Origin of the sequence: Variovorax sp. VaC1 (assembly GCF_043658315.1) — a bacterium.
Taxonomy (GTDB): domain Bacteria; phylum Pseudomonadota; class Gammaproteobacteria; order Burkholderiales; family Burkholderiaceae_C; genus Variovorax.
In genome coordinates this window covers 999,604-1,055,733 of sequence record NZ_JBIGLT010000001.1, presented here as the reverse complement: position 1 = coordinate 1,055,733, position 56,130 = coordinate 999,604, and the positions used below count along the sequence as shown (strand labels likewise).

At 66.6% G+C, this 56,130-nt stretch carries 49 protein-coding genes (2 of these 49 cut by a window edge); 33 read left to right on the top strand and 16 right to left on the bottom strand.

Going from position 1 to position 56,130, the window contains the following annotated elements:
* From ACGLHS_RS05020 to ACGLHS_RS05005, 4 genes are all read left to right on the top strand, one after another.
* A protein-coding gene (locus ACGLHS_RS05020) for an amino acid permease (RefSeq protein WP_394477431.1) crosses the window boundary here: on the top strand, positions 1-774 show its 3' portion. 660 nt of this gene lie to the left of the window's left edge; only the last 774 of its 1,434 coding nucleotides appear in the window; the start codon falls outside the window, past its left edge; the stop codon is at positions 772-774.
* Positions 764-2,011 (top strand): NAD(P)/FAD-dependent oxidoreductase, encoded by a 1,248-nt coding sequence (locus ACGLHS_RS05015; RefSeq protein ID WP_394478173.1) that lies wholly within the window; start codon positions 764-766, stop codon positions 2,009-2,011. Before ACGLHS_RS05020 ends, ACGLHS_RS05015 begins: the two co-directional genes overlap by 11 nt.
* Before the next feature lie 172 nt (positions 2,012-2,183).
* Positions 2,184-2,648 carry a GNAT family N-acetyltransferase gene (locus ACGLHS_RS05010; protein ID WP_394477429.1) on the top strand — a complete coding sequence of 155 codons (465 nt, stop codon included), beginning with the start codon at positions 2,184-2,186 and terminating at the stop codon, positions 2,646-2,648.
* 46 nt (positions 2,649-2,694) lie between these two features.
* The gene (locus ACGLHS_RS05005) at positions 2,695-3,042 is read left to right on the top strand and encodes an SMI1/KNR4 family protein (protein WP_394477427.1); all 348 of its coding nucleotides are present in this window, start codon (positions 2,695-2,697) and stop codon (positions 3,040-3,042) included.
* 103 nt (positions 3,043-3,145) lie between these two features.
* Here the strand turns inward: ACGLHS_RS05005 and ACGLHS_RS05000 are convergent, their stop codons facing one another.
* Positions 3,146-3,691, bottom strand: a complete 546-nt coding sequence (locus tag ACGLHS_RS05000; RefSeq protein WP_394477425.1) for a DUF2867 domain-containing protein — start codon at positions 3,689-3,691, stop codon at positions 3,146-3,148.
* Between the two features lie 88 nt (positions 3,692-3,779).
* Positions 3,780-4,127 carry an antibiotic biosynthesis monooxygenase family protein gene (locus ACGLHS_RS04995; protein ID WP_394477423.1) on the bottom strand — a complete coding sequence of 116 codons (348 nt, stop codon included), beginning with the start codon at positions 4,125-4,127 and terminating at the stop codon, positions 3,780-3,782.
* Positions 4,128-4,589: 462 nt separating this feature from the next.
* Between ACGLHS_RS04995 and ACGLHS_RS04990 the strand changes: the two genes are divergently transcribed.
* Both ACGLHS_RS04990 and ACGLHS_RS04985 read left to right on the top strand, forming a co-directional pair.
* A complete protein-coding gene (locus ACGLHS_RS04990; RefSeq protein WP_394477421.1) occupies positions 4,590-4,859 on the top strand; it encodes a hypothetical protein in 270 nt (89 codons plus the stop codon).
* Between the two features lie 468 nt (positions 4,860-5,327).
* Positions 5,328-7,379 carry a hypothetical protein gene (locus ACGLHS_RS04985; RefSeq protein ID WP_394477419.1) on the top strand — a complete coding sequence of 684 codons (2,052 nt, stop codon included), beginning with the start codon at positions 5,328-5,330 and terminating at the stop codon, positions 7,377-7,379.
* Between the two features lie 30 nt (positions 7,380-7,409).
* Here ACGLHS_RS04985 and ACGLHS_RS04980 read toward each other — a convergent pair whose 3' ends face one another.
* Positions 7,410-7,997 carry a DUF308 domain-containing protein gene (locus ACGLHS_RS04980; protein WP_394477417.1) on the bottom strand — a complete coding sequence of 196 codons (588 nt, stop codon included), beginning with the start codon at positions 7,995-7,997 and terminating at the stop codon, positions 7,410-7,412.
* Positions 7,998-8,170: 173 nt separating this feature from the next.
* On the opposite strand from ACGLHS_RS04980, the gene ACGLHS_RS04975 reads away from it, so the two are divergent.
* Both ACGLHS_RS04975 and ACGLHS_RS04970 read left to right on the top strand, forming a co-directional pair.
* Positions 8,171-9,652, top strand: a complete 1,482-nt coding sequence (locus tag ACGLHS_RS04975; RefSeq protein ID WP_394477415.1) for an HD domain-containing phosphohydrolase — start codon at positions 8,171-8,173, stop codon at positions 9,650-9,652.
* Positions 9,653-9,816: 164 nt separating this feature from the next.
* The gene (locus ACGLHS_RS04970; RefSeq protein WP_394478171.1) at positions 9,817-10,197 is read left to right on the top strand and encodes a VOC family protein; all 381 of its coding nucleotides are present in this window, start codon (positions 9,817-9,819) and stop codon (positions 10,195-10,197) included.
* Positions 10,198-10,222: 25 nt separating this feature from the next.
* Here the strand turns inward: ACGLHS_RS04970 and ACGLHS_RS04965 are convergent, their stop codons facing one another.
* Entirely contained in the window at positions 10,223-10,855 is a 633-nt protein-coding gene (locus ACGLHS_RS04965; RefSeq protein WP_394477413.1) for a TetR family transcriptional regulator, read from the bottom strand.
* Positions 10,856-10,936: 81 nt separating this feature from the next.
* Here ACGLHS_RS04965 and ACGLHS_RS04960 point away from each other — a divergent pair, with 81 nt between their 5' ends.
* From ACGLHS_RS04960 to ACGLHS_RS04950, 3 genes are all read left to right on the top strand, one after another.
* A complete protein-coding gene (locus ACGLHS_RS04960; protein WP_394477411.1) occupies positions 10,937-11,596 on the top strand; it encodes an O-methyltransferase in 660 nt (219 codons plus the stop codon).
* Between the two features lie 354 nt (positions 11,597-11,950).
* Positions 11,951-13,105 (top strand): chromate transporter, encoded by a 1,155-nt coding sequence (locus ACGLHS_RS04955; RefSeq protein WP_394477409.1) that lies wholly within the window; start codon positions 11,951-11,953, stop codon positions 13,103-13,105.
* 83 nt (positions 13,106-13,188) lie between these two features.
* Positions 13,189-14,286: a Cj0069 family protein gene (locus ACGLHS_RS04950; protein WP_394477406.1), complete on the top strand. Its 1,098-nt coding sequence runs from the start codon at positions 13,189-13,191 to the stop codon at positions 14,284-14,286.
* Positions 14,287-14,362: 76 nt separating this feature from the next.
* Here ACGLHS_RS04950 and ACGLHS_RS04945 read toward each other — a convergent pair whose 3' ends face one another.
* Positions 14,363-15,256, bottom strand: a complete 894-nt coding sequence (locus tag ACGLHS_RS04945) for a LysR family transcriptional regulator (RefSeq protein ID WP_394477404.1) — start codon at positions 15,254-15,256, stop codon at positions 14,363-14,365.
* A gap of 92 nt (positions 15,257-15,348) precedes the next feature.
* Between ACGLHS_RS04945 and ACGLHS_RS04940 the strand changes: the two genes are divergently transcribed.
* Positions 15,349-16,128, top strand: a complete 780-nt coding sequence (locus ACGLHS_RS04940) for an NAD(P)H-dependent oxidoreductase (protein ID WP_394477401.1) — start codon at positions 15,349-15,351, stop codon at positions 16,126-16,128.
* On the opposite strand, the gene ACGLHS_RS04935 is transcribed toward ACGLHS_RS04940, so the two are convergent.
* Genes ACGLHS_RS04935 through ACGLHS_RS04920 form a run of 4 tightly spaced genes read right to left on the bottom strand, consistent with a single transcriptional unit; the run spans position 16,125 to position 21,097 of the window.
* Entirely contained in the window at positions 16,125-18,233 is a 2,109-nt protein-coding gene (locus ACGLHS_RS04935; protein WP_394477399.1) for an alpha/beta hydrolase domain-containing protein, read from the bottom strand. The genes ACGLHS_RS04940 and ACGLHS_RS04935 overlap by 4 nt on opposite strands.
* Positions 18,234-18,293: 60 nt before the next feature.
* The gene (locus ACGLHS_RS04930) at positions 18,294-19,259 is read right to left on the bottom strand and encodes a Bug family tripartite tricarboxylate transporter substrate binding protein (RefSeq protein ID WP_394477397.1); all 966 of its coding nucleotides are present in this window, start codon (positions 19,257-19,259) and stop codon (positions 18,294-18,296) included.
* A gap of 57 nt (positions 19,260-19,316) precedes the next feature.
* Positions 19,317-19,691 (bottom strand): hypothetical protein, encoded by a 375-nt coding sequence (locus ACGLHS_RS04925; RefSeq protein ID WP_394477395.1) that lies wholly within the window; start codon positions 19,689-19,691, stop codon positions 19,317-19,319.
* Positions 19,688-21,097 carry an acyclic terpene utilization AtuA family protein gene (locus tag ACGLHS_RS04920; protein ID WP_394477393.1) on the bottom strand — a complete coding sequence of 470 codons (1,410 nt, stop codon included), beginning with the start codon at positions 21,095-21,097 and terminating at the stop codon, positions 19,688-19,690. The genes ACGLHS_RS04925 and ACGLHS_RS04920 overlap by 4 nt, the downstream gene beginning before the upstream one ends.
* A gap of 88 nt (positions 21,098-21,185) precedes the next feature.
* On the opposite strand from ACGLHS_RS04920, the gene ACGLHS_RS04915 reads away from it, so the two are divergent.
* Both ACGLHS_RS04915 and ACGLHS_RS04910 read left to right on the top strand, forming a co-directional pair.
* The gene (locus tag ACGLHS_RS04915) at positions 21,186-22,103 is read left to right on the top strand and encodes a LysR family transcriptional regulator (protein WP_093237471.1); all 918 of its coding nucleotides are present in this window, start codon (positions 21,186-21,188) and stop codon (positions 22,101-22,103) included.
* A 99-nt stretch (positions 22,104-22,202) separates the two neighbouring features.
* Positions 22,203-23,348 (top strand): aromatic ring-hydroxylating dioxygenase subunit alpha, encoded by a 1,146-nt coding sequence (locus ACGLHS_RS04910; RefSeq protein WP_394477390.1) that lies wholly within the window; start codon positions 22,203-22,205, stop codon positions 23,346-23,348.
* Between the two features lie 23 nt (positions 23,349-23,371).
* On the opposite strand, the gene ACGLHS_RS04905 is transcribed toward ACGLHS_RS04910, so the two are convergent.
* On the bottom strand, positions 23,372-24,037 hold the full coding sequence (locus ACGLHS_RS04905) for an FABP family protein (protein ID WP_394477388.1): 666 nt from the start codon (positions 24,035-24,037) through the stop codon (positions 23,372-23,374).
* Between the two features lie 33 nt (positions 24,038-24,070).
* Positions 24,071-25,039, bottom strand: a complete 969-nt coding sequence (locus ACGLHS_RS04900) for a Bug family tripartite tricarboxylate transporter substrate binding protein (protein ID WP_394477386.1) — start codon at positions 25,037-25,039, stop codon at positions 24,071-24,073.
* A 363-nt stretch (positions 25,040-25,402) separates the two neighbouring features.
* On the opposite strand from ACGLHS_RS04900, the gene ACGLHS_RS04895 reads away from it, so the two are divergent.
* Entirely contained in the window at positions 25,403-25,792 is a 390-nt protein-coding gene (locus ACGLHS_RS04895; protein WP_093237467.1) for a DUF427 domain-containing protein, read from the top strand.
* A 60-nt stretch (positions 25,793-25,852) separates the two neighbouring features.
* Here ACGLHS_RS04895 and ACGLHS_RS04890 read toward each other — a convergent pair whose 3' ends face one another.
* Positions 25,853-27,739: a CocE/NonD family hydrolase gene (locus ACGLHS_RS04890; protein WP_394477383.1), complete on the bottom strand. Its 1,887-nt coding sequence runs from the start codon at positions 27,737-27,739 to the stop codon at positions 25,853-25,855.
* A gap of 428 nt (positions 27,740-28,167) precedes the next feature.
* Here ACGLHS_RS04890 and ACGLHS_RS04885 point away from each other — a divergent pair, with 428 nt between their 5' ends.
* The 4 genes from ACGLHS_RS04885 (at position 28,168) to ACGLHS_RS04870 (ending at position 31,413) form a co-directional block, all read left to right on the top strand.
* The gene (locus tag ACGLHS_RS04885) at positions 28,168-28,560 is read left to right on the top strand and encodes a VOC family protein (RefSeq protein ID WP_394477381.1); all 393 of its coding nucleotides are present in this window, start codon (positions 28,168-28,170) and stop codon (positions 28,558-28,560) included.
* 83 nt (positions 28,561-28,643) lie between these two features.
* A complete protein-coding gene (locus ACGLHS_RS04880) occupies positions 28,644-29,522 on the top strand; it encodes a hypothetical protein (protein ID WP_394477379.1) in 879 nt (292 codons plus the stop codon).
* A gap of 200 nt (positions 29,523-29,722) precedes the next feature.
* A complete protein-coding gene (locus ACGLHS_RS04875; RefSeq protein ID WP_394477377.1) occupies positions 29,723-30,766 on the top strand; it encodes a PAS domain-containing sensor histidine kinase in 1,044 nt (347 codons plus the stop codon).
* Positions 30,767-30,780: 14 nt separating this feature from the next.
* Positions 30,781-31,413, top strand: coding sequence for a response regulator transcription factor (locus ACGLHS_RS04870; protein ID WP_093237462.1), 633 nt, complete (start codon positions 30,781-30,783; stop codon positions 31,411-31,413).
* Positions 31,414-31,439: 26 nt separating this feature from the next.
* Here the strand turns inward: ACGLHS_RS04870 and ACGLHS_RS04865 are convergent, their stop codons facing one another.
* The gene (locus ACGLHS_RS04865; protein ID WP_176801015.1) at positions 31,440-33,197 is read right to left on the bottom strand and encodes a carboxylesterase/lipase family protein; all 1,758 of its coding nucleotides are present in this window, start codon (positions 33,195-33,197) and stop codon (positions 31,440-31,442) included.
* 203 nt (positions 33,198-33,400) lie between these two features.
* On the opposite strand from ACGLHS_RS04865, the gene ACGLHS_RS04860 reads away from it, so the two are divergent.
* The 9 genes from ACGLHS_RS04860 to argE all read left to right on the top strand — a co-directional run bounded on the left by ACGLHS_RS04860 (position 33,401) and on the right by argE (position 43,796).
* Positions 33,401-33,757, top strand: coding sequence for a DUF2845 domain-containing protein (locus tag ACGLHS_RS04860; RefSeq protein ID WP_093237740.1), 357 nt, complete (start codon positions 33,401-33,403; stop codon positions 33,755-33,757).
* 57 nt (positions 33,758-33,814) lie between these two features.
* Positions 33,815-34,645 (top strand): AraC family ligand binding domain-containing protein, encoded by an 831-nt coding sequence (locus tag ACGLHS_RS04855; RefSeq protein WP_394477372.1) that lies wholly within the window; start codon positions 33,815-33,817, stop codon positions 34,643-34,645.
* Positions 34,646-34,783: 138 nt separating this feature from the next.
* The gene (locus tag ACGLHS_RS04850; RefSeq protein WP_093237459.1) at positions 34,784-35,287 is read left to right on the top strand and encodes a (2Fe-2S)-binding protein; all 504 of its coding nucleotides are present in this window, start codon (positions 34,784-34,786) and stop codon (positions 35,285-35,287) included.
* The gene (locus ACGLHS_RS04845; protein WP_394477369.1) at positions 35,284-37,533 is read left to right on the top strand and encodes a molybdopterin cofactor-binding domain-containing protein; all 2,250 of its coding nucleotides are present in this window, start codon (positions 35,284-35,286) and stop codon (positions 37,531-37,533) included. The genes ACGLHS_RS04850 and ACGLHS_RS04845 overlap by 4 nt, the downstream gene beginning before the upstream one ends.
* Positions 37,530-38,837, top strand: a complete 1,308-nt coding sequence (locus ACGLHS_RS04840) for a c-type cytochrome (RefSeq protein ID WP_394477367.1) — start codon at positions 37,530-37,532, stop codon at positions 38,835-38,837. The genes ACGLHS_RS04845 and ACGLHS_RS04840 overlap by 4 nt, the downstream gene beginning before the upstream one ends.
* Positions 38,838-39,008: 171 nt before the next feature.
* On the top strand, positions 39,009-40,886 hold the full coding sequence (locus ACGLHS_RS04835) for a DUF2957 domain-containing protein (RefSeq protein ID WP_394477364.1): 1,878 nt from the start codon (positions 39,009-39,011) through the stop codon (positions 40,884-40,886).
* Positions 40,887-40,986: 100 nt separating this feature from the next.
* A complete protein-coding gene (locus tag ACGLHS_RS04830; RefSeq protein ID WP_394477362.1) occupies positions 40,987-41,706 on the top strand; it encodes an alanyl-tRNA editing protein in 720 nt (239 codons plus the stop codon).
* Between the two features lie 7 nt (positions 41,707-41,713).
* Positions 41,714-42,655 (top strand): DMT family transporter, encoded by a 942-nt coding sequence (locus ACGLHS_RS04825; RefSeq protein WP_394477360.1) that lies wholly within the window; start codon positions 41,714-41,716, stop codon positions 42,653-42,655.
* 19 nt (positions 42,656-42,674) lie between these two features.
* On the top strand, positions 42,675-43,796 hold the full coding sequence (gene argE / locus ACGLHS_RS04820) for an acetylornithine deacetylase (RefSeq protein ID WP_394477358.1): 1,122 nt from the start codon (positions 42,675-42,677) through the stop codon (positions 43,794-43,796).
* 5 nt (positions 43,797-43,801) lie between these two features.
* Here the strand turns inward: argE and ACGLHS_RS04815 are convergent, their stop codons facing one another.
* On the bottom strand, positions 43,802-44,329 hold the full coding sequence (locus ACGLHS_RS04815; RefSeq protein ID WP_394477356.1) for a cupin domain-containing protein: 528 nt from the start codon (positions 44,327-44,329) through the stop codon (positions 43,802-43,804).
* On the bottom strand, positions 44,326-45,069 hold the full coding sequence (locus ACGLHS_RS04810) for an NAD-dependent epimerase/dehydratase family protein (protein WP_394477354.1): 744 nt from the start codon (positions 45,067-45,069) through the stop codon (positions 44,326-44,328). Before ACGLHS_RS04810 ends, ACGLHS_RS04815 begins: the two co-directional genes overlap by 4 nt.
* Positions 45,070-45,164: 95 nt before the next feature.
* Between ACGLHS_RS04810 and ACGLHS_RS04805 the strand changes: the two genes are divergently transcribed.
* Positions 45,165-46,601, top strand: a complete 1,437-nt coding sequence (locus ACGLHS_RS04805; RefSeq protein WP_394477352.1) for a PLP-dependent aminotransferase family protein — start codon at positions 45,165-45,167, stop codon at positions 46,599-46,601.
* Positions 46,602-46,605: 4 nt separating this feature from the next.
* Here the strand turns inward: ACGLHS_RS04805 and ACGLHS_RS04800 are convergent, their stop codons facing one another.
* Positions 46,606-47,715 (bottom strand): ATP-dependent DNA ligase, encoded by a 1,110-nt coding sequence (locus ACGLHS_RS04800; protein ID WP_394477350.1) that lies wholly within the window; start codon positions 47,713-47,715, stop codon positions 46,606-46,608.
* Positions 47,716-47,849: 134 nt separating this feature from the next.
* Here ACGLHS_RS04800 and ACGLHS_RS04795 point away from each other — a divergent pair, with 134 nt between their 5' ends.
* The 4 genes from ACGLHS_RS04795 to ACGLHS_RS04780 form a co-directional block, all read left to right on the top strand.
* Positions 47,850-51,029, top strand: a complete 3,180-nt coding sequence (locus ACGLHS_RS04795) for a hypothetical protein (RefSeq protein WP_394477348.1) — start codon at positions 47,850-47,852, stop codon at positions 51,027-51,029.
* A complete protein-coding gene (locus ACGLHS_RS04790; RefSeq protein WP_394477346.1) occupies positions 51,026-52,738 on the top strand; it encodes an SWIM zinc finger family protein in 1,713 nt (570 codons plus the stop codon). The genes ACGLHS_RS04795 and ACGLHS_RS04790 overlap by 4 nt, the downstream gene beginning before the upstream one ends.
* A gap of 285 nt (positions 52,739-53,023) precedes the next feature.
* Positions 53,024-55,000, top strand: coding sequence for a reverse transcriptase family protein (locus ACGLHS_RS04785; protein ID WP_394477344.1), 1,977 nt, complete (start codon positions 53,024-53,026; stop codon positions 54,998-55,000).
* 24 nt (positions 55,001-55,024) lie between these two features.
* Positions 55,025-56,130, top strand: the 5' portion of a protein-coding gene (locus tag ACGLHS_RS04780; RefSeq protein WP_394477342.1) for a serine hydrolase domain-containing protein. It continues 97 nt past the right edge of the window; 1,106 of the gene's 1,203 nt are visible here — the first part of the coding sequence; it begins with the start codon at positions 55,025-55,027; the stop codon falls past the right edge of the window.

The following is a 56,130-nucleotide window of genomic DNA, read 5'->3' as shown; positions in this document are numbered from 1 at the left end:
GCCGGCGAGGTGCAGCAACCGGAGCGCACCATCCCGAGCGCGATCAACTCGGTCCTCTGGCGAATCCTGTTGTTCTATGTGGGCTCGCTGGCGGTCATTCTGGCCATCTATCCGTGGGATCAGATCGGCACGGCGGGAAGCCCGTTCGTGACGACTTTCGAGCGCCTCGGCATTCGCGAAGCCGCTGGCCTGATCAACTTCGTGGTGATCACGGCCGCACTCTCCAGCTTCAATTGCACGATCTTCGGGAGCAGCCGCGTCCTGCACGGACTGGCCATGCAAAAGCAGGCCCCCGCGATGCTGGGCCGTACCGCGGCGAACGGCGTGCCCGTGCAAGGCGTTCTGCTTTCGCTGGTTTGCCTTCTGGCGGGTGTGCTGATGAACTACCTCGCGCCTGAGTCGATCTTCGGATGGCTCATGGCCTTGCTGTCTTTCACGGCCGTCTGGACGTGGGCCACGATCGTCCTTGCCCACTATCGATTCCGACTGCAGCGCAAGCGGCTGCATCAGCCCGCCGCCGCGTTTCCGATGTTTGCCTGGCCCTTGACTTCATGGATTGCCTTGTTGTTCCTGGTCTTCCTGGTGGGCACGATGGCCGCCGAAGAAAAAAATCGCATCTCTCTTTTTGTCGGCGTCGCCTGGATCGCCTTCCTGGGCATTGCCTACACGGTGGGTGGCGTCGGCACCCGCGCAAAGCGCTTCGAGCCGGCGCCCATCAACGCAGGCTTCTCCGCCCCTCAAGAAAAGCTCGGTGGCTTCCAGCGTGAAAACTGACGTCATCGTTCTAGGCGCAGGAATCGTCGGGGTTTGCGCTGCGCTTCATTTGCAGGACCGTGGTCAGCGCGTTGTTCTTCTCGATCGGCGCGGACCGGGCGAAGAGACCAGCTTCGGCAATGCGGGGCTGATTCAAAGCGCGTCGATCGTGCCTTATGGCTTTCCGCGAAACGTCGGCGATCTCATGCGTTACGCACGCAACAACTCGACAAGCCTGCACTACGACCTCAAGTCCCTGCCCTCCTTTGCGCGGTGGCTTGCGCGGTACTGGTGGGAGTCGTCACCCGAGCGCCTCGCCGCCGCCGGCCGCGACATGCTGCCCTTGATCAGCAGCAGCGTGAGTGAGCATGACAAGCTCATCGCGCGTGCAGGCTTGCAGTACCTCGTGCGACCCAGTGGGTGGCTCGAAGCGTATCGAACGAAAGAGATCTTCGAGCGAGAGACGTTGGTGGCCCACGAACTGGCGAGGCAGCACGGGTTGGGACTGGAGGTTCTGGATGCGGCCGGCTTGCGCGCAATGGAGCCGGCGCTCAACAGTGGCTATGCCGGTGCGGTGCACTGGCTCGATCCCAAGACCATCAGTGACCCTGGGGCGTTGACCAAAGGCTATGCAAAGCTGTTCGAGGCGGGGGGTGGCACGCTCGCACGTGGCGACGCCTTGACGCTGAGCAAGGCCGCTGATGAATGGACCGTCCTTGCCGAAAGTGGGCCGCTCTCTGCCAAGACCGTCGTGCTCGCGCTGGGCCCATGGTCCGACCAGGTGTTTCGCAAGTTTGGCTATCGCATCCCGTTGATGTCCAAACGCGGCTACCACATGCACTACGCCCGACCGGGTGTCGAACAACTGAAGTTGCCGGTCATCGATATCGAAGAAGGTTTTGCGGTGGCGCCGATGGACCGGGGGATTCGGATCAGCACAGGCGTTGAAATTGCCAAGCGGGGCATGCAGCCCACGCCCATACAACTGGACCGTGCGGAGGGCAAGGCGCGTTCGATTTTTGGACTCGGCGAACGCCTTGATGAGCGCCCGTGGCTCGGAATGCGTCCGTGCACGCCGGATATGCGGCCGGTGATTGGGCGTGCGCCGCACCATCCCGGCTTGTGGTTTTCGTTTGGCCACAACCACCATGGCTTCACCCTTGGTCCTGGGAGCGGTCGCTTGCTGGCAGAGATGGTGGTTGGCAACGCGCCGTTCGTTGATCCGTCGGCCTTTCGGCCGGAGCGCTTTCACAATTGACGCTGCTCCTGGTGTGACGGGTTGGAAGTTCGTTGAACTATCCCCGGGGCACCGAGGCCTCTCGTCTACCGTGTGTATTCGACGAGGCTGCCATGCGCACTCGATGGAGACGGAAGGCAGAATGCGGCCTTGACCTGCCCTTCGTCACTGGCGGGCAATTCAAGGGATGTGCATGGACGTTCGACAAATCGCCCCTTCGGAACTCAAGAGCCTGCTGGCCCTGTACCGGCACCTTCACGACACCGACGATCCATTGCCCGACACCGCCACTGTCGAGTCCGTATGGCAGGAGCTGATGGGCAACCCGCGCTACAGGTACTTCGGGGCTTACGCGGCTGAACAACTCGTCTCGAGTTGCACCGTCACCGTCATTCCGAATCTCACGCGCGGCTGCAAGCCGTATGCCGTGGTCGAGAACGTCGTGACCCACGCCGACCATCGCAAGCGTGGATACGGCAAGGCCGTGCTTGCCGAGGCGCTGTCTTTCGCCTGGTCGCAGGGCTGCTACAAGGTCATGCTGATGACCGGCAGGAAGGATGAAGCGACCTTCCAGTTCTATGAGTCGGTCGGTTTCAACCGGAGCGACAAGCAGGCCTTTGCGATGAAGGCGCCCGCCACCAAACCCGGGGACAGATAAGACCGGCCCCGGCCAGCATCGGCCCTTCCGAACAAGCACGCAGCTCATGACGCCCGAAGACATATTCCACGCAGTAGAGCAATGGAGCGGATGCGCCATCGCACCTCCCTTGCGCGCAATGTTATCCAGAACGGATGGCGCCTTCATTGGCGACCTCGTGCGGTTCTACGCGCCTGACGAACTTCTTGAACGCAACGAGACCTACGAAACCAGAGCGTACTGTCCGGGCTGGCTGACGATTGGCGATGACAGCGGAGGCAGCGCTGTCGTCGTGGCTCCGGACAAGTGGCCGACGCCCGTGTACCTGGTGGGCCACGGCAGCATGTCCCGCGCCGACTTTGTCGAAGTGGCCGAGGACCTTGATGAATGGGTGCGTTCGGGTTGCAGGCTGTAGGCCGATGGCCATTCCGAACATCTGATCCCCGAGCTCCAGAGGACCGCTTCAGGTTCCGCGCCGCAGACCAATCCCAGGCCTCTGTGGAGCAGACAGCTCGCCCCTACCTTGCAGCCGCCTTGGGCCAACCGATATGCGCGGCGCGACGAAGACTGGCCGTCACAACAAGGCGATGAAAAGGCGCAATGACCGACAGATAGGTGCGGCCCAGAAGGTTGTGGCAGTGGACGACGGTCGAGACGGTCAGCTGGCCGCCGCGCGCTGAAGACGAGTCGGGCGTGTGAAGTACCGACAGCCTGAAGTCGAGGTGCTTGTCGTCCTCGCCCAGGACGATCTCGTTCTCGCTCTTGCCGTAGACCTTGAAGATGCCGATGCGGTCGACGTTGGCTTCGCTGGAGAGGGTCGCAAGGTGCTTGGCGGTCTTCAGGCCAAAGCCAGCAACGACCGCATCCCGGATGTTGGTGAGCCATCCGATCCAGGATGGCTGCTGCGCAATGAGGAATCGCCACAGAACATCTGGATCGCTCGAGGTGCCAGGAGGCAGCTGAACCGCAAACGCGTCTGCGAGATTCACCGATTTGTAGATGGCGACGACGGCAGATTGCGTGGGGAGAGCAACCGGCGTTACTGACGTGAGTTCGCTTGGCATGAATGGCACTCCGAGTGCTTGACGGATGACATGAGGGGTGAGCAAAGCCAGATGCTGCACCGTCCCCTTGCTGAAAAAAACAGAGGCATCAGCGCGCAGGCTCCGATGGCCCATCGAAGACCTTGGCCACTTCATACATCCCGGGGTCGAACCTGGCGATGGCCAGCACCTCTGCCACATAGGGCGATGTGGCCGGGTCTGCACGCATCGATTGGTAGTGCTGGTAGTGCTCCACGCTCTTCCACTGCCCGTACATCGTGACCTTGGTTCCGTCGACGCTTCGATGAAGCGACGCCGAGATGAACCCCGGCATGTCTCGAACGGATGCGTCGGTGGCGCGGGCGAGTATGTCGACCAATGCCTGTTGATTCGATGGCTCGACGGTGAATACGTTGATGAGCGTGACGAACCCTGTGTTCTCGGCAATCGTGGTCATTGGAAGCCTCCAGCGCCTCAAAGAGAAATCGCAACCGACCGTCGCATTTTATGCACGGCACTGGAGATCGGGCCGGACGCCGCATCGCGCGGAACCGGCTGCGCGGTGTGCTCTGATCGTGTCGCCTTTGTTGATGCGCGGGATTGCGCCGTCTGTCAGGCCGCTTGCAATGGCGATGCGGAAACCCGCGCGATCCGAGACTTACTAGCGCATTCAGTTTCCCCGCCCGCGCTGCCCTTCTCTAAAGTAAATGCCCCTGTCGCTCGACGCCCCACTGTAGTGGGCAAAGAAGGCATCACACACAACACGCTTTGACGGATGAACCGCTTCGCCTCGCGGCGGCTATCGGTGCCATGTGCATTCGATGGAAAACGCGGGGCACAAAAGGCGACGGCCAAGGTGCTGACACACCCCGACCGTCTGACCACATGACGTGCACAACTTTTCAGGAAAGCACAACAAATGGCTGAACGAATTATGGCCGGGCGTCGCACGCCGGCATCCCGCGGCAACTCGCCCGATAACACGGACGGGCCCAGCGCGGCGGACCTTCTTGAGAACAAGCTGGCGCAGTTGAAGTCGCTGGTGTGGTGCTGCTATGGCGGCGGCATCGATTGGCACCATGGCGCAGGGCCGACGCACCTGGATAACGTGGTCTGGCTTGTGGCGGATCTGGTGCATGAGGCGGGGGAGTTGCATCAGCGGTGTGAGAGCGAACGTACTTCGAGATGAAGCCGGTCTGAGCAATCGGCGTATTTCACGAAGCTCACCGAACAGCAGCGAGGCTGCACGACACAGGGCTTTAGCCTGCGTCGTGCAGAATGCCGCGCGGAAACCGGCGTTCCTCGAGAAGCAGCCTGCGCCTGAAGAGTCGCTGTCAACGAAAAATATTCACAACAACTGTTGGAGTGAGGGATGAACGAACTTGCTTGCAGAGCAGCAGTGGCGCTGCTAGTGGCCGCTCTTGCGTCTTGCGGCGGAAGTGGTAGAGGAGAAAGCTCCACCGGTTTGCCGACAGGACAGTCGCCGTCATCGCAATCGATCAATGACTCGGTCGCGGCTCCAGTTGCAGTCGCAAAGACAGAGCCGCAAGATCCATCCGGTATTCAAGGGCTGCCGGCCGCACAAACAGACTCATTGGGCGGCATAGCCGCGGTCCTGCGTGGGGAGGGCCTCAACGTGTTCTCGGAGCGAGCCGAAATGCACAAAGGCTCCTCCTTCTCCGTCGGGGGTACGGTATCGGGACTCACGGGCCCTTTGCGCCTCCGTCTGAATGGCATAGACGAATTCACGGTGAATGGCAGTGGAACGTTCACCGCGCCGATCGCCGTCATCGCCAAAAATCCTTACGAAATCACATTGGTGGCACAGCCGGTCGGGCTCATATGTGCAGTCAGCAATGGCACCGGAACCGCCAAGGGCCCCGTTACCACCGTGACGGTAACCTGCTCCCAACTCGCGTACACCCTGGGCGGAAACATCACCGGCCTGAAGGGCAGCGTGGTGCTGCGCAGCGATGGTGTTACCGACCTGACCGTCAGCGCCAACGGCTCCTTTGCTTTCCGCGACCTTCTCCCGCATGGCGGGAGCTATGCGATCAGCGTGAAGACGATGCCCGCGACCCAGACCTGTGTGGTTTCGAACGGCTCCGGCGGCGCCACCGCGAATATCTCGTCGATCGCGGTCAATTGCACCGACACCGTGGTCCCGGTGCCACCGGCACCCAGCTTGCCAATGACGATCTCATCCTATGGCGCCAAGGCTTACAACTTCTCGTGGGGAAGTGTGCCGAACGCCACGTACTACAAGATCACCCAGGACGTGGGTGGCGCTCCGTTCAAGGTGGTCGGGGACAACATCACGAGCACCACATTCAGCCTTCAGAACGTGGTCTTGATGGACGCGAATTCCCACCTGTTCACCTTCAGGTTGCAGGCCTGCAACGCGGGCGGGTGCAGCAATCCCGTTGCCAGCCCTCCGCTGATTCCTGTCGCGAACGACGCCATCGGCTATCTGAAGCCTTCCACCGGTTCGATGAGCAACATCCAATACGGCCAGTCGGTTGCCTTGTCCAAGGATGGCGCTTGGCTGGTAGTGGCAGCGACTTCCATCTGGCACGCTGGCTTCATCGAAATCTATTCGCGTCGCAGCGGACAGTGGGCATTCGAGACGCGCCTGACGGCCTCGAATGCAGAGGTCGGCGATAACTTCGGCAGCTCCTTATCGATCTCGAAGGATGGCAGTACCGTCCTAGTGGGCGCCTCCGGAGAGTCCAGTTCGGCCACCAATGTGGGCGGAGACAAAACCGACAACACGGTGCTGGAGTCGGGCGCGGCCTATGTGTTCGAGCGCACGGGGATCACCTGGGCCGAAGTGGCGTACCTGAAGGCAGCCACGTCGACGCTGAGCGAGAAGTTCGGCTCGGCGACCGCGCTGTCTGCCGACGGTTCGATCGCATGGGTCGCCGGCAATGGAAATTCGGTTCATGGCTATCGCAGGGTCGCCGGCACTTGGAGCCATTTCAATTCCGCCTCGACCTCGATCCCCGGAGAAGGCCGCTCGCTCGCGGTTTCCGACGACGGTGCCACGCTGGTCGTGGGCATGCCCTTGGACTCCAGCCCGAACGCCTGGCATTCGGGCTCGGTGCTGGTCCTCAAGTGGGCGATTCCTGCGCTCAGCAAGACCTACTACCTGCAGGAGAACCTTCCGCAGTCTGGCAACAAGCTGGGGGCGGCCGTGGCGATATCGGCTGATGGCAGCTCGATCGCCGCCGGTATACCGCTCAAGACGGTGGGCCCGGCGGACTTCGCCGGTGCTGTCACCTTCTTCAACCTCGATGGCAACGGCACGGGCTACACGCAGGACGGGTATGTCTATTCGCCGCTGCCCAAGGACAGCGCCGAGTTCGGCCGTTCGGTCGCCTTGTCTGCCGACGGTAGTGTGCTGGTGGCAGGTAGCCCGGTGATGAGTGCTGGCATGCAGGGTATCAACGCGGCACTCGATTACTCCGGCCCCAACAAGACGGGCGTGATCATCCGTTTCGTCAAGTCCCAGGGCGTCTGGAGCAGTACCACCGCCGCGACCGGCAAGATCCTCGACTACAACGATTTTCTGGGTCAATCGATCTCCGTTTCAGGCGACGGCAAGACCGTCGCTGCCGGCGCGCCGGGCGAAGACAGCCTGGCCAACGGAATCGGCGGCGACTTCAGGAACAACAACGGGCACGACGTGGGGGCCGTCTTCCTCTATTGACGGAAAGAAGGCGCAGACCAGATATCGGCATCAAACCTTCCCGGGAGCAAATCCGCCAGTCTTGTCTTTGGCCCTACGAAACAAGATCACCAGCCCCGAAATCAAGAAGTACACCGCCCCCACCGCCGCATACCCAGCAAACGTCTGCACAACAGGCGCCGCACTCCCCTGCTGGGCCACAAAGAATCCCCCGGCCAGCGCCGACTGCGCGCCGCTCAGCATCATCACCCACTGCCCTTTGTCGCTCTTGCGCCGACGAATGGCAGTCGCCAGCTGAAGCAGCCCCGCAACGATCGCCCACAGCCCGAAGATCAGCAGAATGATCTGCAGCTTGAGCCCGAGCGAAACCGCCACGGCCACGGTGACCAGCGCGCTCATCCAGACGTTCAGAACCTGCGTGGGGTTGGCCTTTGCGCCGCCCGTCATCCGGGCGTCCACCCAGTTGGCCAGCGCATCCCACGCGGGATAGACGATCAGCAGCGCGCTCGCGACCACGGGCGAGCCCTTGGCGACGGTGAAAGCGAGCGCGACCCACACGAAGGAAAAGGCGGCGCGAGTGAAGTAGAGCTTGCGAAGCCACGCGGCTCGCTGAAGTTGAGATGGGTTGGTGTCTGGCATGGCAATGGCGGAGAAAACCGCAGATAGAGAAAGAAGAAGAAAAGCCGTCGCCCCTCAAGCGAGGCGGGTGCAGACGATTCTGTTGGGCCAGCCCCAGCCGCGGTATCGGTCGAATGACCGACAGCAGCCCCAAAAGCGACTGTGCGATGCTCTGCCTTTGCCTCAGCCCTCTCATGTCCGACGACACCACCATCGCCGTTTTCGACGCCGTCCGTGCGCTCGCTTTCATCGGCGACCTGAGCATGGGCCAGCCGACCGACCATTCGCTGCGCACCGCGTGGCTCGCCGAAATGATCGCGACGCAAGCCCGCTGTGCGCCCTCGCAGGTCGAGGCCGCCCGGCACGTCGCGCTGCTGCGCTGGTCGGGTTGCACGGCCAATGCCCAGGAGTTCGCGGATTTTCTGGATGACGACGTGCAGGGCCGGCAAGCCCTTCTTGCATCGCAGAAGCCGCGAGCAAAGCAGCAACAACAGCAGCCTCGCAGCGCGCCCATCCCCAACGCGATGCTCGCCATGGCCAGCATCCATTGCGAAATCGCCGGCGACATCGCGAACACGCTGGGCTTGAGCCCCGACACCGAAGCGGCGCTGCGCGCGATCTTCGAGACCTACGACGGCGGCGGCGTGCCCGGTCTTCTGCAGGGCAACGACGTACCGCTCGCCACCTACGTCGTGGCGCTGGCGAGTGATCTCGAAATCTTCAGCCGCCTGTACGGGCTCGACGAAGCGCTCACGCTGGCGCGCGGACGCGCCAACAGCGTGTACCCCGGCGCTCTTGTCGATGCCAGCGCACCGTGGGTGTCAACGTGGATGAAAGCGCTGGATTCCGCCACCCCGCCGTGGACCGACGTGACCGACCAGCCCGCCTCGATGCTTCAGCGCGTCGGGCTGGAGCTGGTGGGCGACGTGATCGACCTCAAGCTGCCCTGGATGACGGGCTACTCGCGGCGCGTGGCTCAACTGGCGCGCGATTGCAGCGCGCACGCCGGCCTGGACGAGGCCGCGTGCCACCGCACGTACAAGGCCGGGTTGATCCACGGCATCGGGCGGGCGTCGGTGCCCAACGCGATCTGGAATGCGCCCGAGCCGCTGCCGGCCTCGTCGCTCGAACGCCTGCGGCTGGTGCCGTACTGGACCTCCCGCGCCGCCGGGCAAATCGACGGACTCGCGGCCGAAGCAGAAATCGCATCGTTCGCCTTCGAGCGGCGCGATGGCTCCGGTTATTTCCGCGGTCGGTCTGGCACGGCGATGCCGCTGGAGGGGCAGTTCGTCGCAGCGGCCGAACGATGGGTTTCTCTTCGCACCCGCCGTCCGTGGCGCGCGGAGTTCACCGAGGCAGAGGCGCTCGACGGCATAAAGGAAGACGCCGAGGCGGGCCGCTTCGACCAGAGCGTTGTCGATGCGTTGCTCGCCAGCGCGATGTCGCATGCGCCCTTGAAGCCTGTGGCGCCGAAGGCGGGCGAGCAGGCTTTGTCAGAGCGCGAGTTGGAGGTTCTGCGCTGCATCAGCAAGGGCGAGAACACCAAGGAAGTGGCTCGTGCACTGGGCATCAGTCCGCGCACGGTGCGAACGCACGTCGAGCGCGTGTTCCTCAAGCTCGAATGCTCGACCCGTGCGGCCGCGACGTTGAAGGCGGCGACCCGAGGGCTCATCTGACAAGGCGGTTCCGATCGCCGCGTCGATCACGCGGCGAACAGTCAACTCTGCCACTGGCATCGCAGCAATTGCCGGCGTAAGCTCATTGCCCGGTCGGCCAGCCAAGGTGGGCCCGCTCCCAAGCGGCAACCGCTGCGCCGAATTGTGCGAAAGGACCTCCCATGCTGTTGTCCGACTCGTCTGTAACGACCATGCTTCCCGTCAGGGACATGGACCGTGCCCGTGCTTTCTACGAGGGCCGCCTGGGCTTGAAACCCGGTGGCTTGCGGCCTGACGGAAAGTTCGTCTACGTGGTGGGTGGCAGCACTCTGTCGCTGTTTCCCAAACCCGAAGGAACCAAGGCCGACCACACGGCGATCAGTTTCCAGGTCGAGGACATTGCCGCCAGCGTCAAGTTGCTCAAGCAGGCCGGCGTGGTGTTCGAGGACTACGACTTCCCCGAGCTCAAGACCGTCGACCACGTTTGCGTGCTCGGCTCGGAAAAGGCGGCCTGGTTCAAGGACACCGAAGGCAACTACCTCTGCATCCACGAAGACATTGCTTGAGGCAAGCGCTGGCGCCAGCGTCGGCTCAGCGCGATGCAAGGCTTTCGATGTAGGCGCAAAGCATGTCGGCCAGCGCGTCCGCCCAGGCCTCGATTTCGGCGGCGGTTCGCGGGCTCTCCGAAAAGTCTTTGCCCACCGTGCTGAGCGTTCTCACGATCAGCTCGCCCGCCATTTCACGCGTGGCATCGGAAGCCGTTGGCAGGGCCTGCTTCATGAACACACGCACAGATTCGTCACCGGCGGCGCGCACTTCCTGTGCCTCGGGTGCGTCGCGGTAGAACGGCGCGGCGTCACCGAGCGCGGTTCGCACGTCTGCTTCCTCGCACTCGGAGCGGATGAAGGCGTGCGTAAGCATGCGCAAGCGCTCGAGTGCGGGCCGCTGCGCGTCCCCGAGGATGCCGCGCATCAGCTCCGTGGTCTGCCGCCATTCGTCGCTCTGCAGGCGAAACAGGATCGACGCCTTGTTCGGAAAGTATTGATAGACCGACCCCACGCTCACGCCGGCCCTCTCGGCCACGCGCGTGGTCGTGAAGCGGTGCGCGCCTTCCTTCGCCAAAACCTGAATAGCTGCCTGAAGAATGGCCTGAAGAAGGTCGGCCGAACGCGCCTGCTTGGGCTTTCTGCGAGAGGAGATCGAGGCATTGGGGCGGTCGGGCATAGGAGGGTTCCGCAACGCGAATAGCAAACATGAAGGGTTCTTCATATTATTTTGCATCCGCTCTTCAAACGAAAGAACCCTGTGACGACGACCTTGACCACTGCCCCCCTGGCTCCCTTGCTGGACCGCCTGTTCCTGCAGGCCGCCGCTGTAACCAGCCCCGCCCTGGCCAGCATCAGCCGCGAGGAACGCGAACGGCTGATGCACAGCAAGACCGAATACCTCGACCTCTACAGCCGCATGAAAGACCTGTGGCTGCCGGTGTCGCGCGAGACCGGCGTGCTGCTGTACCAACTGGCGCGCAGCACCAACGCGCGCAACATCATCGAGTTCGGCACCTCCTTCGGCCTGTCGACCCTGTACATGGCCGCGGCGCTGCGCGACAACGGCGGCGGCCGTCTGATCGGCAGCGAGTTCGAGCCCTCGAAGATCGCCAAGGCCCGCGAGCATCTGGCCGAAGGCGGCGTGAGCGACCTGGTCGAGATCCGCGAAGGCGACGCACTGAAGACGCTGGCAAGCGGCCTGCCAGAGTCCATCGACCTGCTGCTGCTCGATGGCGCGAAGGCGCTCTACCCCGACGTGCTGGCACTGGTCGAGAGCCGCCTGCGGCCGGGTGCGTTGATCGTGGCGGACAACGCCGACCACAGCCCCGAGTACCTGGCGCGCGTGCGTGCGGTCGACAGCGGATACCTGTCGGTGCCGTTCGCCGGCGATGTCGAACTGTCGATGCGCTTGGGCTGAGGAAGGCTCCAGCCGCCCGCAGCTCGTGACCTCGGGCCTGCCCGGCCTGCCGCCTTGCGCCTGGCGAACCTGATTGCGAGCTGACGCCCCTGCTGCGGAGTCCTGTATGGAAATAGACGACAGGCCTGCTACATTCCCTTCGCGGGGGTCAGAGCAGTCCTCCCCGCGATCCACAAGACGCACGACGTCCAAGCACTGTTCCTGTTTCCAAGGCTGATCGAATCAGCCTTGGCGGGAGCTTTACTTGTCGACTCATCTTCAGTGCCGTCCTTCGACTGCCGACCTCATCTTTCCCGCTTCCTTGGGCACAGGCTCCTTGCCATGCCTTCGCCCGCTTCCGTGTGGAGTCGGCGCATGAACAGTCCTGCATACACGCTGCGGCAACTCGTCGCCTACATGCTTGGCCTCGGCACCTGGGGATTCGGCGGCCCAGTGGCCCTCGCCGGCTACATGTACCGCGACCTGGTCGAAAAGCGCGGCTGGATCACCGAGGCCGACTACAAGGAGGGCATGGCCATCGCCCAACTGATGCCAGGGCCGCTGGCTGCGCAACTCGCCATCTACCTGGGCTATGTGCACTATCGCGTCCTCGGTGCCACCCTGGCCGGGCTGGCGTTCGTGCTCCCGTCCTTCTTCATGGTCGTGGCCTTCGGTGCGGCCTACTCGGCCTATGGCGGCATCGGGTGGATGCAGTCCGTGTTCTACGGCGTGGGAGCAGCGGTGATCGGCATCATCGCGATGAGTGCCTGGAAGCTCAGCTTGAAGAATATCGGGCGCGACCGGCTGCTATGGCTCATCTTTGCCGTGAGCTTCGCAGTGACGGTCGTCACGCAATCGGAAGTCGTCTGGCTCTTCCTTGGAGCCGGCCTGCTCGTCTGGTTTGCAAGGGTTCCGCCACGCTGGATGAAGAACGGGCTTCACTCCTTTGCAGCACCTCTCGTCGCAGCGATGGCACTCGGAACATTCGACTCAGGCCGCCTGAAGCAGATCGCGCTGTACTTCACCTACGCCGGCAGCTTCGTCTTCGGAAGCGGTCTGGCCATCGTGCCCTTCCTTTACGGCGGCGTGGTCAAGGAATACGGCTGGCTCACTGATCGCCAGTTCGTCGACGCAGTAGCTGTCGCGATGATCACGCCCGGACCGGTGGTCATCACCACGGGGTTCATCGGCTTCCTTGTCTCGGGCTTCTGGGGAGCCGTGGTTGCAGCCGTGGCAACCTTCGTCCCCTGCTATCTGTTCACGGTGCTGCCGGCGCCGTACTTCAAGAAGTACGGAAAGCGCCCTGCCGTCCTCGCGTTCGTGGACGGAGTGACCGCTGCGGCCATCGGATCGATCGCAGGTGCGGTGGTGGTCATCGGGCATCGCTCCATCGTGGACTGGATCACGGCATCGTTGGCCATCGTCACGGCCGCCGCGTTGTGGAAATTCAGGAAGCTGCCCGAACCCGTCATCGTGCTGATTGCGGCGCTCATCGGGTTGGTCGTGCATCCGCTGATCCTGAAAGGCTGAACAACCTGCGGCGCTCCCACATGACCGCTTCGCGCCAACGGCGCGCATCGGGGCAAAGCAGCCCCATCGAGAGGAGATCAAAAATGAAAAGAACCCAGAACCATCCGACTGATGGCAAGACACCCGGACCCCGAAATGCCGGGGCGCCATCCATCGCCCTGCTCTACCCGGGGGACCGAGCCGCCCGTGATCGCAACGCCCCTGAAGAGAGCCGGTTCTTGGCGTTGTTCGATGCGCTTTCGGCGGCCGGGGTCGCCGTCGAGCCAGCTGTCTATCACGACGATTTCATCGACGAAGTGGCTGGCCAGTTGCGTCTTCTGGATGGCGTGTTGGTCTGGTGCAATCCGATCGAACTCGGCCGCAGGCGCGAACGCCTGGACGCCATGCTCCGGGAGATCGCCGGCACCGGTGTGTTCGTCAGCGCGCATCCGGATGCGATTCTTCGTCTCGGCACCAAGGACGTGCTGGTTGACATCGCCGGCCTGCCATTCGGCAGTGACGCGGTGCGTGTCGACAGCCTGGCGCAACTCGCCCTTGAGCTGCCGCAGCGGCTCGAGTCCGGCGCCCGAGTGCTGAAACAGCATCGAGGCCAGAGCGGCAACGGCGTGTGGCTAGTGGAGGCGGAGCCAGGTTCGACACAGTTCAAGGTCCGCCACGCTCAGCGCGGTAGTGAAGAAGAGCGCATGGACATGCGCGCACTGCAGGAAAGGCTCGCGAACTACTTCGAGCCGGAGAACGGAGGGCACATGGTGGATCAGGCCTGGCAGCCCCGCATTGCCGAAGGCACGGTGCGCGCCTACGTGGTCGAAGACCGTGTGGCCGGATTCGGGCATCAGGCTGTGAATGCCCTTTGTCCGGCAATGCCCGGCGCGCCCGCGCCGCAACCAGGGCCGCGCATCTACCACTCGGCGGACATGCCGCAGTTTCAGTCCCTGCGGCGGCGGCTCGAAGGAGGATGGATCGACCAACTGCACCAACGCGTCGGGTTGAGCTGGGAGCAACTCCCCCTGCTCTGGGATTGCGACTTCATGTTCGGTGAGCAGAGTTCGGAGCAAGAAGACGCCTTCGTGCTCTGCGAGATCAACGTCAGCAGCGTGTCGCCGTTTCCTCCTTCGGCGATCGAGCCGTTGGTGGCGGCGGTCAAGGCGCGGATCGGCGGTCGCCCGATCAAGCGGGTCTGACGCCCAGAGACTGTGTGCGGCTCATTTCCTCCTGCTCAAAGTCCTACCCAACTCAGCCCCATTCACCGAGCCCCACCTACAAACTCTCCGCAATCCACTCCCTCAACCACCGATGCCCCGCATCCCGATGCCGCCGCTCGTGCCACAGCATCGCCATCTCGTACCCCGACACCTCCAGCGGTGCCTCCACCACGCGCAGCCCCGGCGCGCCGCGCGCCAGCCGCTCGGGCAGCATCGCCACCATGTCGGTCTCGGCCAGCACCGACATCATGAAAAGAAAGTGCGGCACCGACAGCGCCACGCGCCGCGCGAGGCCCTTCTGCGCCAGCGCCTCGTCGGTGGGCCCGACGAAGCCGCCGCCGCCCAGCGACACCACCACGTGCTCCAGCGCGCAGAACTGCGCGAGCGTGGGCCGGCGCTTCAGCCGCGGATGCCCTGCCCGCCCGGCCAGCACATAGCGTTCGTTGAACAGCACGCGCCGGTGCAAACCGGGCGGCGCGCCCACGCTGGTGTGAAAGAACAGGTCGATCTCTCCCTGCTCCAGTTGCCGCGCCATGCGCGAAGGCACGGCATCGACCACGGCCAGCCGGGTGTTCGGCGCGGCCGCACGCAGCCCCGCGAGCCCGGGCAGCAGGATGGCCGACTCGGCATAGTCGGCCGCGGCCACGCGCCAGGTGGTGGACGCCTGTGCAGGGTCGAAAGGCTTGGTGGGCGCCACTGCGCGGCCCAATGATTCGAGCGCTTCGCGCAGCGGCTCGCGCAGTTCGTCGGCGCGCGCGGTGGGCCGCATGCCGCGTTGCGCGGGCACCAGCAGCGGGTCGTTGAACATCTCGCGCAGCTTGGCGAGCTGCACGCTCACCGAAGGCTGCGAAAGGTTCAGGCGCTCGGCTGCACGCGTCACGTTGCGCTCGGCCAGCAGCACGTCGAGCGTGATGAGCAGATTGAGGTCGATGCGGCTGAAATTGTTCATGGCAATGGCTGGAATTCAAACTATTCATTTCCAATATATCGCCATCTTTTCTAACCTGCGTGCATGTTCTTCATTCCACAGGTTCAGCCGTCATGAAAGTCCTCATCGTTTATGCCCACCCCGAAGCCCGATCGCTCAATGGATCGCTGAAGGACTTCATGGTGGAACGCCTCTCGCAAGTCGGGCACGAAGTGCGCGTGTCCGACCTCTACGCCATGCAGTGGAAGGCACCACTGGCCGCCGACGACTTTGCGCACATCGAGCCCGGATCGCACTTCGATCCGGTCATCGATTCACAGCGCGCCTTCGAGGCTGGCACCCAGCCCGACGACATCGCCGCCGAGCAGGCCAAGCTGCTGTGGGCCGATGCCGTGCTCTTCCAGTTTCCGCTCTGGTGGTTCTCGATGCCCGCCATCCTCAAGGGCTGGGTCGAGCGCGTCTACGCGCACGGGTTCGCCTATGGCGTCGGTGAACACTCCGACAGGCGCTGGGGCAAGCGCTACGGCGAAGGCGTGATGGCCGGAAAGCGCGCGATGCTGGTCGTGACCACCGGCGGTTGGGCTTCGCACTACGCGCCGCGCGGCATCAACGGGCCGATGGACGACCTTCTCTTTCCGATCCACCACGGCATCCTTCACTACCCGGGCTTCGACGTGCTGCCGCCTTTCGTGGTGCACCGCACGGGCAAGGTCGACGCAGCCGCCTATGCGCGGATCACCGCCGACCTCGGCCAGCGGCTCGACGCGCTGTGGACGATTGCGCCGATTCCGTTCCGCCAACAGAACGCCGGCGACTACGAGATTCCCGCGCTCACGCTGCGGCCCGACGTTGCGCCGGAACGCACGGGGTTCGCGGCGCACCTTGCCGGTTAGGGCAACACCGGGTTGGCGATCGCATTCGCAATCGCCGCATCGGCATCCACACGCAGCATGAAGCGCCGGGCCACGAGGTCGTTCGCCGCTGCCGTCACGGCCGCCACGTAGCCGGCCTGGTCCGTGTAGCGCTCCTGCAGCGACGGACGCGGATCGGTCGTGCCGGCGCGTTGCGCGGCTGTCTTCACGAACGGAAAGCTCGAACCGAACAGGCCCGCCTGATCGATCGTGCCCGGCTTGCTGGTGGTGTTCCAGCCGGTGTTGGTGCCGGTGGGCACGGCCACGTCGAGGCTGCGGATGCCGGCGATGTCGTTGCCATCCGCATCGACCTGCGGCACGAGGATGGCGTAGTCGCGGCCCAGCTTTGCCGGCGGCACCTGCGTGGCGATGCCGCTTTCATCCTGCGGGCGGTAGTCCGGGCCCCAGTCGAGCAGCGAATAGGTGTTGACCAGGCCGGTGTAGTTCACGCCCGGAATGGCCGGAAACTTCACCTGTGCCGGCCGCACCAGCGTGGCGTCGGCCAGCTTCGGCACCTGGTTGTCGGGCGGCGTGGTGCCCTTGACGACCCAGTCCTCGAGGTTCTGGTACAGCGCGCGCACGACCGGGATCACGCTGGTGTTCGCGTTGGTCGTGTACAGCGCGCCAGCATTGGTGCCCGGCATCGATGGCAGGCCCAGCAGGTGGTGCGTGCTCGCGTAGTAGTAGATGCGCGCGTTGCCGGGCTGCACCAGGTCGGCGGTGCCCCAGGCGTCGGTCAGCAAGGGCGAGCCCTGCAAGGTCCAGAACTCGGTGCCGCTGAAGCCGATGAAGAGCTTGGGGCAGGTGCCGCTGGCCTCGCAGCGCGACAGGATGCCGCCACGCCGTTGCGCGACGTCGTCCACGTAGTCTTTCGACAGCCCGCGCGTGCCGGCCTGCCCGAAGGCCGTGTGGTCGGCGCGCACGCCGCCACCACCACCCGGGATCGAAAAGCGCATGTTGATGTTGGTCTGGCGCGCCGCGATCTGCGCGAACACGCCGTCGAACACCTTGCCGCCCGCGCCGTCGTCGTTGAAGCCGAGATGCACGAAGGTCTTCATGAAGTTGCCGCACTGCGAGACGCCAGATGCGATGGTGCTGCTGATCGCGGCGGCCACCGGGTTGGCGGTGCCCGATGCGTCGCTTGCTCCGCGATGAAAGAAGCCGACCATGTCGCGCAGCGCCGCCAACCCCAGGCCCATGACCTTCGGGTCTTTCGCGACGTAGACCAGCTCGTACAAGTACGCCGGGTCCCATGCGTTCTTCAGGCACACATTGGTTTCGTCCGGCGTGCCGGGGAACGGCGTGGCCGCACTGCACTTGGCGAACTTCCATTCGCTCGCGGGAATGAGCTGGCGCGCATCGCCCTCATTGATGCGCCGCGTGAGCACATAGCCCGGCTGGGTGTTGTCGAGGCTCGCGGTCGCATAGGCCTGCATCGCGGCGTTGAAGGGGCCGCCGGGCAATGGCAGCGAATCGTTCGTGGCCACGGTGGGCAGCAGTTCGGCGCGGTAGGTGCCGGTAATGGTGCTGCCGTCGGCGTTCTTCGCCACCGGCACCTTGAGCGTGAGCTTGCCCGGCCCGGCCGGCACGTCGCCCTGCCACGCGGCCGTGAGGAACACGTAGCCACGCGATGCGAAGTACGGATCGAGGTTGACGATGTTGCCGCGATTCGGCGCGTCGTAGCGCAGCACGCCGCTGGCCTTGCGCATGTCCTTGGGCTTGAAGAGCACGAAGTCGGAGGTGTACTCGACCTTGCCATTGGCGTTGAGCGGCGCGAGCGACAGGTCCTGGATGATCGCGTTGTGCGGGTCTTTCGGATCGACCTCGCCGGTGAAAGTGCCGGTGATCTTCTCGTAGGCACCGGCGCTGCCGAAGGTGCCGGGCACGTCTTCGGTGGCGGCGATCGCGAGCTTGAATTTCGGTGCGGCGGCTGCCACGGGCGGCGCGGGTGGCGTGGTCACCGGTGGGGTGGTGGCTGTGGGCGGTGGCAGCAGCAAGCCGCTGCCTCCCCCGCCGCTGCCCCCGCAGGCACTCAGAAAAAGGGCGGCCGAAGCCACCGTGGCAGCCGCAAGGCTCCAGCGTTTCATGGTTTGTCTCCTTCGTTATGGTGTTCTTGCGCGGCGCCGATCTCCGCTACGGCGACAGCGCTATTCGGCTTCGATGCCGGCCGCCTTCACGATGCGGCCCCACTTCTGCGACTCGGCCGCCTGGAACTTCGCGAGTTCTTCGGGCGAGGTGGTGAACACCTCGGTGCCGGTCGGTTCGTAGAAAGCGGTCTTGGCGGCTTCGCTCTTCGCGGCCTTCACCAGCAGCTCGTTGAGCCGCTTGACCACGGCCGGCGGCGTCTTCGCGGGTGCGTAGGCCGCGAACCAGTAGCCCATTTCGTAGCCCTTCACGCCGGCTTCGGAAATGGTGGGCAGGTCGGGCGCCAGCGGCGAGCGCGCCGCGCTTGAAATACCCAGCGCGCGCAGCTTGCCCGCCTTGACCTGCGGCAGGCCGGTGGCCATGTCGGTGATCATCATGTTGATCTGGTTGCCCAGCAGGTCGGTCACCGCGAGCGTGTTGCTCTTGTAGGGCACGTGCAGCAGCTTGATGTCGGCCATCTGCTGCAGCAGCTCGCCGGCCATGCGGCTCGAACTGCTGCCGCTGCCGAAGCTGTACTTGCCCGGGTCCTTCTTCGCGAGCGCGATGAACTCGGCCACGCTCTTCGCAGGGAACGACGGGTTCACCACCATGATCTGCCCGCCCTTGCCCAGGGCCGCGACGGGTGCGTAGTCTTTCACCGGGTCGTAGGGCAGCTTCTTGAACAGGTGCTCATTGGCCGCGTGCGTGGTGTTGGTGGTGATCAGCACCGTGTAGCCATCGGCGGGCGCCTTCGCCACGCTTTGCGAGGCGATGAAGCCGCTGGCACCGGCCTTGTTGTCGATGATGACGGCCTGCTTGGTCTCGGTCGCGATCTGGTTGCCGAGCGCGCGTGCGATCTGGTCGGTGGCGGTGCCGGCCGCGAAGGGCACGACGAAGGTGATGGCCTTCTCGGGGAAGGCCTGCGCATGGCCGAGCAGCGGTGCCAGGGCCAGTGCGGCGGTCAGCGCTGCAAGGGGAAATCGTTTCATTGTTTTGTCTCCAGATGATTGTTGAGTAAGAGAAAGAAGAGGGAATCCGTGGCGTGGCTACGGCCCTGCCAGCAAAGGCACCAGCGCACGCGGCACGCGGATCGGCATGTCGAGCAGCAGGAACGACAACGCCTTGCCATGCGCATCGAGGTTCAGCGCATCGTTGACGCCGCCATCGAGCACCGCGTCGAGCACGAAATTCATCGCGTGCAGCTTCGGCAGCACGAAGCGCTGCACCCGCGACGGTGCGCGGTGGCGGAACTGCGCCGCCACGCGCTCGGGCGTGAGCTGTTCGAGCAGCAAGGGAAAAAGATCCGCATGCCAGGCGATGACGCTGATGTTGGAGCGGTCGCCCTTGTCGCCCGTGCGGCCGTGGGCTGCGCGGTACAGCGGCACTTCGACCGCGTCGAGAGCGTCGATGCTGTTCGTCATGCCAGCGCCTCCGCATCGAGCAGCTCGAAGCGCACCGGCACCGCGTCGCGCGGCAGCAGGCAAGACAGCGTGTTGAGCCGGGGCGTGAGCGCGGTGCGCACGCCGCCGCCGCCCGCCGGCCCGCAGGTGTAGAGCGCCATGACTTCGCGCGCCAGCCGCTCGGCCTGTGTGCGATCGGCATGCGTGGCGGCGACGCGCAGGCGCACATCGCGCAACCCCGCGTCGGGCAGGCTCGCCAGCGCACGGCCGGCGTCGTCGCCGAGGATGCTCAAGGCGCCGATCAGATCGACGCGCAACGCCAGGCCATCGAGGCGCTTGCGCAGCACATCGGCCGCAAGGCGTGCACGCGATTCGGCGCGAGGGCCGGCATAAGAAATCTCGCCCTCGGCCAGCCAGCCGCCTTCGTGGCAGACATTGACCTTGTAGCGGTCCGGCCGCGCATGGCCGCGCACGCCCGACAGCTCGACACGGTCGACACGGTCGGCACCCTCGACATCGGGCAGCGCGCGCACCTCGGCATCGGCGATGTCCGCGACCACGTCGGGCGTGAGGTAGGCGGCGGGGTCGTGCACTTCGTAGAGCAACTGCTCCTTCACCGTGGCTTCGCTCACGAGCCCGCCGGTACCCTCGGACTTGCCGATGACGCAGCCGCCGTCGGCGTCGATCTCGGCGATGGGAAAGCCCACCGCCTCCAAGCCGGGCACGTCCTTGTAGCCGGGGTCGGCGAAGTAGCCACCGCACACCTGTGCGCCGCATTCGAGCAGGTGGCCCGCCATGGTGGCGCGGCCCAGTCGGTCCCAATCGTCGGCGCGCCAGCCGAAGTGCGACATGGCCGGCCCCACGGTCAGCGACGGGTCGGCCACGCGGCCGCACACGACGATCTGCGCGCCGGCATCGAGCGCGGCGGCAATCGGCTCGGCGCCGATGTACGCATTGGCGCTGACCACGCGCAGGCCGTCCATCTGCGCGCCGAGTGCTTCGTGCAGCATCGCGCGGTGTTCGGGGCCGGAAAGGTCGTCGCCCTCCACCACGGCGATGCGTGGCGCGTCACCCCCCAGCTCGCGCGCCATGCGGGTGATGTGCCGGGCCGCGGCGCGCGGGTTGGCGGCGCCGAAGTTGCTCACGATGCGGATGCCATGCGCCAGGCAGCGCGCGAGCACGGGGCGCAGCATCGCGTCGAGCAGCGGCTCGTAGCCGGCTTCGGGGTTGTCGCGGCGACGCAGTTGCGCCAGCGCCAGCGTGCGCTCGGCCAGCGTCTCGAAAATCAAGAAGGCGCGCTGGCCTTCGGGGCCGCTGTGCAGCCGTGCGATGAGCGTGTCGACCACCGGGCCGGCCGCGTCGATGCGGTCGCCCGAGAAGCCGGCGGCGCATCCGATCAACAGCCTGGGCGATTCATGGAGGTTCATTGCCGTGCACTGTAGGCAGGCACCCGTCATCCGTAAAATTGAAAATCCGGATCGATTGATCTGGTTTTCAAATAACAAAGGCAGCGCGATGCGAAAGACGCCCGACCTCTCCACCCGGCAACTGCGCGCCTTTCTGGCGCTGGCCGAACACCGCAACTTCACGCGGGCCGCGCAGGCCAGCCATCTCTCGCAGCCCGCCTTCAGCGCGCTGATCCGCACGCTCGAAGACACGGTCGGCACGCGCCTGTTCGACCGCGACACGCGCAGCGTGCAGCTCACGCCCGAAGGCCGCTTGTTCGAAGGCTCGGCGCGCCGCCTGCTCGACGACATGGGCAGCGCGATGGGCGACCTGGCCGACCACGTGGAGCGGCGCAAGGGCCGCGTGCGCGTGGCCGCCCTGCCCTCGCTCGCGGCCGGCTGGCTGCCCGCCGTGTTCGCGGAATTCATGCAGGCGTGGCCCGGCATCCGCGTCGACCTCGACGATGCGCTGTCCGATGCCTGCATTGCACTGGTGCGCAACGGGCAGGCCGACTTCGCGCTGGCCGCCTCGGGCGCGGGCGCATCGGCCGACAGCGACCTGCGCGCGCGCAAGCTGTGCACCGACCGCTTTCACCTCGTGTGCCGCGCCGACCATCCGCTGGCGCATGAGCCACGCCTGACGGTGAAGAAGATCGCGCCCTGGCCCTTCATCCAGATGGCGCGCAACAGCAGCGTGCGGCAGGCGCTCGACGTGGCGCTGCATCCGCAGCGGCTCAACGCGGTGTTCGAGGTGGAGCACCTGGCCACCGTCATGGGGCTGGTCGAGGCGGGGTTGGGCATCAGCGTGGTGCCGGCGCTCACGCTGTTCCACTTTCGCCGCGAAACGCTGGCCACGCGCCCGTTGCCGCTGCCCGCGCTGACGCGCACCGTGTACCTCGTGCAGCGCCGCGAAGGCAGTCTTTCGGTGGCGGCGCAGACGCTGCACGACCTGATCGTCGAACGGCTGGGCACGCTGAAGCTCGACTGAAGCACACGGCTTGTGCGGGGCCCATGCGGAGCCGCCGCAATAATGTCCCGTGCCCCACGATGGCACGCAGACAACCCACAAGAACGACGGAGACAGTGCATGCAGATTGAAGAACAGATCGCCCTGATCGAGCGCGCGCTCGCGCTCATCGAAGCCGGCGGCAGCGAACGCGGCGCGCCCGGCATCAGCCCGGTGTCGCGCTACCTCGACCCCGAACGCCACGCGCGCGAAGTCGAGCGCATCTTCCGCCGCTACCCGCTGGCGCTGTGCCCTTCGGCATCGCTCGCGAAGCCCGGCGACTCTTTCGCCATCGACGTGGCCGGCCTGCCACTGGTGCTGGTGCGCGGGCAGGACGGCAAGCTCAACGGCTTCGTCAACGCCTGCCGGCATCGCGGCGCGCGGCTGAAGACAGCTGGCCTTTCCAGCCAGCGCGCCCTGATCTGCCCGTACCACAGCTGGACCTACGGGCTCGACGGCACGTTGCGCGGCCGCCCCTCGGGCGACGACTTTCCGCATGCGCCCGCATCGAACTGCAGCCTGGCGCGCGTGCCGGTGGCCGAGGCATTGGGCTTTGCCTGGGCCATTCCGCGCGTGCTGGCCCAAGGCGAAAGCGCCACGCTCGACATCGACACCTGGCTCGGCCGCTTCGGCACCGACCTGCGCGCGTGGGGCTACGACAGCTGGGTGCCGTTTCATGAGCACGCCTTCGACAACGCCGCCAACTGGAAGATCCCGTTCGAGGCCAACCTGGAGACCTATCACTTCCAGTACGCGCACCGCAACAGCATCGCGGCGCTGTTCTACGACAACCTGCTGATGGCCGACCACGACCGCCAGCACCAGCGCCTGTTCCTGCCCAAGCGCAGCATCGAAGGGCTGCGCGCGCAGCCACGGCACGAATGGCGCGTGGGGCCGCACTCGAACATCATTTACTACTTCTTCCCGGCCACCTTCATCCTGCACGAAGGCGACCATGCCAATGCCTTCACGGTGCTGCCCGAGTCGCCAGGCCGCTCGCGCGTGATCGCAAGCACGCTGATTCCCGAGTTGCCGAAGACGGAGAAGTCGATCAACTACTGGCGCAAGAACGTCGCGTCGTTCTGGGGTGCGCTCGACGAAGACTTCGCGCTCGGCGTGTCGGCGCAATCGACGCTGGCCAGCGGTGCGCAGTCTTCGCTGTATTTCGGGGCCACCGAGTTCTGCTCGGCGAAGTTCCATGCCGATGTGGAGGCGGCGCTCGCGTAGGCCGCGTCCACATCCCGTGCGGGTCAGGCCTTGGCTTTTTCTTCCGCCTCGACCGCCATTGCGGCGCGTGCGGTCGGGTTCGGCGTGGGCTCGCCGATCTTGCGCAGCGTGTTGCGGTCGGTGTGGCGGAAGGGCTCGGGCTTGCCCAGGACGCTCAGCAGGGTCTCTTGCTCGTACGACCAGCTGCCGTCGTCGTTGATCGTCACGGCGATGTTGTAGCGCAGCGTCTTGAACGCGTGTTCGAGAAAGGGGTTCGACAGGATGCCGTTGGTCTCGGCGCCGCGCACCGCTTCGAGCTTGAACGACTTCGCATCGGCCGTCGTGTGCCCCATGGCCATCGCGGTCTGCCCGCGCGGGATCGACAGCGTCTGGATCACCGTGCCCGTGGCGGCCTCCCACAGCCAGTAGCCGACCTGGTCGTGAAAGCTCTCGACCTCGTCGGGCTTGACGATGCGCACGTGATAGCGCAGCCCGTAGAAGATCTGCGGCCCGTTGGTCTGCGCGTCGATGGGCTGGAACTCGGCGTGCTCGATGTACGTCGAGGTTTCGGGGCCCTCGGCCTTGGGCGCGACGTCCTTGCCGGCGGCGCTGGTCCAGATGCCGGCCAGGCCGGTCAGCGGGCCCAGGTTGTTCAGCGTGTACGCGTCGGGCTCGGCCTCGGTGTAGATGTCGGCGGGATATTCACTCATGGGGTCCTCCTGAAAATTCGGGCGCCCGAAGTATCACCGGTCGAGCCGTATGCCGACCTTGGCGATGATCGCGCCCCACTTGCGGCCCTCGCTGTCGATGAAGGCCCTGAACTCTTCCGGCGAACCGCCGCCCGGCACCAGCCCCTGGTTGGCCAGCAGCTCGCGCACGGCGGGCTCCTGCAGCACCGTGTTGACGTCGGCGTTGATGCGCCGCACCACCTCGGGCGGCGTGCCGCTGGCGGCAAAGAAGCCGTTCCAAGCCAACGACTCGAAGCCCGGATAGCCGGACTCGGCCACCGTCGGCAGGTCTTTCATCAGCTCGGAGCGCGTGGCGCTGGTGACCGCGATCAGCTTCACGCGATGGCCCTGGATCAGCGGCAGCAACGCGGGCGCGACGGTGAACAGCGCCTGCGTGTCGCCCGCCGCCACCGACAGCCCCGCGGGCGGCGAGCCCGAATACGGCACATGCACCGCCTCGATGCCCGCCACGTTGCGAAGCAGCTCCATCGTCAGGTGCGACGAACTGCCTGCGCCGACCGAGGCATAGCTGAACCGGTTGCCCTCTTTCTTCGCCCAAGCCACGAACTCGGGCAGCGTGTTCGCCGGATTGCCGGCCGGCACTGCCAGCACGTTCGGCTGCGAGGTCGTGAGCACGATGGGCACGAGGTCGCGCGCCGGTGCATAGGGCATGTGGGCGTACATGTAGGGGCCGAAGGCAATCGGCCCGTTGAAGCCGATGCCCAGCGTATAGCCGTCGTGCGGCGCCTTGGCCACCGTGTCCATGCCGATCAGGCCACCGGCGCCGGCCTTGGTCTCGATCACCACGGGCTGCTTCCACATCACGCGCAGCCGGTCGGCCAACGTGCGGGCGATCAGGTCGAGCGAACTGCCGGCCGGCGCGGGCACGATCACGCGCACGGGCTTCGAGGGCCACGCCTGCGCACCCGCGCGAACGGCGAACAGGCTGGCGAGTAGGAAGGTGGCGAGCTTGTACTTCTTCACTTCGGTCTTTCGATGGGCACGGGTGGGGCGCGCGAAGTTTTATCACCGTTCTCGCGCCGCCCTGCCACGCGGCCCCGATCGGGCTGGGTGCGCCTCGGTGCGGCGGCCTTTCGAGAATTTCGACACCTCTTACATACTGAAGCATTACATCGAATGCGGCCACATGGCCCATCCCGAATTCAGATGCGTCTGCACAGGGAGAAATGAGGCCGAAAGGCTTCCAGAGCCCTCCCGATGAGGTCCGCCCGTTAACCACTTCGCGAGCATGCCGATTCCGGGGGGACTTCAAACCGCCACGACATCGCGGCAAGATGCGCATCCGCCGATTCTTGCGTCACATCGACCTGTTGAAGGAGCTTGCCCATGTTCGCCACGCCCGAACGCACCATCAAGACCCCTGGCCCCGATCACCCGATCACCATCGCGCGCAACCCGCTGCGCGTGGTGGTCTCGGTCGGCGGCCTCGTCATCGCCGACACCCGCGACGCGCTGACGCTGCGCGAAGCGCACTTCGGCACCGTGCACTACATCCCCCGCAAGGACGTGAAGATGTCGTGGCTGGAGCGCACGTCGCATGCAACCTACTGCCCGTACAAGGGCGAATGCAACTACTACAGCATTCCGGCCGGCGGCGAGCGCTCGGTGAATGCGGTATGGACCTACGAGTCGCCCTACGACCCGGTCGCGCAGATCAAGGACCACGTGGCGTTCTATCCCGATCGCGTGGGGCCGATCGAAGAGCGGGTGGCCTAGCCGCCTCCCGCCCCCGACTTTTCATCCGGCGCTGCGCGGCAGCGCCGGATTCCACCTCAACTACACCGGCGCCTTCGGCCCCGTGCCCGCCGGCACCGCGATCTCGTTCTTGCGGCACGGCTGCTGCTGCACGATGCCGCAGGTCGGCAGCTCCTTCGCGTGCGGGTACGCCACATGCCCCAGCACGATGCTCGACGGCCGCCTGGTGTCGTGCCAGATCCTGTTGGTCGACTTGTCCTGGCGGTTGCCGAAGATCCAGTAGCCGGTCTGCGAAGGCGTGTCGATCGTCACGCGAAGGCTGGAGCCCGCGCGGAACACATGCGCGAACTTCTGCATCTCCACCCGCATCAGCGTCGGTTCGTCCGGCGTGAGCATCTTCACCGTGGCCGCGGTGAAGTCGCCCCAGGGCCGCAGCACGCTCGAATTGGCGTCGTTCAACTGCCGCTTCGAGGCACGCAGCCAGCCGCGCTGCACGAACATCTCCATGCCATCGGGCCGCACCTCCGACAGGCTCACCTGCACGTCGGTGTCGGTCGCCGTCGCGCTCAGCCACAGGTCGACCGAGCCTTCGCCGTAATAGCTCAAATCTTGCGGCAGCTTGCCGGTGGTGAAGGTCAGTTGGCCCGTGGCATCGCTGACCGCTGGCCAGCCGCCAGCGCCCTGGTCGTTCACGGGCGGGCTCGCGACCGGGTAGGCATAGCTGCTCGACGGCACCTTGTCGTCTTGCGGTGCGGTGTCCGACAACACACCGCCGGGCTGCAGCCACAGCCGCATGGGCGTGGCCTTGACGGGCAGGCGGTCGAAGGTGGCCGCGGCGGTGTGCACCAGTGTCTTGCTGCCCCTGGGGCCCTGGGTCTCCTGCATTTCCTGCAGCAGGTGCACGTGCGGCTCGCGCTCGAAGCCGTTGTTCTCGCCCTTGAGGAAGTGGGCGTAGAAGCGCCGCTGCACATCGAGCATGTAGGCGGAAAAGTCGCTCGTGCCGTGCAGCCCGTTGGAGCTGATGAGCCACATCTTGTCGGGCGCGATGGTGTCCTCGTAGTAGCCCATGCGCGGGCCGACCTGCTCGTCTTGCCACGACTGCGTGCCCAGCGTCGGAATGACGATCCTGTCGGTAATGAGGATCGCGCTCTTGCTGGCGTAGCGCGCACCGTAATGCGGGTCGTTGTCGAGCCACGTCACCAGGTCGATGTCGGGGCGCTTGATCTTCTCGATGTTGTCGCGCACGTTCTGCGCGCACTCGGCGTCGCCGTCGATGTGCGCGGCGTCCTGCGCGGAAGATTTCCAGATGTCGGGGAACTGCCCCCACCACCCCGCCGGAAAGCCGACGTTCTGGATGCCGCCCGGGTAGCCGACGTCGCGGTACGGGTCGGTGACGTTCTTTCCCGGTGCGATGGCCACCAGCCCTGCCGGGCGCTGCGCGGCCACCCACAACTGGTTGTAGCCCGGGTACGAATAGCCCACCATGCCGACCTTGCCGGTGGACCACGGCTGCTTCGCGGCCCACTCCACCGCGAACGCACCTGCGGCGCCCACGGTCGCATCGAAGATGTGGTCTTCGCCGCTCGAGCATCCCGTGCCCGGCACATTGAGCCCGACCACCGCATAGCCTTCGGCCACCCAGACAGGCGCCTCATCAGGCACCACGCCCGAGCCGTAGCCGTCGTACTCGATCAGCACCGGAAAGGGCCCCTTGGCACTGGGCAGCAGCACGGTGTAGCGCATCCGGTTGCCGTCGGGCAGCGTGAGGTAGCCCCATTTGCGGACGGTGCCTTCGTTGATCGGCGGCGCATCTGGCGGCGGCGGTGTCGCGCCGCCACCCACCGCAACCGGCACCGGAACGATCGCCGTGCCCGACGAACCACCACCACCGCAGGCGCTCAGCCCCACTGCAAGAACGACCGACCATGCCATCGCCGGCCAGAGCCCGCGGCAAGCAGAAATCTTCATGAATTTGTCTCCGTTGGATGTTGTGTGTCGATGCCCCGCAGAGGCATCGGCGCGCAATCTATCGGCATCGAAAACGGCTGTCCAAATTCATGAAGAGTTGATTAAGGCCTCATGAAGTGCTTCAGGAAAAGCGGTCGAAAGGCCCGGAACTTGCGATGCTTCAACCCCAGGTCAACGGGTCCAGGCGCAGATAGAAATGGCGAATGCCGCGCGGTCGCTGCGCCGGTAGACCGTGTCTCCGGATTCACCCGGCGGGGCCGCAATCCACCGTTGGCCCGGAGGCAGAGAAGGAAGAAGATGTTCAGGGCGCATGGGCCTTCTTTTCGCAGACGAATTCGGGTGGAGTTCGCACGGGTTCTGGGTAGAGTGCGACTCTGCGGAATCTATCCGCCATCGTCCACCGCACTCCTGCATCGAAGGTACTCATCATGAAATTCGGCTACACCATCGTCTACGTCCCCGACGTGGCCCAGTCCCTCCAGTTCTTCGAGCGGGCCTTCGGTTTCCAGACAAGATTTCTTCACGAGTCGGGCACCTATGGCGAGCTGATCACGGGCGACACCACGCTGTCGTTCGCCGCGCACGAACTGGCCGAATCGAACTTTCCACACGGGCACGTGGCCGCATCGGAATCCGCCAAGCCGCTGGGCATGGAGCTTGGTTTCGTGACCGACGACGTCAAGGGTGCGCACGACCGCGCCGTGGCGGCCGGTGCATCGGAGCTGACGCCGCCGACCACCAAGCCGTGGGGCCAGGTGGTCTCGTACGTGCGTTGCCCCGATGGCACGCTGGTCGAGCTGTGCTCTCCCATCGGTGGTTGAGGCCGCACGCGCGCACACGCACACACAGGCATCAGCGCGCGCCGCGCTGATCGCTTCTTTCCAGATCCGCAAGGAACAGAGCCATGTCGCATCCCGTCTTCCTGAGCAGCTCGACCTTGCCCCGCATGCCGGAGGGAAGCCGCAACGAGTGGCGCGACTTCTTCGGCCATGGCGGCGAGCTGGAGGCCAATGCTTTCTTTCCGCTGTTCTGGCGCGCGCTCTTCAGCGCGGCCGACATCCGGCACGCGCGCTTCATCGACGAGCACGACGTCGACGATGAAGCGTCCGAGATTGAACGGGAGGAATGCCTTGAAGACTTCGGCCCCGATGCGACGTACCCGTACCTGGTGGTCGACAAGCCCACGGGCCTCGCGCGGCTGGCCAGCCGGCGGGAAGAGATCGTCGCGGCCGTCGGCGAACGCTATCGGCCGATCTACGAAAGCTTCGAAGCGCTGCTGGCGCAAGGCTTCGCCGGCCACATCCTGCTGCGCACGAGCGGCCTGCCCGATGCGGCCGATGCCGAGCAGTGGCTGCGCACCGACCTTGCCGCGCTGGAGAAACTCGACGAAGCCCGCACGCTCGCCGATCTTGCAACCGACCTCTCGCGCCACGGCGCGAACCCGGTCTGGCTGCTGGCAGGGATCGGCGCGTCGGCGGCGGGGCCGTGGCCCACGCCCGAATTGAGCTCACTCTTCTCGCTCCCGCAAAAGAAGCCGCCGCGCCCCCACGCCGGGCAACAGATCGAGGCGCAAGACCGCGCGCCGGCTCCGCCGCCCAAACGCAAGTCGGGCAGCGGCTGGCTGGAGTCCGCATTCGAATGGCTGGCCGCCGTGGTGGCGGCGGCCGCTGCGCTCGGCACCTACGTGTTCACCCAATCGGTCTGGCTGGCGGTGCTGGCGTTTCTTTGCGCCGCCGTCGTGTTGGGCTTCGCTCTGGTCAAACTTTACCGACCCAATTCCTGAGGCCGCATCCGCGCGGCGGTGAAAGCACTTGCCGCCGCTGCAGCACCGACATCGGTCAGCGCACGCCCTCGCCAGCCATCGGATATTTCCGGCAAGGGCTACGGGGAATCCTGCTTCTCGCAAACCCGCAGCACCAGGGCGCGACAGGGGCACAGGGTGGTTGTCGCCCTATCATGAGCCGCCCACCGCTTCCCCGCCTTGTGACCGACCTCGAACGCGAAAGCCTGCCGGACATGCCCTTCCACACCATCGTGGAGCAGATGGTCGCGGGCATCTACGTGATCCAGGACGACCGCTTCGCTTATTGCAACGCCACCTGGGCGGGCATCATCGGCTACACGGTGCAGGAGGCCATCGGCATGTCGCTGGCGCAGGTCGTTCCAGCCGACTTTCTGGAAGTGGTGCGCTCGCGCATCCGCGCGCGCCTGTCGGGAGACCCACCGAGCATGCACTTCATCACGCGCGGGCTGCACCGCAACGGGCAGGTGCGCCTGATCGAAGTGCATGGCTCGCGCATCCTCTACCGGGGCCACCCCGCGGTGATGGGCGTGGGCGTCGACGTGACCGAGCGGGTGCACAACGAAGAAGAACTCAAGCGCTCGCGCGAGCAGCTGCAGGCACTGGCGGCCTACACCGCCAACAAGCTCGAAGAGCAGCGCCTCGCGATGGCGCGCGACATCCACGACGTGCTCGGCGGCATGCTCACGTCGATCAAGATGGACGCCACGCGCATCCAGCGCCGCGCCGAAAACCCGGAGCTGCAGTCGCTCACGCAGGGCTTGATCGCGCTGACGCAGCAGACTATCGACACGGTCAAGCAGATTTCCGAAGCACTGCGGCCGAGCGCGCTCGACCACCTCGACCTGTCGGTCGCGCTGGCCAACGAGCTGCATGCGTTCACGCGCCGCTCGGGCGTGCAGCATGTGCTGGACACCGATGCGAAGACGCTGCGCCTCCTGCCCCGGCACACGACGGCGGTGTACCGCATCTTCCAGGAGGGGTTGACCAATGTTTCGCGCCACTCGAAGGCGCGCAACGTCGGCGTGACGCTGCGCGTGGAAGACCTGCAACTGCGGCTGGAGCTGCACGACGACGGTTGCGGCTTCGACCCCGCCGCGCCCGGCGGCAGCGCGCTCGGGCTGCTGAGCATGCGCGAGCGGGCACGCGAGATCGGCGGCGAGCTGCAGATCCGCTCGGCGCCGGGCCAGGGCACGCGCCTGAGCCTGCGCGCGCCGTTGCATTGAGGAGGAGCGCCACGGTGATCGACATCCTCATGGTCGACGACCACACGATCTTCCGCTCGGGCCTGCAGCGCCTGTTGCTCGACGAGAGCGACATCCGCACCACCGGCGAGGCCGCCAACGGCCCCGAAGCACTCGCGCAGGTGCGGCAGCGCCGCTTCGACGTGGTGCTGCTCGACATCAACATGGAAGGCCGCAACGGCCTCGAGGTTCTGGCCTCGATCCGCGCGGCGCAACCCACGCTGCCGGTGCTGATGCTGTCGATGTACGCCGAGGAGCAGTACGCGCTGGTCGCCATCCAGGCCGGTGCGCGCGGCTACATCGCCAAGGATGCGGAGCCGGCCGAGCTGGTGCGCGCCATACGCCGCGTGGCGGCCGGCGGCCAGTACCTGAGCGCACGCGCCGCACCACTGGTGAGCGGCCAGCTCGAAGGCCGCGACGAACGCCCCGCGCACCAGCGGTTGACGGTGCGCGAGCACCAGATCATGCTGATGATGCTCAAGGGCATCTCGCTCACGGTGATCGGCGAAGAGATGCTCATCAGCGTGAAGACCGTGAGCACGCACCGCACCAACATTCTCGAAAAGCTCGGCGTGGCGAGCACGGCCGAGCTGGTGCTCTACGCCGTGCGCCACGGGATCATCCAGTAGCGCAACGGCACCACGGCGCTCCAGCCTCAGCGCGGACCGCTGCGCAGCGGGTCGACCGAATCCGGCAGGTTGCTGAAGTCGATCTGCTGCTGCAGAAAGTCGCGCTGCTGCGGCGACAGCAAGGTGTAGCGCGGCCAGAAGAACAGGTAGTCGTCGGGCGACATGTACGACTGGTTGTCGAAAATCATCCGCTTGTTGCACAGCAGGCAGATGAAGTTGGTCCAGCCGGTCCACGGTGTCTTGCCGTCGAAGAGCCGCGTGGGTGCGCCGTAGCGCGCAAAGCTGGCGGTGTAGTCGATGAACTTGTCCGACAGCGCCTTGCGGCTGCTGGCGTTTTCGGGGCTCCATGCAAAGTGCATGAAGTTCGGCTGGTCGGTCACGAAGTTGCCGAACAGCGCAGCCACGTCGATCGCGTGGAAGGCGCCGAAGGTGTCCTTCCAGGGCTGGGGCGTGTCGTCCCAGTTGTAGTTGTAGCGGTAGATGTCGCCGTTCTGCAGCCGCAGCACGCGGATGACGTTGTCGATCACGTTGTCCAGCGCATAGGTCAGCGCCTCGTGCGTCTGCGTGTAGATCGGGCGGAACTCGGGCTTGATGAGCTGGTTGAAGGTCACGCTGCCGGGCGGCGCGTAGTTGGTCAGGTTCCAGAACTCCTGCTGCGTGGGCTGGCCCATGCCGAACAGGAACGCGAAGTACGAGCCTTCGTCGTGCGTCGAGCCGATCATGATCGGCATCTTGTTGTAGTCGCCCAGCAGCAGGCCCGGCAGGCCGCTGGCGCGGATCACCGTGCCGTCGGTGAAGTGGCCGGGCACCACGGGGCTGGGCGTGAACTTCATGATCTGCGCGGCACTGGCATTGCGCAGCAGCGCGGCGATGTCGGCCTGGCTCATGGTCGCGCGCTGCGCCGTGGCCTGTGCGATGGTCGATGCGCGGCCGGTATCGACCAGCAGGTTGTCGATCAGCGACTCGGCCGCCAGCGTACCCACCACGGGCGGGTACGCATTGGGAATGCCCGACATGCACACCGCGCGCTGGAACTTGCCCTCGGCCAGCGGCGACTGCAGCAGGCCCCAGGTGTTGATGCAGCCGGCCGACTGGCCCGCCACCGTGACCTGCCCCGGGTTGCCACCGAAGGCGCGGGCGTTGGCCTTGACCCAGTCGAGCGCGCGCACGAGGTCGAGCGTGGTGAAGTTGCCCGAGTCATCGAGCGCGTTGCCGGTCTTCAGCGCCGGGTGGTTGAGCCAGCCCAGCATGCCCATGCGGTACTGCACCGTCACGACCACCATGTTGGCCTTCTGCGCGAGGTAGGCGCCGTCGTAGGTCGGGTCGCGGGCCGTGCCTTTGGTGTTGCTGCCGCCGTGGATCCAGAAGAACACCGGCAGGTTGTCGGCGCTGGAATTGGGGCGCCACACGTTCAGGTAAAGGCAGTCTTCGCTGCCCACGGGCTGGCCGAAGGTGGCGGGGTCGGGCTCGCCGAAGGGGTTGCCGACCTGCGCGCACATGCCGGCGAAGGTGGTGGCGGCACGCGAGCCGCTCCATGGCACCGGTGGCTGCGGCGCGCGCCACCGCAGGTTGCCGACCGGTGGCTGCGCGAACGGAATGCCCAGGAAGGCCTGCGTGTTGTTGCTCGCGGCCTTGCCGTAGATCTGGCCCGCGTCGAGCGTGCGCGTAAGGCTCTGGTTGTAGGCAGCCAGCGCGGGAATCGAAAGGACCGCAAGCGCGCCGATGGCCCAACAGGCCACGAGGCGAATGAAGCGGATGAGGCGTAGCAGGTACCGATGGTTCATGTTGTTGTCTCCTCGGGGTGGATGCGGCCGGCTCTGACGGCCAGGGTCATCGCCCGATTCTGCGGATCGCAAGGCGCCGGCGGTGTCGGTGTCATCGAAGGGGCCCGGGAAGAATTCTCCGATTGACTTCGCGGCCACAAAGGAACATGAACTCTTGTGCGCCGCTACAGTCACACGCTGGTCAAGACGCCTCCAAGGACCCCATGCGAACCCTCGCCGCGAGCGCCCTCTTCCTGTTCGCCGCCGGCATGCACGCCGGCCATGCATCCGCCCAGTCGCTCAGCTGTGGCGGCGCGCTCTCCAGCGTCGGTGATTCCAAGTTCTCGGTCGTGCAGCGCTGCGGCGAGCCGCTGTCCAAGGAGTTCGTCTGCGTGCCACGGCCGCAGGTGATCTGGCTGCCGTCGAACTACCCCGGCGCGCCGGCCCAGCAGGTGGTCACGCAGCAATGCGTGCCGATGGAAGACTGGGTCTACCACCGCGGGCAGGGCAACTTCCTGGGCATCGTGCGCTTCTACAACGGCGCGGTCGAATCGGTGCGCGACGGCGAGAGAGTGCGCTAGCACAGGCCCTTCGCAGCGGCCGAAGCGCTACCATGCCGAACGTCGAAAGGACGTTCCGTGGCCCGACCCGACCCTCGCAACAAATCGCGTTACTGGCACGCGCCCGGCGTGCCGGGCATGGACATGCTCCACGCCGACTTCACGACGCACAGCTACGCGCCGCACGTGCACGACTCCTTCGTGGTCGCGGCCACCGAGATCGGCGGTTCGGAGTTCACGAGCCGTGGCCGCACCGACACCGCCCACCGGCAAGCGCTGCTGGTCTTCAACCCCGCCGAACCGCACTCGGGCCACATGGCCGGCAGCGAGCGCTGGCGCTATCGCGCCTTCTACCTCGGCGAGCCGGGCATGCGCAATGTGCTGGCGTCGCTGGGCATCGACCTGCCCCGGTACTTCAGCGCGAACGTCTTTCGCGACCCCGACCTGATCGCACGCTTCCTGGAGCTGCACCACGCCCTCGACGGCGAGCAAGACCCCCTGCTCCATCACGAGCTGCTGGTGCGCAGCTTCGGCGACCTGTTCCAGCGGCACGGGCAGGCGGCGCAGCGCGTTCCCCGCGTGCCGTCGGATGCGGCCCTGCTGGCACCCGTGCTCGAACTGATGCGCGACTGCCATGCGGAACGCCTGACGCTGGAACAGATGGGCGCGGTCGCCAACCTCACGCCCTTCCAGCTGATCGGCGCGTTCAAGCGATCGATCGGCCTGACGCCACACACCTGCCTGACCCAGCTTCGCCTGCGGGCGGCCTTGCAGCGGCTGCGGGCGGGGCAATCGGTGGTCGATGCAGCGCTCGCATCGGGCTTCTATGACCAGAGCGCGCTCAACAAGCACTTCAAGCGAACCTTCGGCATGACGCCGCTGCAGTACGTGGCCGCGTGCGCCGCCTGAGGCGGGGTTGTTGCCGCCACCAAAGAGAAGCTGCCGCCGCTGCGCGTGGCACGCAGCCCACGCTTGCCAAGCGCGTTTTGCAAAGTAGCGTTATGGTTCGTCGGCGCCCACGATGAACCTCAAAAAAAGGCAGGATCCATGATCGATCTCAACATCAACGGCAAGTCCGTTGCCGTCAACGCGCCAGAGGACATGCCCCTGCTCTGGGCACTGCGCGACATCGTCGGTCTGACCGGCACCAAGTTCGGTTGCGGCATCGCGCAATGCGGCGCCTGCACCGTGCACCTCGACGGCCAGCCCGTGCGCTCGTGCGTGCTGCCGGTCGGCGCCATAGGTAAAAAGGCCGTCACCACCATCGAAGCCATCTCGCAGACGCCCGCGGGCAAGAGCATCCAGAAAGCCTGGCTCGACGTCGACGTGGTGCAGTGCGGCTACTGCCAGTCCGGGCAGATCATGTCCGCCGCCGCGCTGATCCAGCGCACACCCAACCCCAGCGACGCCGACATCGACCTGGCCATGTCGGGCAACGTCTGTCGATGCTGTACCTACTCGCGCATCCGCGCGGCCATCAAGCAGGCGGCAACCGGCAAGGCCGAAGTGCTGCAGTCGGTGGTCGCGATGCCGGCCAGGAGCGCATCGTGAAGCCGGCCGCAGGCATCAGCCGGCGCGCCGCGCTGCAGGCCGGAGGCCTGGCACTGGCCTTTACCTGGGTCGGCGCCAGCAAGGCCTTCGCCGCCATCAGCCCCCGGCAGCAGCCGGGCGACGCGGCCGCCGCGCTCGCGGATGGCAACCCCGCGTTCGCACCGAATGCTTTCGTTCGCATCGACGCCGATGGCAGCGTGCGCCTCGTGATGCCGATGGTCGAGATGGGCCAGGCGATCTACACCGGTTCGGCGATGCTGCTGGCCGAGGAACTGGACGTCGAACTCGACCAGGTGCGGGTGGAACATTCGCCGCCGAACGAGGCGCTCTATGGCATGCCGTTGCTGGGTGGCCAGATCACCGGTGGCTCGACCAGCACGCGCGGCACCTACGGCGTGCTTCGCGAGGCGGGTGCGGTGGCGCGCACGCTGTTGGTGAGTGCTGCGGCCGCGCAATGGAAGGTCGAGCCCGAGAGCTGCACGGTGGCGCGCGGCGTGGTGAGCCATGCCGCATCCAACCGGCAGTTGGGCTTCGGCGCGCTCGCGAGCGCGGCAGCCAAGCTGCCGATGCCGGCCAAGGTGGCGCTGAAGGAGCCGAAAGATTTCAAGCTGATCGGCCAGCCGCTGCGGCGCGTCGATTCGGCCGGCAAGGTCGATGGCACGACGCAGTTCGGCATCGACGTGCGCCTGCCGGGCATGAGGGTGGCGACGGTCAGGGCCTGCCCCACGCTCGGCGGCGTGCTGGCCTCGGTGGACGACAAGGCGGCGCGGGCGATTCCCGGCGTGGTCGACGTGATCCGCATCAAGGACGCGGTCGCGGTGGTGGGCGAGCATTTCTGGGCCGCCAAGCGCGGCCTCGATGCATTGACGATCCAGTGGACGCCAGGGCAGAACGCCACGCTGACCACGCAGCAGTTGCGTTCGGCACTGACCAATGCGCTGGCAAAGGACAAGGCCATCGTCGGCAAGGAAACCGGCAAGCGGCCCGAGGGCACCTTGGTGCAGGCCACCTACGACCTGCCGATGCTGGCCCACGCGACGATGGAGCCGCTGAACACCACCGTGCACGTGCGGCCCGACCAGTGCGAGATATGGGTCGGCACGCAGGTGCCGGCACGCTGCGTCGACGTGGCGGCCAAGATCACCGGCCTTGCCGCCGACAAGGTCGTGCTGCACAACCAGTACCTGGGCGGCGGCTTCGGCCGGCGGCTGGAGACCGATTCGGTCGAGCAGGCCGTGGCCTTCGCCAAGCAGGTGCCCTACCCGCTCAAGGTGGTGTGGACGCGCGAGGAAGACATCCGCCACGACATCGTGCGCCCCATGTACCACGACGACATCTCGGCCGTGGTCGACGGCGATGGGCAGATCCTCTGGTTTGGCGACCGCATCTCGGGCGGCACCGTGCTGGGCCGCTGGGCCCCCGCCTTCATGGGCAAGGACGGCATGGACGGCGACCTGATCGAATGCGTGGCCGAGCCCTGCTACGACCTGCCAAACCTCAAGGTCGAATGGGTGCGGCACGACATGCCGCCGGGCCTGAACGTCGGCTGGTGGCGCGGCGTGGGTCCGACGCACAACCTCTTCGTCATGGAAAGCTTCATCGACGAACTGGCGCAGCGCGCGAAGAAAGACCCCGTGGACTACCGGCGGGCCCTGCTCAAGAAGAACCCGCGCACGCTGGCCGTGCTCGACCTTGCTGCCGAAAAGATGGGCTGGGGCAAAGGCACATTGCCGGCGCGCGTGGGACGCGGCGTGGCCGTGGGCGACCCCTTCGGCAGCCGCGTGTGCGCCATGATCGAAGTCGAGGTCTCGCCGCAGGGCGAGGTGCGCATGCGGCGCGCGGTGGTCACGCTCGACTGCGGCATCGCCGTGAACGCAAGCTCCATCGAGGCACAGCTCCAGGGCGGCCTGCTGTTCGGCCTGAGCGCCGCGCTCTTCAGCGAGATCACCCTGCGCGATGGCGCCATCGAGCAGAGCAACTTCCATGACTACCGGATGCTGCGCATCAACGAGGCGCCATCGGTCGAGGTCCACACCATCAAGAGCGGCGAGGCCCCTGGCGGCCTCGGTGAAGTCGGCACAGCCATCGCCGCGCCGGCGCTCGCGAACGCGATCTTCGCCGCCACCGGCGTGCGGCTGCGCGCCTTGCCGGTGAACCGCGCGCTGCTTGCGCAAGACAAGGAAGCGCTGAAGAAAAAGATCGCCGATGCCGCGCATGCAACGCCCGGCGAAAGGAGCGCAGCATGAAGCGACTCTTCAAGGTGCTGGTGGTGCTGTTCGTCGTGGGTGCGGCGCTGTACTTCTTTCTGAACCGCACCGACAAATCCGAAGGCGAAGCGCCCGCGCTGGCCGGCGCCGCGCCCGATGCGGCGCAGCTCGTGCGCGGCGAGTACCTCACCAAGGCCGCCGACTGCATCGCCTGCCACACCGTGCCCGGCGGCAAGGGGCAGCCCTTTGCGGGCGGCCTGCCCTTCGTGCTGCCGTTCGGCACGATCTACTCGTCGAACATCACGGCGGACCCCGAGACGGGCATCGGCAAATGGAGCGACGACCAGTTCGTGCGCGCGCTGCACGACGGCGTGCGCGCCGACGGCAAGCGCCTCTACCCGGCGTTTCCGTACACCTCGTACACGGCACTGAGCCGCAACGACGTGCTGGCCATCAAGGCCTACATCTTCAGCCTGCCCAAGGTGAACCAGCCGAACAAGGAGGCCGAGCTGGGCTTTCCGTTCAACCAGCGCTGGGCCATGGGCTTCTGGAACGCGGCCTTCTTCAAGAGCAGCCGCTTCGAGGCCGACCCGTCGAAGCCGCCGGCGTGGAACCAGGGCAAGTACCTCGCCACCGCGCTCGGCCACTGCGCCGAATGCCACACGCCGCGCAACATGGCCTTCGCCATGGAAACCGGCAACAACCTCGCGGGCGAATCGATCCAGGGCTGGCGCGCCTACAACATCACCTCGGACGCAAAGAACGGCATCGGCGCCTGGAGCGATGCCGAGATTGCCGCCTACCTCACGACCGGCCACGCCGACGGCCGCGGCACGGCCTCGGGCCCGATGGGCGAGGCAGTCGAGCACAGCCTGCAGTACCTGAAGCCGGAGGACGCATCAGCACTCGTGAGCTACCTGCGCACGGTGCCGGCAAAGCCCGGAAAGCAACCGATCGAGATCGACGCCAAAGCGCCCTGGGCCTTGGCCGCGAGCGCGGCGGCACCCGCGGCCAACACGGCCGAGGGTCACGAGCAGGGACTGAGGCTCTTTGCCGCGGCGTGCGCGAGCTGCCACCAGTGGAACGGGCAAGGCCAGCAGAGCAACTATGCGTCGCTGCTCGGAACGCGCGGCGTGAACGACCCGGACGGCTCCAACGTCACGCAGATGATCCTGCAGGGTGTGCGGATGCGCGTGCACGACAACGAGGTCTACATGCCCGCCTTCGGCAAGGCCTACACGGACACCGAAGTGGCTGCGCTTGCCAACTACGTCATTGCGCAGTTCGGCAACAAGCAAGGGACGGTGACGCCGGAGTTTGTGGCCAAGCAGCGGACGCGGTAGGAGGCTTTGGCGAGTGCGCTGGCGGTGCGGCTTGGGCAACACATCCAGCGGCTCTACCCGCCGCATTCCGAAGGTTTCAATTCCTTCGAAAGAATTGCCGCCTAGGACTTTAGTCCAATGCGCGCGGCTGCGAATGCCCCTACCATCGCGCGCCGTTGGAGGGGTTTTTTCATGTCGTCAGCTTATTTCGCCGCAGGCCATGACCTGGCGGCAAGAATCCGGTTGCTCGCTCGTCGCGTGGCAACCGCAACACTGCTTTCCGCCCTGGCCGCATGTGGCGGCGGTGGTGGTGGATCGCCGGGCTTCTTTTCGATGGTGGCGCAGCCCCCGGCGGAACAGCCCCCGGTGCCACCGCAACCGGCCCCGTCCTATACGGTAGGAGGTTCTGTCAGCGGCCTCGCCGGCACCCTCGTGCTGCAGAACAATGGAGGCGACGACCTTGCTGTTTCGTCGGACGGCAGCATTCGCTTTGCCACGCGCCTGGCCGACGGCGACTCCTATCTGGTCACGGTGAAATCCGCCCCCACGAGCCCGAAGCAGAGCTGTACCGTCACCAATGCCAGTGGCACGGTGAACGGCGCAGCCATCGACAACGTGAGCGTGGTGTGTTCGAACGTCCGCGAAAGCATCTGCCCCCAGGTGCTCGATGCTGCAACCACCTACACCGGTGGAGCCGCGAGCGGTGAATACGTGACGCTGAAGTTCGATCCACAGGTCAGGAAGTACGAGATGACTTTTGTCGAGTCATCGGTCCCCATCTCCGCGGGCCAGGTCAACGACACGCGCGCCGGCGTCACGATCACAGGTGACTACGAATACGCTGCGGGCACGACACCCGCCTTGCCGTCGGCATGCGCGCTCGCACTGAAGAACGGCAAGACCGCCAACGGCACCTACAACGTGACGATCAATCCGCAAGCGCCACCGACGCTCTTCGTCAGCGACGGGCTGGTCGTTGGCGGCATTCCGGGCGCGACGATTCAGTACAACGGACTGGAACTTGCACCCGGATTCGTCATCGGCACCGTCCCCTCGAGGACCTTCGACTCGTATCCTTTCATCGGTTTCAGCCAGACCGTCACCGACTTTACGCAGGTGGCAGGGGCCTACAACGAGCTTGGCTTTCGCTTGACCCCGGAAGGCACGCCATGCCAGAGTGCAGACGGCTCGACCGCGATCGGCTGGGAGCCCATCGCGATTCAGGCCAGCCTGATATTCAACCCCGACGGCAGCTGCACCGCCGACACGTCGCAATACTCATGTGCATCGACCGGCACGCCATGGACGCGACGTAGCAATCCTGGCGGTATCCCGGACAACGTGTTCGTCAGTGGCGCGCCCTCCGCCTCCGGGCTGTCTTATCCGGCAGTCGGGGTCGGTGTGCTTCAATTCGCCCTCCGGACAAGTCCGGCTCACGGCATCATGATCGTTGGCAAGGTCCGCAACCAGTTGATCCCTGTGATCATTCGTGTTGGATATACGCACACGGACCCGGGCAATCTTCTGAGCAGCACGTTCGACAGCCAGGTGGGCATCTCTCTGCTCGCACCCGCGACAAAGGTAGCGCAGACCGCGTTGGCAGGCGGCTATATCGGCACAAACAGCGCGTCCGTGTGCGGCGTAGTCACATCACCCGGTCAGAGCTCTTCTCCGACGATCATCAACGGACAGATCATCTATCCGTCCGCCGGCGCGTGCCTGGATGCCAGCGCGTCGCGCGACGCGGGCGTAAATTCCGGCGCGATGCTGTTCACCCCTGGATCAGCTGCACTGTTGAATCCGTTGACATCAGCTGTATCGACCGGCCTCGCAATGGACTTCACCCAGCCTCGACCCGGCCTTGTCGATGTCGTCGCGAACAAGGACTTTCTTTCGGGCAGTACGCCGATCTTCAAGGCGGGCGATACGGGCGTCATGGTGAAGATCGGACCCGTGTATGGCTTGCTGATGAACGGCGTGAACAAGCAGTTCACCACCTACAACCCTGCGAACAACATCAGCAAGGTGAATCCGTTCTTTTCGATTGGCACCTTCGTCGAGCAACCGTAGGGCTCGATGCCGCCTTTGAAGCAGTCTTCACCTCCCATCAATTCTGACCAATAGCCCCGCGCGTCATCCTGCCAAGCTGCCCCCATCAGCAAGGCACCCCATGACACGACTTTTCTGCCACGACCACCCCGACACCCTGCAGCTCGACGCCACCGTTCTCAAGACACGGCCCGGCGCCGTTCTTCTTTCACAGCACCCGTTCTACCCCGGTGGCGGCGGGCAGCTTCCCGACCGGGGCATCGTGCGGTGGCAAGGCGGCGAAGCGTCGGTCACCGGGTTCAGCGAGGAAGGCGGCGCCCTCTGGCTCCTGCTGCCCGATGGGGTCGAAGTCGCGGGCGAGGTGCGGGCGGAGGCCGATCCGCTGTTTCGCCAATGCATGCGGGAGCTTCACACCGACCTGCATGTGTTGAACGCCCTCGTCTTCAGGGACTTCGACGGCGCGCTGGTCACCGGCGTGCAGATGAACGCGGACGGCACGGCCCGCATCGACTTCGATCTGCCCGATGCGGACAACGACCGCCTGCGCGCGCTCGAGCCCGAACTGAACGACGTGATCGCGCAAGACCTGCCGGTGCTGACGCACCATGTCCCGCTCACCGCGGCGCATGCCGAAAAAGGCCTGCTTCGCTCGCGCTCCGTGACGCCGCCGCCGTCGCCCGAAGGCCTGGTTCGCGTCGTCGAGATCGCGGGCCTCGACCGGCAGGCCTGCGGCGGAACGCACCTGGCCTCGACGGGTGCTTCGCGGCCTTTGAAGATTCTCAAGATCGAGAACAAGGGCCGCTTCAACCGGCGCGTGCGCATCGGGCTGCAAGGCGCATAGGCCGGCCATGCGCAAGCCGCTGCTCCACGCCCTCTGGGCGAACCCTGTCTGGCTGTTGTGGGTGCCGCCCGCGTTCTGGGCCGGCAACCTCGTGCTGGGGCGCGCCCTCGGGCCGGTGTTTCCGCCGGTGTCGCTCGCGGTGGGGCGCTGGGTGGTCGCGCTCGTTGCGCTCGCGCCCTTCGTGTGGCTGCAGGCCTGGCAAGAGCGGGCGTTGATCGCGCGGCACTGGCGGCTGATCGCGGCCTGTGGCGCCTTCGGCATCGCCGGCTACAACGCGTTGGGCTACCTGGCGCTGCAAACGGTCCCGGCCGCGAGCGTGGCGTTTCTCAACTCGACGCTGCCGCTGATGGTGCCGCTGGCCGCGCTGGTGCTCGGGGTCGAGCGCATCACCTGGAAGGCGCTGGCCGGCATTGCGATCTCGTTCGCCGGCGTGAGCTGGATCGTGGCGCGCGGCGACCTGGCCAGCCTGCTGGCGCTGCGGCTGGGCGGCGGCGAACTGCTCGTGCTGCTGGCGGTCTTCAACTACGCGGTGTACTCGGTGCTGCTGCGGCGCAAGCCGGCGGCGATGAGCCCGCTCGTGTTCCTGGCCGCGACCATGGCGGCGGGGTTGTTGGTGCTGATGCCGTTCTGGGTGTTCGAGCTGGCACGCGGCGCGCGCATTCCTACGGACCTGGCCTCGGTCGGGGCTGTGGTCTACATCGGCCTCTTCGCCTCGCTGTTCGCGTTCATCCTCTGGAACCGGTGCGTCGCGGCGCTGGGGGCCACGGTGACAGGGGTGTCGTTCCATCTCGTGGCGCTGTTCACCGCGCTGCTGGCGTTTCTCGTGCTGCACGAGCCGGTGCGGGGCTTTCACGTCGTGGGCATCGCGCTGATCCTGCTCGGCTTCCTGGTCACGACGCTGCGTGTCGGCGAGCGGGCCCTGCCCGCCCCCGGGCCGTCCCGCCCCTGATCGCGACGGGCGCCCGGGCATGGACACGGTCGAGCTCCTGCGAACGCTGGTCGCCTTCGACACCACCTCGCACCGGTCGAACCTCGACCTGATCCACTGGGTCGCCGACTACCTGCAATCGCACGGCATCGATGCCCGGCTGGTGCACAGCGACGATGGCACCAAGGCCAACCTGCTCGCCACCATCGGCCCGCCAGTACCGGGCGGCATCGTGCTGTCGGGCCATACCGACGTGGTGCCGGTCGACGGCCAGGACTGGCACACCGATCCCTTCGCGCTGACCGGGCACAACGGCCGCTTCCATGGCCGAGGAAGCGCCGACATGAAAGGCTTCATCGCCGCCTGCCTTTGCGCCGTGCCTGCCTGGTGCGGGCTGGTGCTGAAGCGGCCCATTCACCTCGCGCTGTCTTACGACGAAGAGATCGGGTGCCTCGGCGTTCCGCGCCTCATCGCCGACATGCGCGCGCACATTCCAATGCCCGCGCTGGCCATCATCGGAGAGCCCACGCAGATGCGCATCGGGCTGGCCCATCGCGGCTTCTACGGCCACAGGACCACCTTTCGAGGCCGGCCCGCGCACTCCGGCGATCCGGCGCTGGGCATCAGCGCGATCGAGCCCGCGGCCTTGCTGATTGCACGGCTGGGCGACCTCGGGCGCACGCTCGCGACACGCGGCCAGCACACCACGTTCAACGTGGGCCGCGTCGATGGCGGGACGGCCATCAACATCGTCCCCGGATGCTGCGAAGTGCTGTGGGAGTTCCGCCCCACCAACGAAGCCGGCACACGGCGCGTGAGGCGCGAGATCGAACGGATGCTGGCGGCGGTGCCGCCCGACGTGACGATCGAGACGGCCCAGCTCGCCGGCGTGCCGGCACTCGCTGCGAGCGACGACGAACTGGCCGCGAACATCGCCCGCACGCTGGGCGCGCTCTGGCCGCCGGGCGAGCTTCCCTTCGGTACCGAGGCAGGCTTCTTCCAGCAGGCCGGCATTCCCGCGCTGGTCTGCGGGCCGGGTTCGATTGCACAGGCGCATCAGCCCGACGAGTGGATCGCCGCCAGCGAACTCGACGCTGTAGACCGGTTCCTGCGCGGCGTCGGCACGTGGGCGAGCGGGCCGGGCACCGCAGCGGCGGCGTGAGCGCCTCAGGGCGGCAGCACCAGCGGACCGCAGTTCTCGTCGGTCACAAACACCGACACCAGCTTCGCGGGCCGAACCGGGTCGGGATTCTCCGCAAACAGATGCAGCGTGCCCGGTGGCTCGAAAAACGTCTGGCCTGTCTTGTAGTCCCCCACGAGGCCGCCGGCCAGTTGTGAGCGGACCGTGCCTTCGAGCATGAGAACGGTCACCGAGCCCGGATGCCGATGGGCTGGCGAATAGGCCAGCGGCGGAAAGTCGACGATGGCCGTGGTCACCGACTTGCCCGGTACATGCGGCAACGACTCGCACGACAGCACCTTGACCGAGGTCGATGGCCGCGCTGCCACCCCCGAGCCGGCGGGTGCTGGTGCCGACGCGAACATCGGCCGGCTCACCGCGCTGCACACGTCGTCGATCCATTGCACCGCCGATTGCTTGCCAGCGTGTGGCGCCAGCGCCCAGCCGGCGGCGGCCACGGCCAGCGCAGCGAACACGGCGCCCGCATGTCGGCGCGAAAGCGATGGCGCGTTCATCGCACGATTCCTTGCGGCACGCGCCAGGCGGCGTTCCATTCCAGCTCGCGCTTCGCCTTCTCGCTGCTGACCTCGGCGTTGTCTTCCGCGATATTGAAGATACCTGCCGCAGCGTGACGCAATGCCAGCACGGCGGCCCATGCCGCGGCCTCCACATGCACCGGACTCCCGCCCCGGGGTTCGGCCGATGACGTCCCCGGCCCATAGAGTTGCCCATAGCGCAGCACCGTGCCGGCCATGCCCGCTGCCTCCAGCACGCTGCGCTCCAGTGAGATCACCGCATCGGCGCTGATGCGGCGAGGGCTTTCCGGGTCCTGGTCGAGCGGCATGTCTTCGGTGAAGGGCTTGGCCCCCGGTGCGTAGACCCACGCGATGCTCTGCGCCACCAGCCGCTGCGCGCCCGCACCCTGCGCGGCGGCCACGAGGTTGCGGGTGCCCTCGATGCGCAGGCGCGCATTGCGCACCACGGCCTCGGCCATCAGCTTCGGATCGAGGTTCTGCGGCAGGTCGGTGAGCTGGTGGACCACGCCCCACGGTGCGATGCGCTTCAGCGCGGCATCGAGCGCGGCCGCGTCGAACACATCGACCACGACCGGGTGCGCGCCCTTCGCTTCCAGCGCGCCGGCGCGGTCGATGCGCCGCGTGCCGCCGTACACGGTGTAGCCCGCTTCAACCAGCAGCGGCACCAGCACGGCACCCACGGCCCCGGTGGCACCGGCCACGAATACCTTCTTGTTCATTGCATGTCCTTCTTCCAGGCTGTTCATGGGGGCAAGCGTAGGCCGGCGATGCCCCATCAGAAAGATCCAAGATTGGAGAAAATGACTGGTCCATGATGAACAAGACGAAATCGACCGACAGCCTTCCGGCACTCGACCGTTCGAAACGCACGCCGCTGTCGCGGCAGGTCTACGAGCGCTTCAGGGCCGCCATCGAGCAAGGCACGCTGCGCCCCGGTGACCGCGTGGCGTCGGCGCGCAGCCTGGCCAGCGAGCTGGGCGTGGCGCGCGGGACCGTTGAAGCGGCCTACGGTCAACTCGCGGGCGAAGGCTATTTCTCGTCGCGTGGACAGGCGGGCACGGTGGTCTCGCCATCGCTGCCGCAGCATCGGCCCACGCGCCGCGAACCACGGCGAGCCGGCACCACAACAGCACCTACCGACACGCTCACGCCCGCAGCGGCACCGTTGCCCTTGCAGCTCGGCATTCCGGCGCTCGATGCGTTCCCGCGCAAGCTGTGGGCGCGCCTTGCCAACCGCCGCATCCGGGCGACCGGCGCGGCCGACATGTTCTACGGCGACCCCGCCGGCCACCCGCCGTTGCGCGAGGCCATCGCTGCGTACCTGCTGGTGTCGCGCGGCGTGGCCTGCCACCCTTCGCAGGTGTTCGTGACGGGCGGCTATCGCGCGTCGCTGTCGCTCGCGTCACGCACGCTGCTCAAGAAAGGCGACCGGGTCTGGACCGAAGAACCGGGCTTTCCACCGACACAGGACGTGCTGCACGCCGCGGGCCATCGCGCGGTGCGCGTGCCGGTGGACGACGAAGGCATGGTCGTGGCGCGCGGCCAGCGCAAGGCCGCGAAGGCCCGCATGGCGATCGTCACGCCTTCGCACCAGGCGCCGCTGGGCGTGTCGATGACGCTGGCACGCCGGCTGCAACTGCTGGCATGGGCCTCGCAGGCGAATGCGTGGATCGTCGAGGACGACTACGACGGCGAATACCGCTACGCAGGCCCGCCGCTGCCGGCGCTCAAGAGCCTCGACGGGCACGACCGCGTGCTGTATGCGGGCAGCTTCTCGAAGGTGCTGCACCCCGGCCTGTCGTTGGGCTACCTGGTGGTGCCGGAGTCGCTGCGCGCGCGCTTCCAGGAGACCGCGCAGACGTGGTCGAACGGATGCCCGCAGATCACGCAGGCGATCACGGCCGACTTCATGCGCGAGGGTCATTTCTCGCGCCACCTGAAGAAGATGCGGCTGCTCTATGCGCGCCGCAGGGCGATGCTGGTGGCCGCGTTGCAGAAGGCCTTCGGCGACGCGGTGCACATCGACCTGCAGAGCGGCGGCATGCACCTGATCGCGCGTTTCGACGGGCGCCCCGAGACCGATGCCGAACTGGCCCGCCGCGCGCAGGAAGAGGGGTTGCAATGCCAGCCGCTGTCGGAACGCAGCGGCGCCGGTGTTCGCAGCCAGGGCCTGTTGATGGGCTTCACCAACGTGGCCTCCGCCGCGCAGGCGCAGCAACTGGCGGCGACGCTGCGCGCGGCGCTGGGTTGATGGCTCAGGCCGGTTCGTCGTCCGGCTCGCCTGCCTCACTCACCATCGCACTCCGGTCCTTGATGCGCGTGACCTGCGACAGCACCGCGTCCGCCGGCGTCATGTCGGGCCGCTGCCCCTTGTAGACCGGCTGCTCGAACTTGCCACCCGCATAGCGGTAGAGATAGCGCACCTCGACCAGCGCGCCCACCGGCGGCAGCGCCTCGTTGGGCGGTACGGTCACGTTGCCCAGGTCGACCATCGCGCCCGCATCGTCGCGCAGCCCGACCGCCACCGAGCGCTGCGCATTGACGCGGATCACCTCGCAGGTCGCGCTCTGGTTGAACTTGAACTTCAGGCTGGCGGTGCTGCGCCCCGCGCTGAACGGCGCGTCGAGCGCCTTGAGCACATAGCCTTCGCCATGCGTGGCTTGCAGTTCGGCCGCGCGGCGGCGCTTGCCTTCGGCCGTGAGTTCGAGGTCGAGCACCACCATCCAGGGCACCAGCCCGGCGATCTGCTTCAACTGGCCGAAGCGCTCGATGAAAGGCGCGGCACGAAGGTCTTGCCCGCCAAGCTCCAGCAGGTCGAAGGCCTTGAAGACATCGCCCACGTGCTCGCCCGGAATCACGGTGCGGCCCGCCGGCACACCGGCACCGCCGACCCAGGCCTGCGGAATGTCGACGAACAGCCCGCGCCGGTTGGTACCGCGCACGGTCTCGCCTTCGATCAGCAGGATGCGGTTTTCGCCATCGGCCTTTTCCTGCAGGCCCCAGCCCGCATCGTCGAAGTAGCGCGCGGCCTGTTCTTCGGGAATCAGCGTCGGCAGTTGCGGCAACTCGCCGCTCATGCGGCCGGCCAGGTCGGTCGCGGTGTAGAGGGCGCCCGACTGGTCGGGTGTGTAGCCTTTCGTTGTCTTTTCCTTCACGACCTTCTGGTAGATCTTCAGCGCGGCCTCGAAGGCGACCGGGCTGCTGGTCTTGGTGCCCGTGGCGAGCGTGCCGCCGCGCCGGCCGTTGCCGTAGTCGACCACCCAGCCCTCGTCCTTGGGGCGCAGATGGACCTGATAGACCTTGTCCGAGCCCTGGCCCGTGAAGTAGAGAAAGCTCGATTGGGGGAGATGTTCCGTGGTCGCCATGGGGGTGCCTGCCTGTGCGGTTTTGCCTGCAGGCCGCGATGCTACACATGCCCGCACGACGCACACGCCCGCTAAGATGCGCGGCAACAAACAGGCACAGGCAAGCATCCAACCGAAGGCAGGGAGGCCTCCGCGTGAAGCGCATTCGCTCCGAGAAATTGATCCGCACGAAGCCCGGCGCGCAGGGCCCGACAGGCTTCGTCACCGTCGAACTGTTCGCCCTGCCCGAAGCGCCGGGCCATGTGGTGCATGTCAGCACCAGCCGCGACGGCCTGCAGTGGAAGGAAACGGTCTACACCCCCTCGCCATTGCCGCTGGAAGCCGCCAACGCCGCATTCGAGCAGGCCGTGGCGGCGCAGATCGCGCAGGGCTACACGCTCGAAGGCGGCGTACCCGCCGCCGCGCCGGTACCGGGCGTTTCGGCAACCGCACATCCGGGCGATGCCGTGCTGCTGGCCAGCCTCCATCCCGACGCATGGCGCCTGTTGCCACCCGTTCGCCAGAGCCGCGTGGTGTGGCGCATCGGCGAAAGGCGGTTGGCGGCGGCCGTGCCCCGTCTTGTGGAGTACCTTGAAACCGGCGAGCCGATGCTCGACTACTGCATCGCCTGGGCCATCGGTCGTTGCGGCGACGGCGGTGCCTTCGAGGCGATGCGCGAACTCTCGCAACGCGCGCGCACGCCGATGGTGGCCCGCGCGGCCCGCTGGGCGGCGCTGAGCCTGTGGCCCGAAGCGCAACGCACAAGCGAAGCCGACCGCATCGTGGACGACTGGCCCGCCTCGCTGCGCCGCGCCTGGACTGGCCTGCAGGCGGCACCCGGTGGGCAGTTGCTGCCAGCCATCCAGCAATTGCTGGCAGACCCCGCGCACTGGAATGGATTGAAGTACGGCAGCTGGATCGAGCAGCTGCTCGATCTCTCGTTGCTCGAAGGCCAGGCAGCGAATGGCCCGGCATGCGCCGCCGTGCTCGAAATCGCCCGCACCCTGCCGCTGGCCGCGCGCGGCTTTCGCGCCTGGCGCCGGCTCTACAAGGGCGCGGAGTTCGCCGGCAACTACCCGCTGCTCGGCCTGCTGCACCAGCGCCTCGAAACGCAACGCGCCGCCTTCCGCTCCGGCGGCCGATGGGCGCTGGCCAACGGCCGCTACGTGGAAATCGCGAAGGAAATCGTGCGCCCCGACAGCCGGCTCGCCTACAGCCAGCGCACGCGCGACTACCTGCGCCGCCGCACCTGGCGCAACCTGCGCCGGCTGGCCCTGACCGGCGCGGCCGACGAGCCCGATTGGCTGCAGCTGGCCATGGGCGTGCTGTTGGCCGCCGACGATGCCGACGCCGGCACGGCCGGCGAGCAGTCCCTGTCGCATTGGACCGAGGAGCCCGGCAAGTGGCACACCGGCCCCTACAGCCGCTGGCTGGTGCTGATGCAACTGCTGCATCGCCACGACGACGAATGGCAGGTCCAGCGCGATGGCCTGCGCTGGCGCCGCAGCACGCCGTTGCCCGAGCGGCGCACCCGCCGCACCGAAGCCTGGCCCGAGCGCTGGGACCGGCATCCACAAGCCCTGCTGCAGCTGATGCAGCAAGGCCGTTGCGCCGCGGTGCATGGCTTTGCCGCGCTGGCGCTGCAAGACAACAAGCCCTTTTGCGAAGCGCTCGAAGCCCCCGCGGTCTGGCAGCTGCTGGCCAGCCCATGGGCCGACACCGCCCGCTTCGCGCTCGCCATTGCACGCCAGCGCATCGCCGCCGGCACGCCCGCGCAGCCATGGCTGCCCGCACTGCTGCAGTCGCCCCTGGCGGAAGCGCGCACCTATGCACTCGAACGCATCGCGCAAGACCCGGGCCTGTACAGCCAGCAGGTCGAGCTGCTGATGCTGCTATTGACCTCCACCGACGCCGAAGTGCGCCGCGCCTCGCGCCTGCTGGTGCAGGCGGCCACACCGAACCTTGCGACGCTCGACGCGCTGTGCGTCGAACTGCTCGCATGGCTGTCGGCTTGCGATGTCGAACAGCCCGAGCTCGACGCCATCTGCGAGAACCTGCAATGGGCGCTGCAAGGTCCGCTGCGCAATGCCGCGGCCAAGGCCCCGCTACCTGCGTTGCTCGCGCTGTTCGACCACCCCAGTGCCGACGTGGTGGCCACCGCCGCCGAATGGCTGCTGCTGCATCCAGCGTCGGTGCAGGGCCTTCCGGTGGAAGTGCTCACGCGGCTGCTCCAGTCGGACGACGGGCGCCTGCGCGGTGCCGGCGTGCGCCTTTTCACCGCCCTGCCCGACGCCACGCTGGTCAGCCAGCCCGAGCTGTTCGCGGCCTTCTGCAGCAGCCCGATGCCGAACGTGCGCGCGGCCGTGGCACCCAAGCTCGCGCAACTGCTGCCGCAGCACCCGGCTTTTGGCGCGGCGCTGATGCCGCTGCTGCGCGACGAGCTGTTCCGCGCCGAATCCGCGGAAGGCGTCTTCGACTTTCTCCTGCAATGGCTGTGCGGCCCGCTGGCCGATCACACCCGCGCCGGCGAGCCCGCTGTCACGCTGCGGCTGCTCGAAGCGCGCAGCAAGGGCGCGCAGCGGCTGGGCAGCTGGCTGCTGCCCCAGCAGACACCTGAGAGCTTCGACGTGCTGCAGACCGCGAGCCTCGGCCTCGTCGACACCGCCGCCGCGCGCCGCTGGGCCATGGACCAGCTGGCGGCCTATCCGCAGCGCACGCTGGCCCGGCTCGACGATGCACTGCGCATCTTCGACAGCCGCTGGGACGATGCGCGCGAATGGGCCCGCGCATGGTTCGGCGCGCAAGGCAGCGCGTCCGAATGGACGCCGCCGCTGCTGGTGCGCCTGTGCGACCACAAGGACGCGGGCGCCCAGCGCCTGGGCCGCGAACTGCTCACCACCCATTTCGACGTGACCGACGTCACCACCTACATGCTGCAACTGAGCCACCACCCCTCGCCCGGCATGCAGCTGTTCGTCACCAACTGGCTGGCCTCGGCCGCGGGCCAGAAGGCCGACGTGCTGGCGCGGCTGGAGCCGTACTTTCTCAGCGTGCTGTCGCAGGCCAACCGGGGCCGGCTGGCGAAGGCACGGGTCATGCAGTTCCTGGCCGCGCAGGCCGCGCATTCGGAAGACATCGCGCGCATCGTCGCGCGCGTGTTCGCGCGACAGGCCGTGACCGGTGCCATCACCGAGCGCGCCCAGTACGTGGCGGGCCTGCGCAGCATCCAGGCGCAGTTCCCCGCGCTCGACAACCCCTTGCAGACCACTGCGGTACGCAGCGTGGCACCGCGCCGTGCCCCGCCTGCCTTGCCGTCGGGAGGGCCCGCCGCATGAGGTTCCAGTACCGCTACTTCGGGCACTCAGGTGTCCAGCACACGGCGAACAGCACGGCGCTGCAGTTCGCGCCCGACACGCTGCGCGCGCCGGTGCATTTCGTGGCCGAGGTCAACCGCCACCTGCCGTTTCGCGAAGGCATGTCCGCACTGCACGACGTGGTGGTGGGCGACCTGCGCTTCCAGCCGCGCGACAAGAGCGCGTACCTCGAATGGCTGGCCGGACAAGAAGGCGACCTGCTCGCGCAGTACATGGCGCGCAGCGATGAGCTGAAGGCGCAGATGGCGCCGATCCGTACCGAGCTGGACGAACTGCGCAAGCGCAAGCAGGAGGTGCTCAAGCCCTTCATGGGCGCGCAGAAGCGCTACTTCGACCACATCTACAAGGTCAACCGCGAAGCCTGGTTCGTGCTCGACCCGGTGATCACGGTGCACCCCGACCGCGTGTTCTTCGAGTGCTTCAGCCAGGACGAGTCGAGCTACGGCATGTTCTCGTGCAGCCACGAAGTCTTCGACCGCGTGAGCGACCACGCCTTCGGCACCACCAACGTCGACTACTCCGAATCGCTCTACGACGAGTTCCAGAAGATCCGCGACTACAAGTCCACGCGCCTTGCCATCGACCCCGGCGGCTTCCAGGTGCAAAGCGGCAGCGACCCGGCCTTCCACGAGCCGAAGATCGACGTGCCCGACAGCTGGGTGCGCGGCTTCCTGCAGGTCAGCAGCGCGATGCTGTTGCCGGCGCAGCGGCTGCAGCTGCATCCGATGGACATCCACAACATCTGCCTGGTGCTGCGCCGCCGCAAGGAGCGCGTTGGACCGCGCTCGCTGCGCTTCATCCTGCGACCGGGGCAGCCGGTGCGCATTTTGTTCGAGCCCTGGGGGCACGAGCTGGTGTGCCCGCGCTCGACGCACAGCGCCACGTCGGACATCGACATCCGCGTCTGGGGCCGGCGCCGCCTGCTGCAACTGGAGCGGCTCGTGCCGGTGGCGCAGGGCTTTACGGTGCACCTGCTGGGCACCGGCATGCCCAGCTTCTGGGTCGCGCAACTGCCCGACATGGAATTCACGCTCGGCCTGTCGGGCTGGACCGCCAACGACTGGGCGCGCAACGGCCACTTCGAGCTGCTGCAGCCGCGCCACACGGTCGACCAGGACAGCCTGCTGCGCGTGTTCGCCGCGCTCGGCGAACGCTGGCGCGCCACCACCGCCGAGCTGGCTGCCGCCACCGGCCTGTCGAGCCTGACCGTGGATGCGGCGCTCGGCGGCTACGTGCAGGCCGGCCGCGTGGTGTACGACCTGGCGCATGGCGTCTGGCGCTTGCGCGAGTTGAGCCGCGAGCCGCTGCCCATGGACAAGCTGCGCTATTCGAGCCCGCAGGAAGAAGCCGCCGCCGAACTGGTGAAGGCAGGCCGCGTCAACAACGTGAAGACACAGGCCCGGCCCGATGGCGGCATGACGCTGAGCGGCAAGTGCAAGGGCACCTCGGGCCAGCGCGAATACCTCGTAAGCCTGCAGTTGAACGCCGAGCAGCGCGTCGACAACGGCGACTGCCAGTGCGACCACTTCTTTCGCCATCACATGCGGCAGGGGCCGTGCGAGCACATGCTCGCGCTGCGCCTGACGGCAGCACCGGCCGTTGCCGCGCTGCCATCGAACACGACCACACCAACAACGACCGATCCGGAAAGGACCGCACGCATCGACTGATACACTGCTTTTTGCGAACGGAGCGGGAAGGCTCTTGCAATCCGGGTGGCGCATCGCCACCCTCGCACACAGCACTTCCCAAGCGTCACTGGACGTCTCTTCACTGTGCCGTAGGTGCACGGTGGCGCGATAACAGTGCGGCTTCCTCGAAGCTCATCGGCGCCACCGTGCACCTACGGCGTCGAGTGGAGCCCTCCAGTCCCGAGGCTCTTCGACGAGATTCCCGCTCCGTTCGCAATTTTCTTTTCTCAGCAGTGCATCGGCCGATGGCGTCACGCCAGGACCATGCAGCCTCCCGCTTCTTCATCTTCCATTCCCGATTCGGCGCTCACACGCGAGCAGCTCTACGAGCGCCTGCGCACCAGCTCCAAGCAGGAAGTCATCCTCCAGGAAATGCAGCGCCTGGGCTTCTGGCCGCAGGACGCGGCGCAGCCCACGGTCGAATCGCAACTGATCCGCCGCGAGAGCGAACTGCAGGTGGCGCTGAGCAAACTCGGCGAAGAGCTGCGCGGCATCTCCGACCGCGACAAGGCCCTGAAGATGATGCGCAAGGAGCGCATGGCCAAGGCCCGCGAGCGCCGCGAAGAAACCCGCCAGCGGCTGGCACAGGGCCGCCATGCCCGCGCCCTCGCCTGGCACGACCGGCGCCAGCGCGAGCTGCTCTACGTGGGCGACGGCGTCTCGGGTGGCCTGGGCGAAGCACAGAGCGACAGCCAGGCGCTGGCCCGCAACGCCCTGCCCGCGCTCAACCACGCGGGCGACCTCGCCGGCGCGATGGGCATCGGCCTGGGCGAGCTGCGCTTCCTGGCCTGGCACCGCGAGGTGGCCAACGTGAGCCACTACCAACGCTTCACCATCGCCAAGAAGAGCGGCGGCGAGCGCCACATCTCGGCGCCCATGCCGCGCCTGAAACGCGCGCAGTACTGGGTGCTCGACAACATCCTCTCGAAGATGCCGGTGCACGAAGCGGTGCACGGCTTTCTGCCGGGCCGCTCCATCCTCACCAATGCCGCGCCGCACGTGGGGCAGGACGTGGTCATCAACCTCGACCTGAAAGACTTCTTTCCATCGATCGGCATGCGCCGCGTGCGCGGCGTGTTCCGCCAGCTCGGCTACTCGTCGCAGGTCGCGAGCCTGCTGGCGCTGGTCTGCACCGAGGCGCCGACCGACGAAGTGCAGCTCGATGGCCAGCGCTACTTCGTCGCCCGTGGCGAGCGCGTGCTGCCGCAAGGCGCGCCCACCAGCCCGATGCTGACCAACCTGCTGTGCCGCCGGCTCGATGCGCGACTGGCCGCGAGCGCGGCCAAGCTGGGTTTTCGCTACACGCGCTACGCGGACGACCTGAGCTTTTCAGCCGGCCCCGCACACAGCCGCGACACCGGCAAGCTGCTGTGGCGTGTGAAGCAGATCGTGGCCAGCGAAGGCCTCACGGTGCACCCCGACAAGCAGCAGGTCATGCGCAAGCACCAGCAACAGCACGTGACCGGCATCGTCGTCAATGACAAGCTCTCGCTCGACCGCGACACGCTGCGGCGCTTTCGCGCGGTGCTGCACCAGGCCGAACGGCATGGGCCGCAAGGCCTGCAATGGAACGGCAACACCGACGTGATCGGTGCGCTGCGCGGGTACGCCAACTTCATCGCGATGACCGATGCGGCGCGCGGCGAGCCCTATCTGCAGCGTGTTCGCGCACTGGCCGCCAAGCACAGGGGCAGCGCGGTGACAGCGCCTGTGCCGGCTGTGCCAGCCATGGCGCACGAGGCAAACAGCGCGCCGCAACGGCGCCTGGCTCCGGGGCAGTTCCGAAAGCAGTCCGCCGCAGGCCAGGCGCCCTGGCCCGCATGGTGGCAACCGGCACAGGCTTCCGCACCCGTGCTCGAGAAAACAGCCGAGCAACTCGCTGAGGAGAAAAAGGCCAAGCGCGAAGCCGAACGCGCGCAGGCCGCCGCAGCCGCAGCGGCTGCCGCCCCTGCACCGCGTGCGGTTGCGGCGCCCGCCATCGCACCGGCGCAGGCCGAGCCCGAACCCTCGACACCCGCGCGCGCGCCCGAGTCTCCATTCATCGTCTGGGCCAGCATCGCGCTGCAAGGCCTGTACGTGCTGTCGTCGATCTTCAGCGGCCGCAGCCCCATGGTGTGGCTGGTGGTGGGGGCTGTCGTGATCGGCAACATCATCCAGCGCCGGTCGGGTTGGATGCGCTTCGTCATTGCGCTGATTGCAGCGTCGGCCCTGCTGGGCGTGGTGCGCGGCCTGAGCCGGTAGCCACGCCACCCCGCAAGGATTCAGATGAGCATTCCAACCGCGCCACCTGCGCCGGCGCGGCGTCGCTGGCGCGGTCGGAAGGCGACGCTCATCGTCGCAACGGCACTCCTGCTGCTGGTCGTCGGTGGCTTCGCGTACACCGCAGCGATCGGCATGAAGAACCCGCTGTTCCTCGTTCGCTTTCTCTTCACGCCAAGATCCGAAGTCGAGGTGCTGTACGACACCCGGACGATCTCGGCCTCGCCGCAGCCACGGCCCATCCCTGAACATATCCAGCCCCTCTCGGGAAGCGTGCCGTGGAAAGGCAAGAGCGAGGACATCGTGAGCGTGCTGCACGAAACCCGGACTCATGCGTTCCTGGTCATGTGCAACGGCACGCTGGTGAACGAGTGGTACAGCGAGCCCGGCAAGAAGACGGCGCGCGAGTCCTCGTGGTCCATCGCCAAGTCGGTCGTGGGCCTGCTTGTCGGGCAGCTCATCGACGAGGGCAAGCTGTCGGAGCGCACCCGGCTCGTGGCGGTGCTTCCGGAGTTCGCCATCGGCGGGAAGTTCGACGACATCACCGTCGCAGACCTGCTCGACATGAAGAGCGGCATCGACATGACCGAGGACTACGCCGAATACAAGCCCTTCGCCGGCGTCGCCGGCATGCAGGTGACGGCCGACCTGCCCGGCTACCTGATGAAGCACCGAACGCTCTTCTTCGCACCCGGGACGCAGTCGGCCTACCGGAGCGTCGACGCGCAATACCTGTCGATGATCGTGGCGCGCATCGAAGGAGAGCCGCTGGCCAAGGTGCTCGAACACCGCTTGTGGCACCCGCTCGGCGCCGAAGACGTGGCGACGTGGAACCTCGATCATGCCGGCGGCATCGAGCGCGGCTTCGGCAACCTGAACGCCACGCCGCGAGACTTCGCCAAGCTCGGCCTGCTGGCGCTCGCGGGCGGCAAGGCCGGCGACCGGACGCTGATCTCTCCGGCATGGATGGCCCGGATCAGCACGCCAGTGGCCGAGGCGGAACCGGGCTGGATGTACGCCGCGCAATGGTGGCACCCACCGGGCCACGAGAAGAACGGCGACTACACCGCGATCGGCGTCTACGGCCAGTTCGTCTACGTCAACCCGAAGCA

What these genes read in the sequence shown, in the direction of transcription:
- ACGLHS_RS04920 (WP_394477393.1), bottom strand. Translation starts at nt 21,097, where the DNA reads ATGAACCTCCATGAATCGCCCAGGCTGTTGATCGGATGCGCCGCCGGC.
- ACGLHS_RS04950 (WP_394477406.1), top strand. Translation starts at nt 13,189, where the DNA reads ATGAAAAGAACCCAGAACCATCCGACTGATGGCAAGACACCCGGACCC.
- ACGLHS_RS04925 (WP_394477395.1), bottom strand. Translation starts at nt 19,691, where the DNA reads ATGACGAACAGCATCGACGCTCTCGACGCGGTCGAAGTGCCGCTGTAC.
- ACGLHS_RS04785 (WP_394477344.1), top strand. Translation starts at nt 53,024, where the DNA reads ATGCAGCCTCCCGCTTCTTCATCTTCCATTCCCGATTCGGCGCTCACA.
- ACGLHS_RS04850 (WP_093237459.1), top strand. Translation starts at nt 34,784, where the DNA reads ATGATCGATCTCAACATCAACGGCAAGTCCGTTGCCGTCAACGCGCCA.
- ACGLHS_RS04815 (WP_394477356.1), bottom strand. Translation starts at nt 44,329, where the DNA reads ATGAACGCGCCATCGCTTTCGCGCCGACATGCGGGCGCCGTGTTCGCT.
- ACGLHS_RS04790 (WP_394477346.1), top strand. Translation starts at nt 51,026, where the DNA reads ATGAGGTTCCAGTACCGCTACTTCGGGCACTCAGGTGTCCAGCACACG.
- ACGLHS_RS04955 (WP_394477409.1), top strand. Translation starts at nt 11,951, where the DNA reads ATGAACAGTCCTGCATACACGCTGCGGCAACTCGTCGCCTACATGCTT.
- ACGLHS_RS04930 (WP_394477397.1), bottom strand. Translation starts at nt 19,259, where the DNA reads ATGAAACGATTTCCCCTTGCAGCGCTGACCGCCGCACTGGCCCTGGCA.
- ACGLHS_RS04910 (WP_394477390.1), top strand. Translation starts at nt 22,203, where the DNA reads ATGCAGATTGAAGAACAGATCGCCCTGATCGAGCGCGCGCTCGCGCTC.
- ACGLHS_RS04835 (WP_394477364.1), top strand. Translation starts at nt 39,009, where the DNA reads ATGTCGTCAGCTTATTTCGCCGCAGGCCATGACCTGGCGGCAAGAATC.
- ACGLHS_RS04915 (WP_093237471.1), top strand. Translation starts at nt 21,186, where the DNA reads ATGCGAAAGACGCCCGACCTCTCCACCCGGCAACTGCGCGCCTTTCTG.
- ACGLHS_RS04975 (WP_394477415.1), top strand. Translation starts at nt 8,171, where the DNA reads ATGTCCGACGACACCACCATCGCCGTTTTCGACGCCGTCCGTGCGCTC.
- ACGLHS_RS05010 (WP_394477429.1), top strand. Translation starts at nt 2,184, where the DNA reads ATGGACGTTCGACAAATCGCCCCTTCGGAACTCAAGAGCCTGCTGGCC.
- ACGLHS_RS04990 (WP_394477421.1), top strand. Translation starts at nt 4,590, where the DNA reads ATGGCTGAACGAATTATGGCCGGGCGTCGCACGCCGGCATCCCGCGGC.
- argE (WP_394477358.1), top strand. Translation starts at nt 42,675, where the DNA reads ATGGACACGGTCGAGCTCCTGCGAACGCTGGTCGCCTTCGACACCACC.
- ACGLHS_RS04810 (WP_394477354.1), bottom strand. Translation starts at nt 45,069, where the DNA reads ATGAACAAGAAGGTATTCGTGGCCGGTGCCACCGGGGCCGTGGGTGCC.
- ACGLHS_RS04980 (WP_394477417.1), bottom strand. Translation starts at nt 7,997, where the DNA reads ATGCCAGACACCAACCCATCTCAACTTCAGCGAGCCGCGTGGCTTCGC.
- ACGLHS_RS04890 (WP_394477383.1), bottom strand. Translation starts at nt 27,739, where the DNA reads ATGAAGATTTCTGCTTGCCGCGGGCTCTGGCCGGCGATGGCATGGTCG.
- ACGLHS_RS04860 (WP_093237740.1), top strand. Translation starts at nt 33,401, where the DNA reads ATGCGAACCCTCGCCGCGAGCGCCCTCTTCCTGTTCGCCGCCGGCATG.
- ACGLHS_RS05000 (WP_394477425.1), bottom strand. Translation starts at nt 3,691, where the DNA reads ATGCCAAGCGAACTCACGTCAGTAACGCCGGTTGCTCTCCCCACGCAA.
- ACGLHS_RS04895 (WP_093237467.1), top strand. Translation starts at nt 25,403, where the DNA reads ATGTTCGCCACGCCCGAACGCACCATCAAGACCCCTGGCCCCGATCAC.
- ACGLHS_RS04800 (WP_394477350.1), bottom strand. Translation starts at nt 47,715, where the DNA reads ATGGCGACCACGGAACATCTCCCCCAATCGAGCTTTCTCTACTTCACG.
- ACGLHS_RS04805 (WP_394477352.1), top strand. Translation starts at nt 45,165, where the DNA reads ATGAACAAGACGAAATCGACCGACAGCCTTCCGGCACTCGACCGTTCG.
- ACGLHS_RS04945 (WP_394477404.1), bottom strand. Translation starts at nt 15,256, where the DNA reads ATGAACAATTTCAGCCGCATCGACCTCAATCTGCTCATCACGCTCGAC.
- ACGLHS_RS04940 (WP_394477401.1), top strand. Translation starts at nt 15,349, where the DNA reads ATGAAAGTCCTCATCGTTTATGCCCACCCCGAAGCCCGATCGCTCAAT.
- ACGLHS_RS04965 (WP_394477413.1), bottom strand. Translation starts at nt 10,855, where the DNA reads ATGCCCGACCGCCCCAATGCCTCGATCTCCTCTCGCAGAAAGCCCAAG.
- ACGLHS_RS04935 (WP_394477399.1), bottom strand. Translation starts at nt 18,233, where the DNA reads ATGAAACGCTGGAGCCTTGCGGCTGCCACGGTGGCTTCGGCCGCCCTT.
- ACGLHS_RS04830 (WP_394477362.1), top strand. Translation starts at nt 40,987, where the DNA reads ATGACACGACTTTTCTGCCACGACCACCCCGACACCCTGCAGCTCGAC.
- ACGLHS_RS04825 (WP_394477360.1), top strand. Translation starts at nt 41,714, where the DNA reads ATGCGCAAGCCGCTGCTCCACGCCCTCTGGGCGAACCCTGTCTGGCTG.
- ACGLHS_RS04840 (WP_394477367.1), top strand. Translation starts at nt 37,530, where the DNA reads ATGAAGCGACTCTTCAAGGTGCTGGTGGTGCTGTTCGTCGTGGGTGCG.
- ACGLHS_RS05005 (WP_394477427.1), top strand. Translation starts at nt 2,695, where the DNA reads ATGACGCCCGAAGACATATTCCACGCAGTAGAGCAATGGAGCGGATGC.
- ACGLHS_RS04880 (WP_394477379.1), top strand. Translation starts at nt 28,644, where the DNA reads ATGTCGCATCCCGTCTTCCTGAGCAGCTCGACCTTGCCCCGCATGCCG.
- ACGLHS_RS04905 (WP_394477388.1), bottom strand. Translation starts at nt 24,037, where the DNA reads ATGAGTGAATATCCCGCCGACATCTACACCGAGGCCGAGCCCGACGCG.
- ACGLHS_RS04985 (WP_394477419.1), top strand. Translation starts at nt 5,328, where the DNA reads ATGCACAAAGGCTCCTCCTTCTCCGTCGGGGGTACGGTATCGGGACTC.
- ACGLHS_RS04865 (WP_176801015.1), bottom strand. Translation starts at nt 33,197, where the DNA reads ATGAACCATCGGTACCTGCTACGCCTCATCCGCTTCATTCGCCTCGTG.
- ACGLHS_RS04885 (WP_394477381.1), top strand. Translation starts at nt 28,168, where the DNA reads ATGAAATTCGGCTACACCATCGTCTACGTCCCCGACGTGGCCCAGTCC.
- ACGLHS_RS04995 (WP_394477423.1), bottom strand. Translation starts at nt 4,127, where the DNA reads ATGACCACGATTGCCGAGAACACAGGGTTCGTCACGCTCATCAACGTA.